This is a genomic window from Eggerthella sinensis, assembly GCF_003339815.1.
GTDB classification, from domain to species: Bacteria; Actinomycetota; Coriobacteriia; order Coriobacteriales; family Eggerthellaceae; genus Eggerthella; species Eggerthella sinensis.
This window is the reverse complement of record NZ_PPTT01000001.1, coordinates 173015-230685: the sequence shown is the minus strand read 5'-3', so window position 1 is coordinate 230685 and position 57671 is coordinate 173015. Positions and strand designations below refer to the sequence as shown.

The window sequence follows — 57671 nt, the reverse complement described above, 5'->3', positions numbered from 1 at the left end:
CACGTTCATCGCGGAGTATGGAACGCCGAACAACCGCGCCTTCCTGGTGAGCTGGCAGCCCTTCAGCGTGGGGTGCGGTCTGCTGGTGGGCTCTGCGGCGGGGTTGCTCATCACCACGGTGCTGCCTGAGGCGGCGCTGTACGATTGGGGATGGCGCATACCCTTTATCTGCGGAATCCTGATTGCGATTTACGGCGTCCACATGCGCAAGAACGTTCCCGACTCGCCCGAGTTCCTCAAAATGAAAGAGGAGACGAACGAGGCGGAAGAGCCGCATACGCCGGTGAAGGATCTGTTCCTGCTCTACAAGAAGCCTATCCTGACGGTGATGGGGCTGCTGGTTGGCTCGAGCGCAACCTACTACCTGCTCATAACGTACATGCCAACCTACATTTCGCAGTTCATGCACACGTCGCTATCGAGCGCCTTCGTGGTGAACACGTCGGTCATCGCGATCAACCTGCTTTTGTGTCCCATCGTGGGCAAGCTCATCGACAAGGTGGGAAGGCGGAAGTGCCTCATCATTGGCTGCCTCGGGTTCCTCATCTTGTCCTATCCGGTGTTCGCGCTGCTGATCCAGCAAACCGATGCCGTGGTGATGATTGCTTTGCTGGGAGTGCTCATCGTGTTCCAGACGATTCTCGCGGTTGCCATCGCGGTTGTTTCGGCTGAGGTCTTTCCCACCAAGCTTCGCAACAGCGGCATCGGCTTTTCCTACAACCTTGCCGCGGCGATCTTCGGCGGTTTGGCGCCGCTTGCTGCAACGGCGCTCATCGCAGCCACGGGGAATCAGCTGTCCATCACGTACTTGATTTTGGGCTCTATCCTCATCACGTTCTTGACCACGGTGTTCCTTTTGAAGGGATTCTACGCCAAGGGCAAGTAAGGGAGCTATCCGGTGCGGGGAGCGCGGGAGGGCGTCACCTTCCGAGCTCCCCGTCCTTCGAGATGTCGGTCAGGTGGGAGTGGGGACGAGAGGGGCGGCATGGGGAGTCTCTTTCGCATGATGAGATGCGTGGCCACCTTCTGGTTGGGCGTCAGCTATATCGCGAACGCGTTTCTGAAGGTGCCGCTCATCGACGATCTAAACGTGGTGCTGATGGCGGCGGTTGTCGTGCTGAGCCTGGTGGCATCGACGGGTTCGTCGCGGATGATCGGGGCCGTGCTGCTTTCGCTCGGCATCACCGTGCTGGTGTATGCGCACGCGCCCCTCGACGTGTGGAAGCAGGCATTGCAGGAGAATGCGTATCTCATCGTCATGTTCATCATGATTCCGCTGCTGGGGATTCCGGTTCAGCACGGGGGATACAGCGACTCGTTGCGCGAGGTGTTCGTCCGGTACGCGCACACCAACACGCGCTACTATGCGGTGGTGAGCGGCATGGCGGCCTTGATCGGCGTGCTGTTGAGCATTGCGGCGGTTCCGCTGACGTACGAGGTGTCTCGAGCGAGCGGCCGCAGTGAGAACAAGAAGCTTTTGAGTACGGCTCTCAGCAGGGGGTTCACAACCTGCATGATATGGGCGCCGACATCGGCGACCATTGCATTGGTGGTTCAGGTGACGGGCGTCGACTGGGTGGCCTTCTTTCCCTTCGCCCTCGCGTGTGCGGTTGTTGCCGAAGCGGTGGGAGTCCTCATGGCCGACAAGCGTCCTTCGCAGGTGGTGGACGAGCCAGTGGGGGAGTTCGATCTGCGAAAGGGCATGGAGCTCTGCGTGTTCGGCTTTCTGCTGATCGCTTTGGTCATGGTTGTTTCTCGGTTCGGCGGGCTCTCGATCATGCTGGTTGTTGCCATGGCGTCGCTCGTGTGCCCCGTCGTATGGATGACGCTCATCGGGCGATTTCCCACCTACGTGCGGGAGTTCAGGGACGAGTACGTCAAGAAGAAGCTTCCTCAGGTGAAGAACCAAATCGTGCTGTTCGCCGGGGCGGGGCTGTTTGCGCAGAGCATCGGGTATTCCCATGGGGGCGATGCCCTGGCCGGGGTTCTCTTGCAGCTCGCCGGGCAAAACGTGGTGGTGCTCACCGTTGTCATCGTTGGCATCACGCTTGCCACTTCGGCCGTTGGCGTGCACCCCATAGTGGTGATTGCCGTGGTGGGCGGGGCGTTGAGCGCCGCGGAGTGCGGCGTGACGCCCATCTACTTGGCGCTTGTGTTCTCGATCAGCTGGGCGATGGGCAACGCGCTGTGCCCTGCGTCCGCGAACGTCATAGCCGTTGCCGACATGGTGGGGCAATCGCCCGTCAAGGTTGGCTTGCGGTGGAACGGGCCCTACGTGCTGGTGGCGACAACCGTGTTGGTTGCGGGGCTCACCTTCGCGCGCATGGCTGGACTGTTTTAGGTGCGTTGGCCAGGGGGTATCGCTTACTTTTTAGTGCCCTGGTGACTTTAAAGTGCGTTATTGAGGCCGGTTTGGAATACCCATAGTATGCGGTTTGAAAGGTTCGCGAACCGCAGGGGATCGTCGAAGCGCGTTGCTCGTTCGAACGCTCGATTCAGGGAGGATGGTCGTCATGATCAGCAGATGCGGATTGATGCAGAAAAAAGAAGGCATGGACATGGAGGAGTTCAAGGATTACTGGCTGAACGTCCATGGGCTCATCGCAAGCACGATGGCGAATTTGCGCCAGTACGATCAGCATGTCGTGGTTGAAAACGAGCATCGCTCTGCTTGTGCTCAGGGCCCGGTGATGATCGACGGATACTCCGAGCTGCAATTCGACAGCTACGGCGACATGGTCGAGGGCGTGGCGTCGCTGCATGGTGAGGGAGCGAACGACGTTCCGATGTTCGCCAACCCTCACTGCCCGATTCTCGTGTTGACCAAGCGCACCGTCATGAAGATTCCCGCGTACTTGCAGGGGAAGAAGCTCATACAGTGCGTGTCGTTTCTGGGTCGCGCTGACGGCGTGAGCTCCGAGCGCTTCGCCAAGGAGTGGTGGAACATCCACGACCACCTCGTGCACACCATTCCCGGATGCGTGGGCTGCAACCAGAACCTCGTCATCGACCGCATCGACGGCGGCGTCTCCGTTTCATACGACGAACTGCCGGTTGAGGGCATGGTGGAGCTGTGGTTTGAAACGCCCGAGGCGCTCGACGAGTTCTATGCGTCGCCGGAGTTCGCACGCGCGTCCGTGCACCGCGCGGAGTTCGTTGGGGCGATCAATACCTACCTGACCGAAACCTACCCGGTTGCCCTGCCTTCCGCTTAAGGGTCGAGCATCTGTTCGCGCACGACACAACGTTTAGTACCGAAGCAAGAGGAAAAGGATTGAAGATATGAGAGCGTATGAGAAGTTGCTCGAGCCGATTACCGTCGGCACGCATCAATGGCGAAACCGCATGGTCAAGGCGCCGTCGTCCGCGATGTCGTGGGACCCGGGCCAGTTCTGCAATGACCGCATCATCGGCCTGTACGACGCGATTTCCAAGGGCGGTGCGTCGGCCATCATCTTGGGAGGCATGATCTGCGACGATCCCGCCACCCTGATCGACGATGCCGACGGCGGCGTCTACACCGTGGAAACCTACCCGCTCGGCGGCCTGTACGACGACAAGTTCATCCCTGGTCTTTCCCGGTTGGCCGATGCCGTGCATGACAACGGGTGCGAGCTCATCGCGCAGATTTTCCAGAACGGTGCCGCCATCAAAACCAAGGGCGGGGCATGGTGCTCGTCGACGCTGAGCGCCGAGGAGCTGCCGAGCCCCGAGCCGTACTGCAACCCTACGCGCGGCCTGTCGCTCGAGGAGATCGCGGCGTTCAAAGAGCGCTATTTCGCCGCCGCGGAGCGCGCCAAGAAGGCCGGGCTCGACGGTATCGAGGTGCACGCGGCAAACGGTTACTTCCTGCTGAGCTTCGCGTCTCGCGTGTGGAACCATCGCGACGATCAGTACGGCTGCCAGTCCATCGAGAACCGCACGCGCCTTGCATGCGAGATCATCCGTGGCGTGAAGGAGCGCTGCGGCGAGGACTTCATCGTGGGCGTGCGCACGAACGGCCAGGAATTCGGCCATCCGGACGCCATCACCATCGAGGAGGGCGTCGAAATTGCGCAGAGCTACGATGCCGCCGGTGCCGACTACATTAGCGTGACAGGGTACGGCTACGGTCCCGTTCCCATGCAGTTCGCGGTTGATTACTGGATGTATCCCTCGCCCGACGAGGATATGAAGCAGTACCTCGATCGCCTCGACGGCGAGGGCCTGGTGGTTCCGCCCGCCGCCGCCATCAAGCAGGCGGTATCGGCTCCCGTGTTCGGCGTCGGGTTCGCCACGCCCGAGAAGGCCGAAGCCGCGCTTGAGAAGGGCGCTATCGACCTGGCCATGTTCGCTCGTGGTTTGTGGGCCGACCCCGACATGCCCAACAAGCTTGCCGAAGGGCGCCCGCAGGATATCCGCCGCTGCAACCATTGCGCGACGTGCGACGAGCTGCACATGAACGCGACGCCCCATCGCCGTTGCCGCGTGAACCCCGCGTTTTTGCAGGAGAAGGACATGGCCGTCGTGCCCGCTGAGACCAAGAAGAAGGTGCTGGTGGTGGGTGCCGGCGCGGCAGGGCTCGAAGCGGCGCGCGTGGCGGCGGAGCGCGGTCATGAGGTAACGCTGTGCGAGAAAGAATCGGTACTGGCCCTTGAGCTCAACCTGGCAACCATGGTGAAGGGCACCGTGTGCGAGAACGTGCCCGCGCTCATCGACTGGCTGACGTCCCAGGCTAAGAAGACGCCGGGCCTCACCATCAAGACGAAGACCACCGTGACGCCCGACTTCGTGCGTGCCATGAAGCCCGATGCCGTCATCGTTGCAACCGGCGGCGTGTACGGCGTGCCTGAGGTGCCCGGCATCGACCTAGGCATTGTTTCCACGGTTCCGCAGCTGACGCGTCTGGCCGAGAAGCCGCTCAAGCTGTTCGGCGCGAACGCCATCAACAAGCTTTCGCAAATCGCCCTGCCGGGCATCGGCAAGAACTGCGTCGTGCTGGGCGCGCAAATCGAGGGCGTGCAGGGGGCCATCTTCCTGCGCAAGCGCGGCAAGAACGTCACCGTGCTGGAAGACCTACCCACGATGGGCGAGGGAATGCCGCCACGGTACAAAAGCAGGTCGCTCGCGTGGTTGCGCAACCACGACGTGGAGATGATCACGGGCGTGGAGTACCGCAGCATCGACAAACGCGGCATCACCTACGTCAAGGACGGCGAGGAGCGCTACCTCAAGGCTGACAGCATCCTCGTGTTCAAGTCGCCCGGATCGGGTTTGAGCCTGTACGACCAGCTCAAAGACCTTGCTCCTGAGGTGTACGCCATCGGTGCCTGCCAGGGGCCGGGCTCGACGCTCATGGTGGACGCGGTGGGGCAGGGCAGGGCCGTAGCGGTGCAGCTGTAATCGCGAGACAAGGGAGAGGAGGGTCGGATGACGCACTACGAAACGCTTTTGTCTCCGATTGAGATAACGCCGAAGTTCGTGTTGAAGAACCGCATGATCAAAGCTCCGCAGTCGTCGTGGCGGTGGAATGCCGATTGCACCGCCGACGGCAGCGACGCCATTGCCATGTACGAGAACATGGCCGAAGGGGGCGTGGCGGCCATCGACGTTGCGGCTCTGCTGTGGGAACCCGCGGGCGGCATCTATCTGGGTGCCTACGATGACAAGTTCATACCGGGCATGCTCGAGCTCAACGAGGCCGTTCACAAGCACGGGTGCCTCACCATCGGGCAGCTGCACCACATTGGTCCTTCTGCCGGCGAGACGCCGGACGGGCTCCCTCCTATCTCGTCGTCGACGCTGACCGCCGACGAGATGCCGGTTCCGGAGCCGTGGTGCCATGCGCCGCGCGGCCTGACCATCGACGAGATACACGAGAAGCAGCGCCTGCAAATCGAAGCGGCTGTGCGGTTGCAGAAGGGAGGGTTCGATGCCGTGGAGGTGCACGTGGCGCACGGATACTTCCTCAACAGCTTCGTGAGCCCCCTGTGGAACAAGCGCGACGACGAGTACGGCTGTCAGAACGTCGAGAACCGCACGCGTATCGTACGCGAGATCATCGAGGGCATCCGCGAGGCGTGCGGCCCCGACTTCGTCATCGGCTGCCGTCTCAACGGGCGCGAGTTCCACCCGACGAAGCAGGGCATCACGGCCGAGCAAGCCGCCGAGAACGCTCGCGCCTTCGTCGAGGCCGGCGCGCAGTACATCAGCATCGCGGGATACGGATACGGTCCGACGCCGTTTCGCTACTGCCCCGACTACTTCCCCTATCCGGACCCCGACCCGTTCATGGATCCCTATATGGACGAGTACCGCGGAGTGGGTTTGTGGACGGCTGTCGCCCGTCAGATCAAAGATGCGGTGGACGTGCCGGTTATCACGGCGGGCCGCATGGACGAGGAGCTGGCGGAGCACGTGCTCGAGGCCGGCGATGCCGACATCGTCGCGTTGGGCCGCACGCTGTGGGCCGATCCCTGGTTCGCGCGGAAGGTGGAAGAGGGTCGCATCGACGAAATCGTGCGTTGCACGCGCTGTGCAAGCTGCGAGGATCCAGTGACGCAGCCGCGCATCTGCCGCGTGAACCCCACCTTGGGTCAGGAGCGGCAGCTTGCGGCGAAGCCAACTGAGCGCGCGAAGCGCATCATGGTGGTGGGAGGCGGTCCTGCGGGCATGGAGTGCGCCTGCACGCTTGCCGAGCGGGGGCATGATGTGACGCTGTACGAGAAGTCCGGCGCGCTGGGAGGCCGTGTCAAGCTGGCGGCCATGATCAAGAGCGGCGGATGCGAGGAGGTCATGCACATATTCGACCACCTTACCGCCGCGGTTGACGCATCCTCCGTCAAGGTGAGGCTCAAGTGCGAGGTGGACGAGCGGCTCATCCGCCAGGAGGCTCCCGACGCGGTGGTGGTGGCCACGTCCTCGCCGTATTACATTCCCGACATCCCCGGCATCAACCGGAAGAACGTCTTCACCATTCCGATGATGTCGAAGCTTGCGCAGGTGCCCCTCAAGATGTTCGGACCCGACAAGCTGGCATCCATGAGCGAGAAGTTCTTCCCCGTGGGAAAGAAGATTGTCATTTGGGGCGCCGGGGCCGAAGGCGCGCAGTGCGCCGAGTTCATGCGCAAGCGCGGCAAAGACATCGTGCTCGTGGCCGAAGACGAGGACGTGGGGGGTCTGATTCCCGTCAAGTACAAGGAGCGAATTTCGCCGTGGTTCGATCGCAAGGGCGTTTGCGTGGTGCGCAACGCGACGGTGGCCGAATTCGGCAAGCAGGGGGCGCTTCTGAGGTTTGCGAACGGTGACGAGGAGCTGGTGGCGTGCGATTCCATGATGGTCATGCTGCCCGAGTGCCGCGATGCGACGTTCTTTGAGATGGCATCGTCGCTTGTTCCCGAGGTGTACGAGATCGGTTCGACGCTTGGCGGCGAGAACGCGTTTCTCAAGCATGCGTTCGCCGACGGCCGGCGCGTGGGCTGTCTTCTGTAGGGGCATCATCCCGTGTCCCGGCGCGTTGACGTACGCGACGCGATGGGGCACGGAGTGCATGAATAAGCAGGATCATATTTCGAAGGTCAACAAGGAGGTAGAGTATGTCAGTTAAAACGTATCGCCGCGGGGTCATTCTGATCTGCGCGGCCCTGTGCGGCGCGCTGACAGCGTCATTGAATATCTGGAGTATCTTCCAGAAGCCCCTGATGGAAGCTTACGGCTTTTCACCTCAGTCGGTGTCGTTCGCCTACACCATCGTCATCGCCATGATCGGCCTGAGCGGTCCCATCGGCGGATGGCTGCAGCGCAAGGCGCCTGCGCATATCATCATGACCGTTGCCGGCATCGGTTTCGGCCTGGGCTGGTTCTTGACGGGCTTCGCCAGCAGCATCCCGGTGCTCTACGTGACGTTTGGCATATTGGTGGGCGTGTGCGACGGCATTTGCTACAACCTCGCCCTCGCCATCGCAACGCGGTGGTATCCCGACAAGCGCGGCTTCGCCAATGGCGTGGCCCTGGCTATCATGGCCATCTATCCGCTGTTCACGGCTCCGATGGGCAACATGATCATCGAGAACTTCAACGTGAGCATCGCCTTCAACATCGTGGGCGTGTTCTGCATCGTCGGCTTCATCGTCCTCTCCCGCTTCCTCAAGATGCCTGCGGCCGATTTCCAGCCCGAAGGCTGGACTCCGCCGGCTGACAGCGACGTGAAGCGCGTGAAGAACTACACGTCCGGCGAGATGTTGAAGACCCCGTTCTTCTGGACGCTGCTGCTGTTCTTCGGCACCGTTGCCTGCACCGGCTGCGTGATGCTGTCCACGGTATCGCTGGTGGGGCAGGTTCAAGCCGGCATGGATGCCGCGATGGGCGCGCTGATGGTGGGCATCTTCGCCATCGCCAACGGCACGGGCCGCTTGGGGCTCGGTGCCATCTCCGACAAGTTCGGACGTTTCCAGACCATGTTCGTTGCCGTTGCGGTGACGGCGGTCATCCACCTGTTCCTGTTCGCCAATGCAACCAGCACCATGATCTTCATCGTCGAGGCGTGTCTGCTGGGAATCTGCTTCGGCGGCATCATGGCCATCATGCCGTCGGTGTGCGCCGATGCCTACGGTCCCGGCAACGCAGGCCAGAACTACGGCTTCATGTTCATCGGCTACACGCTTGCCTCGTTCATCGGCCCGGTGGTTTCCGCCAACGCGCTTGCCACCACGGGCAGCTACAGCTCTGCCTTCCCGTTCCTCGGCGCGCTCTGCATCCTCGGCCTTGTGCTGCTGTCGCTGGCGTGGATGTTCTTCAAGAAGATGAAAGCCAAGGACGCCGCGGAAGTGTAACCACGCGTAGTGCCTGGTCGAAGGCTACTTACCACAAGGTTAGTTGGGTACTTTCAAGTACGTTATTGAAGGTGCCCAACCGCTACCGGATACTAAAATTCCCGAACGTTCTAAGGAAAGGGTAAGACATGATTTCCAGGATTAGCTTGCTGAAGTGTCGCGAAGGGGTTTCCGAAGAAGCGTTTCGCGATGGGATGATGGGCGCGGTGCACGACGTGATTGCCGCCATGCCTGAACTGCGTGCAGGTGAGATCAACTTCGTCACCGACCGTCAGCAGCGCTCCCATTTGGGTCGCGGCGCCATCGATATCGACGGGTTCATCGAGATGTTCTTCGACAGCTACGGCGACATGGAGGAGGCGTATCGTCAGTCGGGCGATGCCCTGCTGGCCGCTTTGGAGCCGCTTGTTGAGGAGCCTCTTTCCACGCTGGTTGCCGTGAAGAAGCGGGACACGCTTGTCCCGGCCTACCTCGACGGCAAGGCCATCAAGCGCGTGTCGTTCTGCGATCGCAAGGAGGGTGTCGACGCAGCGACGTTCCATGACGAGTGGTGGTACACCCATTCCCTGCTCGTGAAGTTGATGAGCGGGTACTGCGGGTACAACCAGAACCTCGTCATCGACCGCTTGGTGCAGGGCAAGCCCGTCCACTACGCCGACCTGCCCGTCGAGGGCATGGTGGAGTTCTGGTTCGAGGACATGGACGCCTTCGATGAGTGCTACAGCACGACGGGCTTCAAGCTTCGCGCGAGCGTGCATGCGGCCGAGTTCATCGGCACCGTGACCACGTACTTCGTCCAGGCCGTGCCCGTGGAGTTGAAGAAGTAAACGCAACGTCGGCCGCGCCGTGCCGGGAGGGCGGCGCGGCTGCTGTGTTCGGAAGGAGAGGTGGACATGAAGTCAGAGCGAGGGGCGTTTTTCGATAACGCCGTTGTTTCCGGCCCCGATCAAAAGGCGTTCGAGGAGAAGGTGTACGCCGAGGCGCAGGCCAAGCGTTGGCCGCGCGTTGCCGAGGGCACGGGCAAGTTTGAAGGCCAGGTTGCTATCGTCACCGGTGCCGCAGGCGGTCAGGGCGAGATGGAAGCCAAGATGATCGCACAACAGGGTGCCAAGGTGTACATGGCCGATATCGAAGAAGAGGGGCTGAAGCGTGTCGAAGCCGCCATCGGTGCCGACGGTGGGGAGGCCGTGGCGTTTCCGATGGACGTTGCCGACGAAGACGCGTGGCAGGCGTTGGTCAAGAAAGTGCTCGACGAGAGCGGCCGCCTTGACGTGCTGGTGAACAACGCCGGCATGTGCCAAAACGGCACCGTGCTCACCGAGACGCGCGAATCGCTCACCCGCATCATGGACGTCGATTGCTGGGGCGTATACAACGGCATGCACTACTGTGCGCCCGCCATCATCGAAGCCGGCGGTGGCACCATCGTGAACACCTGTTCCTACCAGGGCACGCATTTCGGCCCGGGAAGCTTCATCGGCTACGCCATGGCGAAGGCCGCCGTCATGGGCATGACGCGCGCCGCCGCCACCGATCTCGGCACCTACGGCATTCGCGTCAACGCCGTGAGCCCGGGCCTCGTGCTTTCCGGCATGACCATGCCGCGCGGTCAGAACCGTGCCGGCCTTGTGGACGCGTCCTCCATGAAGCGCTATGCGCTTCCCGAGGAAATCGCATCGGTGGTGCTGTTCCTCGCGTCCGACGATTCCAGTTTCATCAACGGCGAGTTCATTGCTGCCGACGGCGGTGCCACAACGTATCTGCACCTGGCAACGGCCGACAAAAAATAGCGGTTCGTGCGCCGCGCGGTGCGTGCCTCGCAGGCATCGCGCGGCATCCCATCAGAGAGAAGAGATGTACCATGGCTCGATTTGATAACAAGATCGTGCTGGTGACCGGTGCCGCGAACGGCATCGGACGATGCATGGTAGAGCGGTTTCTTTCGGAGGGCGTCGAAGAGCTGGTGGCGGTGGATATCGAGGTGGACACGCTTGAGCGGGCATTCGGCGACGAGGCCCGCGTGCACACCATCGCGTGCGACATCACCGACTACGATGCCGTTCATCGCATGGTCGATGAGGCGGTGGAGCGGTACGGCCGCATCGATATCCTCATGAACAACGCCGGTATCAGCATCAAGGACGGCGAGAAGTACGGCATGCTCACGTGTCCCAAAGAGGCGTGGGATCGCGTGGTCACCACCAACCTGAACGGGTCGTTCTACGTGGCGCAGGCCGTCGCTCAACGCATGGTTGAGAAGAAGACGAAGGGCGTGATCGTCAACACGTCTTCGAACACCTTCCGCTTCATTCCGAAGTACCTGGGGGCCTATCCTGCCACGAAGGCCGCCATCGCCATATTCACCAAACAATTCGCCAAAGAGCTTGCCGAGTACGGCATTCGCGTCAACGCGTTCGGGCCGGGCACGACGAAGACCCGCATGAGCGAGCCGACGCGCATGAATCCGGAGATGAACGAGCAATTCCTGAACGACATTCCCCTGCATCGCTACGGCGAAGTGCGTGAGGCCGTGGACGCGGCGCTGTTCCTTGCTTCGGAGGAGTCGTCGTTCATGCTGGGAGAGATCATCTTCGAAGACGGCGGGCAGAGTCTTTAAACGTACGAATACCAAGCGATGATCAAGGAGGAGATCATGGAGAAGCAGCGATTCATCGACAAGATAGCGCTCGTTACCGGCGGTGCCAACGGCTTGGGGCGCGGCATGGTGGAGCAGCTGGTGGAAGAGGGCGCGCAGGTTGCCATCTTCGACATCGAGGACGATACCATGGAAGAGGTGTTCGGGGACAACGACCGCGTGTACTGCCTGCACTGCGACGTTCGCGACTACGACCAGGTGCAAGAGGGCGTGCGAAAGGTCATCGACCGCTACGGGCGCATCGACGTGCTCATGAACAACGCCGGCATCTGCCATCGCGAGCCGTTCCTGGAGTGCAGCAAGGAAGGGTGGCTCGACGTGATGGCCACGAACTTGAACGGCGAGTTCTACGTCGGGCAAGCCGTTGCGCGCACGATGGTGGAGCTGGGGGTGCAGGGCGCCATCGTCAACACGAGCTCGAACAGCTCGCGCAAAACCATCGGCGGCATCACCCCGTACTGTCCTTCGAAGGCCGCCGTCAAAATGCTCACGCAGGTGATGGCTCTCGAGCTTGCGAAATACGGCATCCATGTGAACGCCATCGGCCCCGGAACGTCGAAGACGCGCATTGCCGCCGGCACCATCAACGATCCGGAGCGCAGCGCCGCGTTCTTGGCGAAGATGCCGTTCGGCCGCTACGGCGAGATCCGCGAGACGGTTGACGTCGCCCTGTTCCTGGCCTCGGAAGACGCATCGTTCATCACCGGCGAGACCATCTACAACGAAGGCGGATTCAGCCTGACCTAGCACCGGGGGAGGGAAACCATGGCAACACTCGAAGAGTTGGAGAGGCGCATCGAAGCTCAGGAAGACCTGCGGGCCATCGAGCGCTTGCAGGCGACGTATTGGGACACGCTCGACGCGAAGGACTGGGAGGGCTTGCGCGCTTGCCTGGTTGAGGACTTCGTCTTCGTCAACAACACGACGGGCGGGCGCCACGAGGGGCGCGAGGGGATGCTGTCCACGATGCGGGCCAAGTTCGCCGAGGGCGTCACGTCGAGCCATCAGGGCCATCACCATTGGATCGAACTGACGGGCGAGGGAACCGCCGTCTCCCATTGGTCCTTGGAGGACGACCTGTACGATGCGCGCCGCGGCGGCGAGTTCGTGGGACGCGCCCATTACGACAACGCGTACGTGAAGATTGACGGGCGGTGGTACTTCACCGAAATGTCGCTGACATACCTTCGCGGCGAGGCTGACATCAAGAAATGCTCCGAGGACTGCGCCAGCGCGTACCAGGTGTTCATGATGTAGCGGCAGTTTCGCGCTGAGCGGGTTTGGAAAGGAGAGCACTTTGCTGGTACGGTACGGATTGCTCAAGAAGAACGACGGCTTAACCCAGGAATCATTCGCGCATCATTGGCTGCATGTCCATGGGCCCCTTGCCGCGGGTATGAAGAACCTGGAGGTCTACAACCAGAACCTCGTGGTTGACCGCGCGCACCGCCATCCCATCGGGGGCGGTGGCATCGACCTTGACGGGTTCTCCGAGCTTCACTTCGAGACGTATGCGGCCATGCTCGAGGGCGTTCGGTCGCTCGATGCCGAAACGGGAAATGCCTTGCTCGATGACGCGGAGGTTCTGCTGCAGAAACGCCTGTGCGACATCCTCGTGTGCTCGCGCACGGTGGTGCGCGAGGTTCCCCCGTACCTGCGCGGCAGGAACCTCATCCATGGCGTGTGGTTCCTCGGCAGGGCGAGCGGCGTGAGCGCTGCGGAGTTTCAGCGGGCATGGTGCTACGCGCATGCCAGGCTCTCGGAGACGGTCCCCGGTCCTGTGGGCCATCGCCAAAACCTCGTGATCGACCGCTTCGTTGACGGGAAACCCGCCGCTCATGAGCAGCTTCCGTGCGATGGCGTAGCGGAGTTCTTCTTCGAGGACGAAGATGCGCTCCGCTGCTTCTCCGATGCCCCGGAGTTCCGGCGGCTGGCATCTCACGGGGCGGAGTTCATCGGTTCCGTCGACACGTACCTGGTTGAAACCCATCCGGTGGTGGACGGGTCGGCGCTCGGCGGATACTGCTGGTAAATTCGTACGGGCCCCTCTACTCGGAAGCGGGCCCCTTGTTCGGGAGGCACGCGCGTTTGCGCGTGCCTCCCGTTTTCGTCACTCGATGCCCACGAGGTCGATGAGTTCTTGCTTGCTGTGCACGTCGAGCTTGCGGTAGAGCTGCTTCGCGTGCCAGCGCACGGTGTCTTCCGACAGGTACAGCGTCTCGGCGATGTAGCGCTTCGTGCGGCCGCGGCACAGCAGGCGCATGACCTCGACCTCGCGCTCGGACAGCGCGAAGCGCGCGGCCACCGAGGCGAACCGCTCGTCGGGCGAGCTGTCGTGCAGCGCGGTAACGGCCGCGGGCGGCGGCGTGCGGCGGATGACCGCGGCGATGCGCGAGAAGCTGTTGAGCAGCAGCAACAGCACGCACGTCATGACGAAGTAGAACGTGGTGATGGGCATGGACGCGATGAGGTCGGACACGTCCGTGACGCTGAACAGCAGCAACCCCACGGTGAGCGCCAGCTCGTACACGCCGCGGCCGATACCGTACACCACGAGGGGATGCCCTTCGCAATCGCGCACGGTGCGGTACAGCATCATGTACAGCAGGATGGTGACGAAGTTGCGCGCGGCCAGCGTGAGCGACGAGATGACCACGGTGGGCGAGTCGCCGAAGAAGATGCCCACGGTGACGACGAACGCGCATCCCAGCAGCGCGGCGCGCAGACCGCGCTCCTTGTGCTCGTCGTTTTGCGGCACGTTGATCCAGGCCAGCAACAGCAACGGCATGAAGATGCGGAACAGGTGCCCCACGTAGAGCGAGGCGGACTCGTTCGACCAATCGGATATCCCGTTGCGCAGCACGCCGAACACAAGGCCGTAGATGACGATTTCGACGAAGAACCCGGCCGTGCCCGAAAACGGCGGCTTTTCGGATGCGGGTCCCGTCACGTCGTAGGACTTGCGCAGCGCGAGCGCCCCCGGCGCGATGCGCTCGCTGCGGTTCGCCAGCACGAGCGAGCAGAACGGCAGCACGCACAGCACGGCCAGCATGGCGAACGAGGATAGCTCGGACAAGGGCACGAGCGCGAAGCGGATGCACGACGACAGCGAGAACGCTGCCAACGTGTAGTTCACGGCAAGCTCGGTGCGGAAGCGGCAGTACAGGCAGAACCACCGTCCCAGCACCCATGCCGCGCCGGCACCGCTCAGCAGCCCGCCGATCACGATGGTTGCCGCATTCGCCGACCCGGGCACGAACAGCGCGAGCGGCGCGAGGCCCATGGCGCACGTTGCCAGCACCGAGGCGACGCGCAAGGCACGCGGGCCGGCGAGGCGCGGGCGCAGCGACACGATGAGCGCAAGCGCCACGAGCGTGCAGCCGAACCCGAGATGATGAAAGAAGTAGAACTGCTCGCCCACGAGCAGCGGCGCATACACCCACGCGAAAATGAGACTGAGTCCCAGCAGCGGCAGCGCCGCCGTCGAGCCGAATAACGCCGTGCGGATACTCCCCATATCGTCGGACCCCCTCCTGCGATAACAGCTTCCCCGTGCTGCTTCGCCATCATACCCAAAGCGTCCTTCGCCCAACAGCATGATTTCGTGGTGAAACGCAGAACCACACCTTTCGGGTAGCGCTTCCACCCTGTTCATGGAGTGATTTCGCCCTCGTTCCCTGCAAGAATCGAGAACGTCTCAGGGGCAACGGACGCAGGGTGCGGCCGCCGCCTCCGAGCGACAAGGAAGGGTACGAGATAGGAGCAATACCATGAATACCGATCTTTCCCGCAGGAGCTTCCTCAAGGGTGCCGGCCTCGCGATGGCGGGCGCGGCAGGCGTCGCAACCGTTGGCATGGCGGGGTGCTCCACCGCGTCGGCCAGCGAAGAATGGCTGCCGTCGTCATGGACCGACGAAGCCGACCTCATCATCGTGGGTTACGGCGGATGCGGTTCCACGGCGGCCATCGCGGCGGCCGACGCGGGCGTGAGCGCCATCGTGTTGGAGAAGTCGGCCGAGCGCGACGGCGGCTCGACAGGCTGCTCGGGCGGCCATATCCACACGTGCGCGGAAGTCGACGTCGACGAGTGGTGGACGACGTTCAACCACGGGGCGTTCGGCACCGTGCGCAACGAGGAGGATATGAAGGAGTTCTTGCAGAAGACGCAGCAGCTGCCTGCATGGTGCGAACAGTACGGCATCAACATCGACTGGGTGGACGAGAGCAACGACGGCCATAAGCGTCCGAAGGAGTATCAGGGCGGTTACGTTTCGGGCCGCGACGGCATCGTGGGCATGTACCTGTTCGAGGAACTCGACGAGGTGGCGGAAGACTACGGCGTGGACGTGCGCCTGAGCAATCGCGCCACGCGCCTCATTCAGAACCCGCACACGAAGGAAATCTGCGGCGTGGTGGCCGAAGGGCCCGACGGGCAGGAACTCACGTACAAGGCGAACAAGGCCGTGCTGCTGTGCTGCGGCGGCTACGAGAACAACCCGTGGATTCAGTACAACTACAACAACCCCGGCGTGCGCGTGTTCGGATGGGGCACGCCGAACAACGAGGGCGACGGCTTCGCGATGGCGCAGAGCGTGGGCGCTGACCTGTGGCACATGCACGGCCTTGAGTGGGCGGCCCTGTGCTACAAGCTGCCCTCCGAAGAGGCCAACTGCTCCATCAGCACCGATGCCACCGACGGCATCACGCCGTACAACTACCTCATCGTGGACTACAACGGCAAGCGCTTCATGAAGGAAGACCGCACCGGCGCTCACGATATGGAGCATCAGTTCGGCCTCGACTTCGACGCGAAGGCCTGCGACTACCGTCACCTGCCGTTCTTCCTCGTGTTCGACCAGGAATTCTTCGACGCGAAGCCGCTGTGGGACGGGTCGGGCCGTGCGGGCATCATCAACACGTACGCCGGCGTGTACAACTACCACCATCCCGAAGAGCCGTGGCTCGAGTGGGGCAGCAACGAGGCGGCCATCGAGAAGGGCTGGATCTTCAAGGGCGACACGCTTGAGGAGCTTGCGGCCAACATCAAGGCCGAGCGCCCCTGCCGCACGGCTGACGAGGCCATCGACGGCATCGACGGCGCGGCGCTTGCGGCCACGGTGGCGCAGTACAACGAGTACGCCGCAGCGGGCGACGACCCCGAGTTCAGCCGCGACGCCAAGCACATGCTGCCGTTGGGCGACGGTCCGTACTACGCCACCGAACTGGGCTTTTCCAGCATCAACACGCAGGGCGGCCCCGTGCGCAACCAGAATTGCCAAACCATGTCGCCGGCGTACGAGCCCATTCCGCGCCTGTACAACTGCGGCGAGTTCGGCTCCTTCAACGGCTTCGTGTACTGCCTGGGCAACATCTTCGAGGCGCTCTCGTCCGGCATGATTGCCGCGCAGCACGCCATGACGCTGGAGCCGTGGGACGCGAACTAGCCCATTCACCTCGCATTACCCGAACTCCCTTGCAAGCGGCTCCCGCTCCCTCCCTCCCCGGGAGCCGCTTGGCAAGGCGAGTGATGAAGAAAGGATAGACCGATGATTGCAACGAAGTTCTCCCCGATGCGGAAGGCGTGCGCGTTCGCGTGCGCCGCGCTCGTGGCGGTGGCGCTCGTGGGCTGCTCGGGCGACCCGACGGCTTCCGACGATCAGGCTGAGGCTGTCGGCGGCGACGCGGCTCAGACGACTCAGCAGGAGCCGCAGGCCGACAAGCCCGCGAAGCAGGACAAGGATGCGGACGCGCTCGAGCAGGGGATGACCTGCAAGTACATCTCCTCGTACTTCAAGACGTTCGGCGAAGCGCTCGAACAGGCGAACCAAAACGGCGGCGGCACCGTCACGCTGCTGTCCGACGCCCCGCTGTCGGCGGACGGCTCGGTTCCGAAGGTGGGCTTCCGCACCACCATCACGGTGAAGAGCGACGGCGACACGCCGTTCTCCATCGTGCGCGGCGATGCCGATACCGGCCCGATGCTGCAGATCACCGACGGGTTCGTGACGTTGAAGAACGTGGTGCTGGACGGCACGAGCGCGGCGGCCCTCGAGAGCCCGCTTGTGCTCGTGTCCGACCTGGGACGCCTGACGCTCGATGAGGGCGCGGTGCTGACCGGCGGCAACGCCGCAAGCGGCGCGAGCGCCGTGTACGTGGTGGGCGCGAGCGCGTATCTCACGCTTGAGGCGGGCAGCGAGGTTTCGCAGTGCATCGCCGCGGGTGACGCGGCGGCCATCGTGAGCGAGGGCGGCGTGATTGCGAACAACGGCGCCACGTTCTCGGGCAACGCGGGCGGCGCGAACCCGAACTTCCTCGAGACGGCCGACGGCACGTTCGAGGGCACCGAGATCGCGGCCTCGTAACAACGGAAGAAGGAACCCATGAAGAAACGACTTTGCACCTTCGCTGCGGTGACGATGGCAATCAGCCTGCTTGCCGGCGTCGGCGCGCTGAGCATGGCGGGCTGCGCTCCGCAGCAATCCGAAGGACCCACCGCCGAGGCGAGCGAGCAGGCGGGGCTCGCGTTCACGTGGACGGCCGACGCCGACTGTTCCACCTGCCACACGGTGGAGGGCGACTCGCTCACGAACACCGCCTGCGAGATTTCCGCGAGTCACGGCACTCTGGCCTGCGTCTCCTGCCACACCGACGAGGCGGGGCTGCAAACGGTGCACGGCGATGTGGATATGAACGACTACAAGGCGCCGAAGAAGCTCAAGAAAACCGAGGTGTCGAAGGAGGCCTGCCTGTCGTGCCACGACCTGAGCGACGCGGCGGCGGCAACGGCCGACCTTACGGTGCTCACCGACGACAACGGTACCACGGTGAACCCCCACGAAATGCCCGGCAACGACGAGCACGCGAAGTTGACCTGCGCGAAGTGCCACACCATGCACGAGGAGGGCACCCCGCAAGACACGGCGACGCAGGTGTGCGCTTCGTGCCACCACGCCGGCGTCTACGAGTGCTATACCTGCCACTAAGCTTCGGCCAACCCGTATGCCCGCTCCGTTCTCCCTGGTTTTGACCGGGGAGGGCGGGGCGGCAACGATGGTATACTGCAAGGCTATGGAAGGGAATCAGGGGAAACATACGCTCGGCAAAGCCGACGTCGTGTCGTTGACGGGCATGGCGCTGTTCTGGTTCTCGGTGCACGTGTCCCCGTACTACCCCTTCTCCCTGTCGCCCCTGTTCGACGGTGCCAACGTGGGCGCCGTTTCGGCGCAGCATCTCGTCTACTCGCTCATGCTGGTGCTGTTCTTGGTCGTGATCATCGCCTTGCGGGGCCGCATGGAGCGGCTCGACGGCCATCTGCCCGTCATCCGCGGCATTGCGGGCGCGGCGGGGTTGGCGGGAAGCGCCATGCTGTTCTGCTCGCCGCTGTTCGGTACCTTCTCCGAAGGGGCAAGCGGCGTTGCGATTTCGCTCGTGGCGCTGTACGTGGCCGTGTTCTCGGTGAGCTGGCTCGCGCAGGCCAGCGCGCAGTGCGTCGCGCGTTCGGTGATGTTCGTCTGCGTGTCGTATTGCCTGTTCAGCTTGGCCTGGAGCCTGCTGCTGATCGTCGGGAACGGCGCGCTCGCCCTGTTCTCGTGCGTCTGCCCGGCGCTGTCGGCGCTCTGCCTCGCCCGCAGCCCTCGCCGCGCCTACCGCGAGCCTGCGTCCTTCCGCATCTCGTCGCTCAAGGTTCTGCCGTGGGGCGTTCTCGCGCTGTGCGCCGTGTTCATCTACTTCGGCGTCATCGCGGTGCGCGCGTTCACCATCATGGGGACGGGCGTGTCGAGCGCGGGAAGCCTCGGCCTCATGCCGCAGCTGGTGACGGCGTTTGCCGGTCTTGCGATAACGGGTTTCCTGGCGGTGCTGTTCGCGCGCAAAGGCATGACGTTCTCGAACGTGGTGACGGCGATTGCGGCTCTCACGCTCGTGTACATGGGGGCGCTGCTGATGGTGACGCTGGGCGACCCTGCGGGCGACGGGGTGCTGGTGAGCAAGCGCATCCTCGTGGCTGCCGAGCACGGAGTGGAAGTGCTGTTCGCGGCAACGCTCGTATACGAGGCGGCGCGGCGCAGGCTGTCGGCACCGCTCGTGTTCGGGCTGTTCGGCGTGTTCGTGCTGGCCGTGCCTCAGTTCATCGCGCTGGACGTGATGTATCGCAGCGGCGTGCTGGGCTTGCTGGCCGAGCTTCCGCTGGTGACGCCGGTGGCGGCGACGGGCGCGTTCGTCGCCGCGGCGGTGGGCATCGGCGTGCTGGTGTCGTTCTCGCGGCGCATGGCAACGCAGGTGGAAGCTCAGGGCGACAACTGGCAGGAGAACCTGTGTCGTCAGGCTACCGCCGCGTTCGACGTCACGCAGCGCGAACTGGACGTGGTGGTGTACACGTACCGCGGCTACTCGGCGAAGAAGATCGCCGAGGCGCTGATCGTGTCCGAGTCGACGGTGAAGGCGCACCTCTCGCACGTGTACCGCAAGCTGGGCATCCATTCCAAGCAAGACCTCATCGCGCTCATCGACGGATACCGCGCGCAATAAGGCGGTACGCTTTCGCGCTTCGCGGCGCTGACCTGGGAGTTGTACGTTTCGTATACCTCCGCTCCTCGCATTTCAACCTCATTTGTACGTTTCGGAGGATGCGCGCGCACCCCGCTTTGCCGGATGCTCGGGCTGCCGAGGCGAAGCGTGCTCCCCGCGGGGCACTCGCCGGTATCCCTCGGCGGCAAACACGCCCCCGAGCGGGGCTTGGGAGGAAGCGAGAGGTGTATGAGCGAGAAGAGGATGGGGATGGCCCCGGAAGGCATGTCGCGCCGTGCGTTCCTGCGCACGGGAGGTTTGGCAGCGGGCGGTTTGGGCATGATGGCGGCGCTCGGAGGCTGCGCGCCGCAGGGTTCGGCCCGCGCGAGCGACAACGAGGCGAGCGTCGCGCAAGGAACGCCGCGCACCATCGACGAGCTGCCCATTCCGGAAGCGGCGGCGCCCGACACCACCGCGTACGACTGCGACGTGCTGGTGATCGGCGGCGGGTTCGCAGGGCTCAACGCGGCGATGGCGGCGAAGGAGGCGGGCGCGAGCGTGGTGCTGGTTGACAAGGGCTGCCCGGGGTACTCGGGTCTGTCGCCGTGGCCGAGCTCGCACCGGTGGTTCGACCCCGCCATGGGCGACGATGCCGATGCGTTCAAGAAAAGCATCATGATCGGCTCCGAATACGTGAGCAACCAGGACTGGTACCAGATGTGGATCGACCATTCCAAGGAGGCGTACGAGCGCCTGGCGGGGTGGGGCCTCATGGATCGCTTCGACCGCTGCGTCGATACCGAGTACTGGGACGACCTGGACTTCCAGGGGTATCACGAGGCGTTCGCCGACAAGGATCGCCATGCGCGGTGGCTGCCGCTGCTCAAGCAGCACGACATCGACGTGGTGAGCTACACGATGGTGGTGGACGTGGCGCGCGACGACGAGCGGGTAACGGGCGCCGTGGGCTTCCACGTGCCCAGCGGCACGGTGATCACCTTCAACGCGAAGTCCGTGGTCATGGCGATGGGCGGCGGCTGCTACAAGCCCACCGGCTATCCCGTGGGCGGCGATACGTTCGACGGCGAGTACATCGCCTACAACCTGGGCCTTCCCATCGTGGGCAAAGAATACGACGACTTTCACGTCACCGCGTCGTACGCCTCGGGCGATTCCTTCGTCACCAACTCGTGGGACTGGCTTGAGAACATCTGGCTGTGCGGCGGCGACATCACGGCCGACACGGCGGTCAGCTACGCCCAGACGAAGGAAAAGACCATGGTGATGGGGCGCGTGACCAACACCATCAACGGCCTCGCCGCCAACGACGGCTCCAACATCGAAGACCAGGCGGCGGCCGATATCGGGCGGCGAGGCGGCAGCCTGAGCGGCAAGGACGACGATATCCGCATCGGGAAGATGATGAGCCCGAAGCCGAAGGGCGATTGCTACGGCGCCGCCGTGGGCATGTGCTCGCATTTCTCGTCGGGCGTGTGGTGCGGCTTCGACGATCTCGAGGGCTTCACGGGCATTCCCGGCTTGTGGGTGGCGGGCGACGGCATCAACGGCTGCGCCGTGACGGGGTCCGCGTACCCGGTGGGCGTGGGCTTCACGTCGAACTTCACGTCCATCCAGGGCGATGTCGCGGGGAAGGCCGCCGCTGCCTATGCCGCCGGGGCCGCCGAGGCCGCGGTGTCGCAGGAGACGATTGACGCTGTGAAAGCCGAGGTGGAAGCGCCGCTTGCCGTGGAGAAGGGCTTCAGCCCCGACTGGGCGCGCGACCAGCTGCACGCCATCATGGCGCCGTGGTGGGTGCTCATCTCGAAGTCCGAGGAATCGCTGAGCGCCGCGCTCGTGCAGGTGCAGCAGATGCGCGACAAGGTGCTTCCGAAGCTGCAGGCCACGAACCCGCATCAGCAGCGCCTGTGCCTGGAGATGAAGCACAAGGTGTTGTCGGCCGAGATGAAGCTGCGCGCCAGCTTGGAGCGCAAGGAAAGCCGTGGGACGAACTACCGCGCCGATTACCCGTATCGCAACGACGAGGAGTACCTGTGCTACCTCGCCATCACGAAGGACGACGACGGCGCGATGACCGTGGACAAGATTCCCGTGAAGGACGAGTGGACCGGCGACCGCTCCGAGGAGTACGCAACGCGCTACGGCGTGCGGTTCCCCGGCGAGGCCAAGGCGAAGGGCCTGCCCGAAGAAGAGTCGTCCGGCAGCTGGAAGAAATAGGGAGGGATTTGAGATGAGCGTGATTCGCTACGATTTGAACAACTGCATCGGGTGCCGAAACTGCGTCACCGTGTGCCCGATGGACGTGTTTCGCTTCGACGAGAACGAGATGAAGTCGGTGATCGCGTATCCCGAGAACTGCCAAAGCTGCGGCCAGTGCTTCATGGGCTGCAAGGGGCGCTCGCTCGAGATGTCGTTCTACCAGGCGTCGTACGCCCTGGCCGCCGCCCGCGCCGCGGTTTCCGACGGCGCCACGCCCGCGGCCGTCAAGGAGGCGACGTTGGCGCAGCCCGCAAAGTCGGCGGAGGAGGCGGCCGCGTCCGCCGAGAGCTCCGGCTCGTCGGGTTGGAGCGGCTCGAAGTAGGCTCGACCGGTGCAGCAGCTTCCGCCGGCGGGGTGCCGGGTGCCGGCGGAAGCTGCGGAGGGAGGGCTATGCCGCGCCGCCCAGCACGGTGCCGATGGTGTAGCCCATGAGGCAGTTGCGCGTGTGGCTCAGGCAGTTGAGGTTGTGCGGGTACGTGTTGAAGAACATGCCGCCCGAAGTGAGCCCGGCGGCGAACAGGCCGTCGATGGGCTGGCGGTCTTTGTCGAGCACGCGGCATTCGGTGTCCACGAGCAGGCCGCCCGCCGTGCACAGACCGTCGGCGAACTCCTTGGTGGCGTAGTACGGCGGGGTGTCGATGGTCATCATCATCTCGCCGGGGAAGTTGAAATCCTCGTCCTTGCCCGCCGCCGCCATCTCGTTCCAGCGCTCGATGGTGGCCGCGAAGTCTTCGGCGGGCACCTCCATGAGCTTCGCCAGCTCTTCGAGGGTGTCGGCCTTGAGCGCCTTCTCGCTCATGGCCGCAGCGGTCCAGACCTCCTTCGGGCCGTAGCACGACGAGCTGGGCGTCCATATCTTGTCGATCTTCTCGCCTATGGCGCTGTCCACCACGTAGAAGTCGTACGTGCCCGGCTGCGCCTGGATGGCCAGGGCGAGGTGCCCGTAGGGCTCGTATTCCGGCGTGAAGCGCTTACCCAGCTTGTTCACGCGCAGGTACGGCATGAGCTGCTCGGGGTCCAGCATGATGGCGTGCGGGAACTCGTCCTCGGCGGCTCCCACGGCAAGCCCCATCTGGTGCCCGTCGCCCGTGTTGCCGAAAGCGCCCGTGAGCCAGCTGCCCGGCACGCCGCGCGGCCGGCAGCGTTCCTTGAGCATCTGCTGGTTGAACTCGTAGCCGCCGGTTGCGAGCACCACGCCCTTGGCGCAGTTGTACTGCTCGTAGCCCGCATCGCTCTTCACGATGACGCCCGTCACCTTGCCGGCGTCGTCGGTGACCAGTTGGCAGGCCGGGCAGCTGTAGCGAATCTCGACGCCGGCCGCCTCCAGGATGCCGGCCAGGATGCCCGCCAGCTCGCCGGGAGGGTAGGGCAGGTTGAGCGAGGTGTTCCACGAGCGCGACAGCGCGGTCTTGTCCCATTCGTCGCGGAAGTCGGGGAAGTCGCCCGCGGCGAACGTGAGCGGGTAGTCGTCGAGGTTCTGGTTGTCGAAGTGGCTGATGTACCAGTCCACGGCTTCGCCGTTCTTCTCGAGCCAGTGGCGGTACAGCTCCATGTCGCCCTGGAACGCGCAGTCTACCATAGCGTCGCTGATCCAGGCGTCGGTGTCGTAGGTCATGCCCCAATGCTCGTGCAGCTTGGAGTTCGTGCCGCCGATGGTGGCCGAGTTGTAGTTGCCGGTGGTCTGCTTTTCCACGGCGACGGTGGTGAGTCCCTGCTCGGCGCAGGCGAGGGCGGCGGCGTCGCCTGCGGGGCCGAGGCCGCACACCACCACGTCCACGTCGTGGGTGGCCACGATGTCGCTCGCGGCGATGGGCTCGGCCACGAAGGCGATCTTGCCCTCGCCGGCGGCGCCCACTTCCACTTCCTCGACGACGGGCCAGACGGCCTGCGACGGGTTGGTGGTTTGCATGGCGCCGGCGGGCGCGGCCGATGACGCGGAGCTGCCGGATACGGATGCTGCGGACGCGGACGCTTCGCCGTTCGCGGCGTTTTGCGGCGCGCAGCCCGTGAGGCCTGCGAAGGCGGCCAAGCCGGCGGTTGCCGCGGCCCCCGTCAGAAACGAGCGGCGGCTGAGGCGGTTGGACGTGGCATGTTCTGATTCGTGCATGGTTCCTCCCTTGTTCGGTGTGGCGCCGCACGGTTGTGCGTTCAACCCCTCGGTGCGGCTTCCCTGGACGAAAGCATGGCCGACGGGCGGGTCATCCGCATCTGACGAAACGGTAGATATTTGCGTTTTCCCAGGTGGGGAGGTTTCATGCTCGGGGACGCTGCCGTCGAAGATGCGGTAGGATGAAGCGCGAAGGAAGTGACGAGCAGACGGTGGGGAGGGGTTCGGGGATGCGAGCGGGCAACGTGCGGGTGGTGGTGGGCTCGGCGCTCTTGTGGGCGTGGGGGTTCTTGTGCTTCTTGAGCCCCGCGCTGTTTCCGGAGCGCAGCGGCGTGGAGGCCAGCATCGGGCTGGAGTACGGGTTCTTCGCCTCGCAGGCTTCGGTGGTGGTGTGCGCGTGTCTGGTTATGCTGGCGTCGCGGTGGCGGCGCTTCATCGTGCGGCGCGGGGCGTTCTTCGTCGCGGCGCTGCTGGTGGCGCTCACCACGCTCGTGCTGGCGTGGGCAGTGCGCGCGAGCGCCCTGGGCGCGATCGTGGCGTGCGGCGTCGTCGACGGCGGCGCGGTGATGCTGTTGGGCGTGGCGTGGGGCGCGCGCTACTCGCTGGGGTCGCGCCGCATGCGCTCGCTCGTGGTGCTGTCGTTTCTGGTGGCGTACTTGCTGTACCTCGTGGTGGCGCACGTGTCGGGGCCGGCGTCCGTTGCGGTCGTCTGCCTGCTGCCGCTTGCCTCGTGGGCGCTGTGGCGCAGCGATGCGGCCGCGCGCCACGAGCTGTCGTCCGAGGTGTTTCCCGTGCGCGCGGGCGGCGACGAGGGCGCAGCGCCCGGCGAGCTGATGGCCGGCCTGTGGGAGGCTCGCGTGCTGCCGTGGCGCGCCATGAGCGTGCTCGTTGCCGCCACCTTCGTGGGCAACCTCATGGCCTCGACGGTGATGGGCGGCTCGTACGCGTCGGTGGACAGCCTGTTCTTCGGCGGCATCCTCGTGTGCGCCTGCATCGCGACGATGGCGCTCGTGCCGCTCACCGCACGCCGCGGGGCGCTTTCCGTGGACGGCGTGTACCGCATCACCGTCACGTTCACGGCGGTGGGGCTCGTGGGCGTCATGGTGTTCGGGGCGGCGGCCATCCCGGTGGGCGGGGCGCTCGTGCAGGGCAGCGCGTTTTTCCTGCAGGTGCTCGTGTTCCTCGTGGTCACGCAGAGCACGCAGGAGTCGGGGCTTTCGCCGCTGCTGTCGTTCAGCGTGGGCCAGGCGCTCATCTCGGGCGTGGTGTTTGCGGGCAACGTGGTGGGCAAGCAGGTGTACGCCCTGTTCGGATCGGGCGAATTCGTGCTGGACGTCATGTGCGGCCTGGGGCTGCTGGCGCTGTTCTTCATGCTGGTGGGCCGCGCCGGCGCGCCGCACGAGGCCGCCGAGCCCGCGCCGGAGCGCGCTGTTGCCGACGCTCCCGCACTGGCCGACCCGGAGGCCGTCGTGCTCGAGCGCGCCGCGCGGTTTTCGCAGAGCCACGGCCTGACGAAGCGCGAGGCCGAGGTGCTCGGCTACCTCGCGCGCGGCCGCACGCTGCCCTACATCGCCGACGCGCTGTTCGTCACCACCGGCACGGTGAAAACCCACACCACCCACATCTACCGCAAGCTCGCCGTGAACTCCCGCCAAGAGCTCCTCGACCAGTTGGACGCGTTCGAGTAGGGGACAGCGCCCCGTCGTTGCTTGACCGGTGCGTGCTTTCTGCATATACTGTAATACGTGTAATACAGAAAGGAGGCGCCATGGAATCGGTGGTGACGGTACGGCTGAATGGCGATATGAAAGATCGGGCGACCGCGATCATGCAGCGCGAAGGCTACACGCCGTCTTCGGCCGTCAGGCGTTTGTTCGAGTACACGGTCAAGCACGATGGGCTCCCGTTCGTCAAAAACGAGAAGCCCGACGAAGATGAGCTGCGTCGCCGCATCGAGGCTTTCGATCGCGTGCACACGAAACGCCCGCTTGCCATGACCGACGAAGAGCTGCGGGAGGCGCGCTTGAAGGATCGCTATGGACTTGATGCTTGATGCCAACGTCGTGCTCGACCACATTGGCAGGCGCGAGCCGTTTTACGAACTGTCGCGGCGCGTATGCTTGCTGGGGGTGGTACAGGAAGCAACCACCTATATCAGCGTGAACATGCTGACCGATATCTACTATCTGCTGCGCAAGGATTACGGCAGCGAGGCCGCGCAGGACATGATCGAGCAGAACCTGTCGTTTCTGCAGATCGTGGGAGTGTCGCCGGAAGACGCGCAGCGCGCGCTCGCCTTGCGATGGGCCGATTTCGAGGACTGCCTCGTAGCCCAGTGCGCGGCGAAGGTGAAAGCGGACTACATCGTCACGCGCAACGTCAAGGACTTCAAGGCGTCGCCCGTCGAGGCCGTCACGCCCGAGCAGCTGTTCGACCGGCTCGAAGCGCAGGGCTTCGTATACGAAGAGGTGTGCTGGTAGCATGCGCGAACGCGCCGGAGCCGTGGGAGGGAAGATGGCTCCGGCGCGTTCTGGAGAAATGTCGCGCGAGCGTTATGCTGAGGCGGTTACGGTGTTGACGCGGTTGGCTTCGGGCATCATGGCGCTTGTGATGTCGAGGTCGGCGATTTCCTTCTCGGCGTCGCCGCCGGCGGCGTTGATTCCGGCGATGCGGCCGAACGTCAGGCAGCGGCCGTGGTTCGTGCCGGGGCAGATGGTGGGGTAGTCGTTCGAGAAGTACTCGCCGCCGGCGGCGCCGCACACGTACAGGCCTTCGATGGGGTTGTTCTCCTCGTCGAGGATGTGGCACGCGGTGTCCTGACGCAGGCCGCCCGACGCGGCGAGCAGCGTGGACACGAGCTGCCCGGCGAAGTACGGCGGCGTGTCGATGGGCCATAGGATTTCGGGGCGCTTGCCGAAGTCGTCATCGTTGCCCTTCGCGGCCAACTCGTTGTAGCGGGCCACTGTGGCCTTGAGGCCGGCCGCGTCGATGCCCGCCTTCTCGGCCAGCTCGTCAAGCGTGTCGGCCTGGAACAGGAGGCCCTGGTCGATCTTCGCCTGGCGCAGCTTCAGCTCCACGTCCATGTCAAACGGCACGCCGAAGCGGCGGTACTGCTGGTCGGACGAGATGCCGCCCGAGATGCCGTCGTTGCACGACTGGGCGAACGACTCGAGCGAGTTCGCGTCGTAGATGGTGAACGCCTTGCCCTCGGGCTGGTAGGACTTCACGCACGACTTCGACTGCGTGTTCACGTCCTCGTTCATGAAGCGCTCGCCGTTCTTGTTCACGTGCAGGAAGTTGTAGCTCTGCGCGCCGGACTCGAGGTGGATGGTGGCGCAGTGGGGCTCGGAGGGCTGCATGGCCCCGCCGATCCACATGGCCTGCTTGTGCAGGTCGCCGGTGGAGATGCCGAAGGGGATGTACAGGCGGCTGTCGGCATGCCAGGTGAACGGCTGGTAGCGCGTGCGCATCTCGTCGTCGTCCAGGTAGTCGCCCGTGGCCACGATGACGGACTTCGCGTTGATCTGCTGGTAGCTGCCCTCGTCGCCCACGATGGCGCCCGTCACGGGGCCGTCGCCGTCGCGCAGCAGGCGGGCGCACGGCGTTTCGTAGCGGTACTCCACGCCCAGCTTCTCGCCCTGTTCGATGACCGCGGGGATGAGCACGGCCATGCCGAGGCCCTTCGACACGCCGTCGAGGTACACGAAGTCGGTGGTGTCATCGTAGAAGAAGTGCGTGATGGGCTCCTCGGTGTAGTCGGGTCCCTTGTAGTAGCCCGCCCACAGCGTGGGCTGCAGGCCGGAGTCGGCCACGAGGTCGACGAGCCAGTCCATGCACGCGCCCGACTTCTTGGCGAACTGCCACAGCAGCGGTTCCTTCACGCGGCCCGTGGCCCACTCGGTGAGGCGGCGGACGATGTGCGCGTAATCGGCCTCTTTGAACCAGCCCTCTTCGACGTACTGCTTCACGATCTTCGAGCCGTAGGCCGTGATGTGGCCGCCGCGGCCCGAGTACGTGGTGCACTTCTCGATGCACAGCGTTTTCGCGCCGGCCTGCGCCGCGGCCACCGATGCGATGGCGCCGGCGAAGCCGCAGCCCACCACCAGCACGTCCACGTCCTCGGTGCCGGTGATCTGATCGGCGGGGATGTCGGCCGGCGGCGTCATGAACGTCCATTCGACGGCCGCGTTCGCGCCGAGCGGGTTGTTGGCGAGCGAGGCGGAATCGGCCGCGCCGCCCGCGCTTGCCGCGGATGCCGTGTCGGTTCCCTTGCCTGCGGCGGCACCGGCTTGCCCGCTCGGCGCGCAGCCGGCAAGCCCGGCGCCCGCGGCGCCGAGGCCCGCAAGGCCCGCCCCGATGAGGAACTGTCGGCGGGACACTCCCGATGCGGCGTTCATGGTGCGTTCCTTCTTCATGATGAAACTCCCTTCCTCCCTGATGCGTTTCCCTGATGTCTTGCGTTTCCCTCGATCGGCGGCGGCCGGCGGCCCCGTCCGATCTCATGGCGCTGACCATACGAAACGCCGACGCAGCGGGCTATCCCCCTTGCGCGGTAAATGTGCCGAACCTCACATCTACCCCCGGATGGGGTAGGCGCAGGAGGCGCTCGCTCGTCCGACGCGCCCGCGCGCTGTGCTACGATGCTCGCACGGCAATACGCAGCGCGGGGAGGGGCGATGGAGACCGGTTCGAGGGGGCGGCAGGGCGAGCGCGAACAGGGGCACGGGCCCGAGGCGGCCGTGCCGCCGCGCACGCTGACGGGGTGGCAGGAGCGTCACGGCATGCTGGCGTCGTTTCGCCGCGAGATGCGCGCCCATCCGCGCCTGTCGGTGGGCTTCGGCCTGTTCTGGACGTGGGTGTGGCTCGTCTTCCAAACGACGTTCTTCAACCCGCCGTTTCTGGCGTCGCTCGATTTCCCCCTGCCGGGATGGATCGTGCCCCTGTCGGCCTACGCCTGCACCTTCCTCGTGCTGGGCGTGCTGCTGAAGATGAAGCGGCTCGTGCCGCAGGGCCGGTGGTACCGCATCGCCGTGCCGGCCTCCATGTCCGTCGGCGTGGCCACGTGCGGGCTGCTGGCTTTCTCGCCGCTCACGGTGGCGCCCATGAACGCCGCCGTGGTGTGCGTGGGCGGGCTGCTCATGGGCGCGGGCACGGCGTGCCTGCATGTGGAATGGGGGCGCGTGCTGGGCGATTTGGGCCCGCGCACCACCATCCTGCACGGCGTGGTGGGCACCGTGGTGGCCGCGCTGCTCACCGTGTGCATCACGCTGCTGCCCGAAGCGGCGGTGTGGGCGGTAGCGTTCGTGGTGCCCGCCGCCAGCATGGCGCTGCTCGGGCGCGACGCACCGGCGACGCCCGCGCTGTTGGCGCACGGCCTCGACGCGCCGCTGCACGTGCCGCGCAAGTTCCTGGCCACGGCGTTCACGCAGGGGCTGTCGTTCGGCATCGTGCAGGCGGTGCTGCTGTTGGGCGGCGGGGAAGAGCCCGTCGTGGCGCTCACCGCGGTCAGCTTCGCGCTGTCGGCCATCGCGTTGCTCGTGTGCGCCCTGTGCTTCCGCATGGACTTCAACCAGCTCATCTACCAGGTGGGCTTCCTCATCATGTCGGTGGGCTACCTCGTGCTGGCCGTGGCGGGGCCCGATGCGTTGGGCGGGCTGCTCGTCCATACGATGGGCTACCGCTTCGTGGACATCATGATGTGGGCGCTGTGCGCGCTGCTCATCAGCCAACGCGGCTTGCCGGCGAACTGGGTGTTCGCCATCACGACGTGCTTTCTGCTGCTGGGGCAAATCGGCGGCGCGCTGGCGGGCAGCGCGGTGATGATGGCCGGGCCCGTCACAGTGCACACGGCGCGCGACCTGGCCACGGTCATGGTGTTCGTGCTGCTGGCAAGCTCGCTCGTGATGTGCGACCGCCGCAACCTGCAAACGGGGTGGGGTATGGTGCGCCCCGGCGACATCGAGGAGCTCCCCGACAGCTTCGCGCGCGGGTGCGAGCTGGTGTGCCGGCGCAACGAGCTCACCGCCCGCGAGCAGGAGGTGTTCGCCCTGTTGGCGCGCGGCGCAAGCCGCTCGGCCATCTGCGACGAGCTCACGCTGTCGAAGGAGACGGTGAAAACGCACGTGCGCAACATCTATCGCAAGATGGGCATCCACTCGCAGCAGGACCTGCTGTCGGCCGTCGTGGCCGAGCAGCGCGCCCTCGGCATGCAGGAGGAGGGCGAGCTGGTGGAGGTCATGCTGTAACGGCACGACCGCCTGCGCGAAACCAGTCTGAAACATTTTCGCCGTTCGTTTGATTACGCCAAGTTGACGTGGCGGTTTGCCCGGCGGCCGTGCTATCGTATGCGGGTGGTTCATCCGCGCGCCGCGCGTGCGCTGCGAACGGGCCGCACCGCCTTGAACGCAACGAGTAAGGAGCTCATCCTCATGGCGAAGGTTTCGGATATTTACGGCTCAATGGTGTTCAACGAACACACGATGCAGGAGCGCCTGCCCTCTGCAACGTACAAGAGCCTGCTCAAAACCATCAAGGAAGGCGAACCGCTCGAAATCGAGGTGGCGAACGTCGTGGCGCACGCCATGAAAGAGTGGGCCATCGAGAAGGGCGCCACGCACTTCACGCACTGGTTCCAGCCTTTGAGCGGTATCACGTCCGAGAAGCACGACAGCTTCCTCGACCCCGTGAGCGACGGCCGCGCCATCATGAGCTTCTCCGGAAAAGAGCTGATCCAGGGCGAGCCGGACGCGTCCTCTTTCCCGTCCGGCGGTCTGCGCGCCACGTTTGAAGCGCGCGGCTACACCGCCTGGGACCCCACGTCCTACGCGTTCATCAAGGACGAGGTGCTGTGCATTCCCACCGCCTTCTGCTCGTACACGGGCGAGGCGCTCGATAAGAAAACCCCGCTGCTGCGCTCCATGAGCGCCATCGACGAGCAGGCGAACCGCGTGTTGGCCCTGTTCGGCGAAGAGTACGAGCGCGTGGTTCCCACGTTGGGCTCCGAGCAGGAGTACTTCCTCATCTCCGAGAAGGACTACGCCAAGCGCATGGACCTCGTCATGACCGGCCGCACGATGTTCGGCTACGCGCCGTGCAAGGGCCAGGAGCTCGAGGAGCACTACTTCGGCGCCATCCGCCCCACGGTCAACGAGTTCATGAAGGAGCTCGACAACGAGCTGTGGTCGCTCGGCGTGTCCGCGCGCACGAAGCACAACGAGGTGGCTCCCGCGCAGCACGAGCTGGCGCCCATTTTCACGAACGTGAACCGCGCCATCGACGAGAACCTGCTCACGATGGAGAAGATGCGTCTTCTGGCCAGCCATTACGGCCTCGTGTGCCTGCAGCACGAAAAGCCGTTCGCGGGCATCAACGGTTCCGGCAAGCACAACAACTGGTCGCTGTCGAAGGGCAAGAGGAACCTGCTCGAGCCCGGCGAAAGCCCCATGGACAACCTGCGCTTCCTCGTGTTCCTCACGGGCGTCATCCAAGCGGTGGACAACTACCAGGAGCTGCTGCGCATGTCCGTGGCATCGGCCGGCAACGACCATCGCCTCGGCGCCGACGAAGCGCCGCCGGCCATCATCTCCATCTTCCTGGGCGACGAGCTCACCGAGATCGTGGACGCGCTCGTGGACGAGCACGAGTACACGAACGCCGAGAAAGTGGCCATGGACCTGGGCGTCGACGTGCTGCCGAACTTCCTCAAGGACAACACCGACCGCAACCGCACCTCGCCGTTCGCGTTCACGGGCAACAAGTTCGAGTTCCGCATGCCGGGCTCGGCCGTGAACCTGTCCGACGCGAACATGATCCTCAACACCGCCATGGCGAAGAGCCTCAAGGATTTCGCCGACGCGATGGAGGGCAAGGCGGGCGAAGACTTCGAGTCCGCGGCCATCGAGTACATCCGCACGACGCTGGCCGCGCATCAGCGCATCATCTTCAACGGCAACGGCTATGCCGACGAGTGGACCGCCGAAGCCGCGCGCCGCGGGTTGTCGAACAAGCCGACGACGGCCGACGCGCTGCCGTGCTTCGTCGATCCGAAGAGCATTGCGTTGTTCGAGGAGTTCGGCGTGCTGAGCGAGACCGAGGTTCGCAGCCGGTACGAGGTGAAGCTCGAGAAGTACAACAAGCTGCTGAATATCGAGGTGCGCACGATGAAGCGCATGGTGCGCCGCATCTTCCTGCCCGCCATCAACGAATACGCGACCGAGGTGGCGAACGGCATCAACGCCATCAGAGCCGCCTGCGCCGGCGCCGACGTCGCCCAGCAGGAAGAGCTGCTCCGCCGCCTGCTGTCGGGCATTCGCGAGATCGACACGCAGCTGCGTGCGCTGGGCAAGCTGCACCACGAGACGCTCGAGATCAAGAACGAGCAGGAGAAGGCGAACACCTACGCGCACGAGATCATTCCCATCATGGACAAGCTGCGTGCAGCGGTCGACGATCTCGAAGTGCTGGTGGATCGCGACCATTGGCCCGTGCCCACGTACAACGACATGCTGTTCTACGTGTAGAACGCAAAAACGCCCCGGCTCGCTTGAGCCGGGGCGTTGTTCTTGATGGGCCCTCGCCGCCCGCTATGCGCGCTGCTCTTCGAGCTCCTGCGTGCCGCGGTTCAGCAGCACCACGCCGCCCGCGATGAGGGCGATGCCCGCGCAGGTGGTCCAGTTGAAGGGGTCGCCCCACACGATGATGCCGATGGCAGCGGTGAGGATGGTGCCCATGCCGCCCCAAATGCCGTACACCAACCCGAGCGGCATGTGCTTCAACGTGAGCGTGAGCAGCGTGAACGACACGCAGTAGCACGCCAGGGTGAGCGCCGTGAACAGGGGCACGGTGAAGCCTTCGGACAGCTTCATCATGGTGACGCCGCACACCTCCACCACGATGGATACGGCCAACAGCGCGTACGGATGAATCCGATCCATGATTACACCCCCAACTTCAATACGAGGACGCCGCCAATGATGGCGATCAGTCCGATGGTCTTTTTCAGGTTGAATCCCTCGTCCCAAAACGCCGCACCAACCACGGCGGTCAGCGCGATGCCGAGGCCTGTCCATACCGCGTATACGAATCCGAGCGGCAGGTGCGCAAGCGTCTGCGACATGAGGTAGAACGCGATGACGTATCCGATAACGATGCCGATGATGGGCGCTTTCTTCGTGAAGCCGTGCGACAGTTTCATCATGCAGTCAGCGAATACTTCGAACACGACGGCAACGCCGAGCAACACGTATGGTGACATGATTCCTCCTATACTTCGTTCTTGCCGGGTGCTATCCTAAACTATCCCCTAAGGGACGAGTCAATCGCAGAATTGTCTCGTTTGTGGACTCTGTGAAGGAGCAAGCATGCGGAACGAATTGCTGTCCATCGGCGAGGTTGCCCACCTCAAAGGCGTCGGCATCAAGGCGCTGCGCTACTACGAGCGCATCGGCATCCTGCGCCCTGCGTACGTGAATCCGGAGACCGGTTACCGCTACTACGCGCCGCGGCAGATGAACGAACTGGACGCCATCATCTCGTGCGTGCAGCTGGGCGTGCCGCTCAAAGAGCTGACCGACTACGTGTCCGACAGCGGCGTCATGGACATGTCGGCCCTGCTCGAGCGTGCGCACGGCCTGGCCGTGGAGAAGCTGCGCGCAACGCAGGGCATCCTCATCGAGTTGGACGGGTACCGATCGGAAATCGCCATCCAGGAAGCGCTGCGCACGGCGCCCGCGCCGTACGAGCGCTCGTTGGGCGCGCGCACGTTTCTGGCGCTGCCGTGGGCGGGCAGGGCGTTCGACGCGAAGCGCTACACGAAGGCGATGACCGAGCTGTACGGCGAAGTGAAGAGCAACGGCCTGATCCCGCTGTTTTTGCAGGGTATGGTGTCGCTTGTGGACGGGGCGACGGGCGAGCGCTCCTGGCACGTGGCGCTTGAGGCGCAGACGCTGCCGGGCGAGGGGTGCGACGTGCCCCTGCTCGAGCTGCCCGACCGCACGTATCGCGGGCAGCGCGTCGAGCGCGATACGTTCGAGCAGTGCTATCGCGTGGTGTTCGACGAGCTCGAGCCCCAGCTTGCGGCCGACGACGTGCTGCTGGCGTTCGAAGTGTGGGACGCCGAACTCCGCACCGACCGCACCGTCCTCGAGGTGCTGCGGGGCTAGCGCGCGTGCGGGGTTTCGGGGGTTTCGGGCGCTTCCTGCATCTCGGGGGCGTTCGGGGCATTCGACGCCTTCGCGGCTTCCGCATCCTTGATGCCGGGGAGGGGGATGGGGGAGCGCAGCAGCGCCACCCAGCCGACAAGGCCGACGGCCATCGACGCCACGATGATGACGCCGACGCCCACCACGAAGTTCGGCCACGGCAGCACCGCCACCAGCATGCCCACGCAGCCGATGGCCGTATGGGCGAAGTTGATGAGCGACGCCGCCGCGCCCGTGTCGCCGTCTTGCTGCGACAGCAGGATGTTCGTGCTGTAGGGGCGGACGGCGGCTTCGGTCAGGGCGAACGCGAGAAACGTGAGGCAGAACAGCGCGGGCGATGCTTCGCCCACCGCCAGCATGGCCACGCCGGACGCGATGGCCACGCCCAGCAGGATGCTGGTGAAGCGGCGCGCCGACACGAACCGCGAGGCCATGAGCCAGATGAACGGGCCCGCCGCCGTGAGCAGCGCCGCGAACGCGAAGTACATGCTGTATTCCAGCTCGCTGAGGCCGAAGAACGTGATGTACACGTACGATCCCACCGCGATGTACGCCATGAACGGCAGGTTGTACAGCCCGACGATGCCGAGAAACGCTGAGAACCCCTTGTTGCGCGCCACCACGCCCAGCTGCTTCACGCTGCCCAGCACGGTGCCCTCGTAGCGTTCGTCCGCAGGCAACGTCTCGTCGAACAGCAGCGCCAGCACGGCGCAGAACAGCCCGATGCCGGCCAGCACCCAGAACGTCATGCGCCAGTCGGCCACCTGCAGGATGAGCGCGCCCACCACCGGCGCCAGCACGGGCCCCACCACGAACATCACCTGCACCACCGACAGCAGCGCCTCGCGCCGCTCGGGCACCACGGCGTCCTTCACCACCGCGGTTGACACGGCGCTCACCGCGCCGGCGCCCAGGGCTTGCAGCACGCGCATGGCAATGAGCATGCCGATGCTGCCCGACACGGCGCACAGCGCGCTGCCCAGCGCATACGTGAAGATGCCGGCCAGCAGCACGGGCTTGCGGCCGTAGCGGTCGCTCGTGGGGCCGAAGGCCAGCAGCCCTACGGCGTAGAACAGGAAGTACCCCACGAGCGTGAGGTTCACCATGGATTCGGAGGTGCTGAAGTGCTCGGTCATGTGCGGCACCGCCGGCGTGTACATGTCGAGCGAGAGGGGCGTGACCAGCGATCCTATGACGAGCAGTGCGATGAGGCCGAGCGGCCCCAGCCTTCGTTGCGGCCGTACGAGCCAAGTGTGTAGTGACATACCGGTTAATCTCCTTGCAAACGCGAGCCTCTATTATACGAGATTCGCGTTCGCAAGGGGGAGCGTTGCGGTGAAGGTGGTTCCGTGCGCTTCGTCGCTGGCCACGGTGAGGGTGCCGCCGTGCTCCTCGGCAATGGCGTGCGCGATGGCCAGCCCCAGGCCGTAGCCGCTATCGTCGCGCGTGCGCGCCTTGTCGGCCCGGTAGAAGCGGTCGAACACGTGCGGAAGGTCCTCAGGCGTAATGGCGAACCCGGTGTTGTGCACCGCCAGCTCCACGCGACGCACCGTCTGATGCAGGGTGACGTCCACGCTGCCGCCATCGTCGGCGTACTTGCAGGCGTTGTCCAGCAGCGTGCCCGCGAGCTTGCGCAGGCGCGCCGCGTTGCCGCGCACGATCACCTGCGGGTCGATGTCGGCGTTCAGGCTGATGGTGCGCTCGAACGCCACGGACTCGAACTGCAGCAGCTCGCCCTCCACGAGGTCGGCAAGGTCGAGCGGCTCCATGGCGGGCTTCGCGCCGCCCTCGTCAACCTGTGCGAGCAGCAGCAGGTCGCCCACGAGCCCCTGCATCTGCCCGGCCTCGTGCTGCGTGCTCTCGATCCACTGGCTTTGGCTGGCGATGCTGCGCTCGGGGTGCTCGAGCAGGATGGACGTGTTCGCGAGGATGACGGTGAGGGGCGTTTTCAGGTCGTGCGACGCGTCGGCTACGAACTGGCGCTGTTGGCGCCACGCGCGATCGACGGGACGCAGCGCCCAGCGCGAGAAGAACACGCTGATCACGAAGAAGGCCGCGAGCGCCGCCACGCCCACGCCGGCCAGCGTGAGGGCGAGCGTCTGCCACCCGCTTGCAGCGCTCAGGTCGACGAACGCGAGGTAGGTGGTGCCGCCCACGTCGCGTTTCTCGTAGAACAGCCCCAGGCTGTCGAGGGTGCCGGAGCCTTCGGGCCTGTCGGCCAGCGCCTCGCCGGCCTGCGTCAGCACGTCGTCGGCGATGGAGGCGGTCGTGCGCGTGGAGACGGCCGTCAGCGAGCCGTCGTCGTTCACCGAGAACACGGCCACGGGGATGGTGGGGTCCGACCCGCCACGCTTGCCGCCGATTTCCGGCGGCATGGTGCCCTCCTGCTCGAGGTCGCTCGGCTTCTGGCCGGTGGGCTGGTTTCCGCTGGTGAAAGGCGCGTTCGACGCGTCGCCGGCATGGGATACGGCGGCGTCGAGCGTTTCGTGCACGCGCGTGACGCTTTGCTGGTAGTTGATCACGCAGATGGCGGTGAACACCACGATGAGCACCACGGCCACGGTGGCCATGTTGAGGGCGACGAACTTGATGCGCAGTTTTTTCAGCATGAGGCGCCCGCTTCGGAGGCTTCGGCGGGATCGGAGGCTTCGGCGTCGGCGGCGTCGGCAGCTTCGGCGTCGGCCACGAAGCGGTAGCCCGCGCGCCGCAGCGTCTCGATGCGCGCCGTCGACCCGAGGAACTTCATCTTCTTGCGCAGAAACGACACGTACGCTTCCACGTTGTTGTCCTCGGCGCTCGATTCCACGCCCCACACCTTCGCGATGAGCATGTCCTTCGACACCACTTGGCCGGCGTTCGCCATGAGCACCTTCGCCAGCGAGAACTCCTTATAGCTGAGGTGGATGGACTTCGCGCCGCGCGCCAGGTCGTAGCTTTCCAGATTGAGCACGAGGTCGCCCGCGGCCAGCTTCTCGAACAGCACCTCGCCCTGGCGGCGCGTGAGCGCGCGCAGGTGGGCCAGCAGTTCGGCGGGGGCGAAGGGTTTGGTCATGTAGTCGTCGGCGCCGCTGTCGAGGCCGGTGATCTTGTCGGGCACGGCGTCGCGCGCGGTGAGCAGCAGCACGGGGGTGCTGAGGTTCTTGCGGCGCAGCTCGGCCACCACGGTGAAGCCGTCCATCTTCGGCAGCATGACGTCGAGGATGATCACGTCGTACGTGCCCAATTCGGCGTACGTGAGGCCGGTGGCGCCGTCGTGGACCACATCGGTTTCGTAGCCGTTTTCGGCCAGGATGTGGGCGAGCGCCTGCGCCAAGCGCACGTCGTCTTCAACGATGAGGATCTGCATGCCCACCTGCTTTCACGTCGCGTGTTCAAGGTTCCATTGTAGCGGGAAGCCTGAAAAGCATCTGAAAGAATCGTGGCGGTTTCCCAGCGGTTGAGCGGCCGGCGGCCACCTTTCAGGGAACTTTCAGGGTGCGCGACTAGGATGCTCAGTCGTGATAGAAAGGACGATCATCCCATGACTACCTTTACCGATGTATTTGAACGCAAGGAAGTGAAGTATCGCCTGAACGCGTCTCAGCACGACGCGATGATTGCCGCGCTTGCGGGCCGGATGGCGCCCGACGCCTTCGGCACGACGCGCATCGTCAGCCGCTACCTCGATACGCCCGATCGCGCGCTCATCGAGCGGTCGTTGGACAAGCCGCTGTATAAAGAGAAGCTGCGCCTGCGCGGGTACGGCGCGCCCGAGGCGCACGACCGCGTGTTCGTGGAGATCAAGAAGAAGTACAAGGGCATCGTGTACAAGCGGCGCGTCGGCTGCTCGCTCACGGCGGCGTGCGCGTACCTGAACGGCATGCCGTACGAACGGGCCTGCGCGCGCTATCCGTTACCCGATCCCGTGATGGCGGCCGAGTCGCTCGCGCCGCGCAGCGTGCAGATTGCCCGCGAGATCGACGTGTTCGTCGCGCGGCACGCGCCGCTGCGGCCCTCCATGCTCATCACGTGCGACCGCACGGCGTACGCGCCGACGACCTGCGCCGATGGCGACGACCTGCGTATCACGTTCGATGCGAACATCTCGTACTGCGACCTCTTCGAGGCGCAGCCTGCAACCCCGCGCCCGCTGCTGCAGGCGGGCGACGGGGTGATGGAAATCAAGGCGGCGGGCCCGTTTCCGCTGTGGCTCGTGCACGCGCTCGACGCATGCGAGGCCTATCCTTCGTCGTTCTCGAAGTACGGCACCGCGTATCGCGCATGCGCGCCCCGCGCGGAGCGGCCGGCCGTCGCGCCGCCGCGCGTCCCCGCTGCCATGTTCGTGCTTCCCAACCATGCGGTAAAGAAAGGAGGCCGTTGTGCTTGATGCAGCCCTGACCTCGATATTCGGCTCTGCGGAATCGCTCGTTGCGGGCGTGTCCACCGTCGATTTCCTCCTGTGCTGCCTCGCGTCCATCGTGTTGGGCGCGGCCGTGGCGGGCATCTACATGTTCCGCCACACGTACTCCAAGAACTTCGTCGTGACGTTGGCGCTGCTGCCGCTCATCGTGCAGATGGTGATCACTCTGGTGAACGGCAACCTGGGCGCGGGCATCGCGGTGATGGGCGTGTTCAACCTCGTGCGCTTCCGCTCCATTCCCGGCAGCGCGAAGGACATCGGAAGCGTGTTCCTGGCCATGGCCATCGGCCTGGCAACCGGCATGGGCTTCATCATGCTGGCCGTGCTGTTCACCATCATCGTGGCCATCGTGAACGTAGGGTACGTGCTGTCGCCCTTCGGCAAGCAGAAGGAGCCGGAGAAGACGCTGAAAATCACGATTCCCGAGGACCTCGAGTACGACGGCGTGTTCGACGACGTGCTGTCGCGCTACACCGACGAACACGAGCTGACGCTCGTGCAAACCACGAATATGGGCAGCCTGTTTCTGCTGGAGTACGCCGTGCGTATGAAGCAGCCCGGCTTGGAGAAGCGCATGATCGACGAGCTGCGCTGCCGCAACGGCAATTTGAAGATAACCTGCGGGCGTGCCGCTGCCAGTAAGGATGTGTTGTGATGAAGAAAAAGACCTCAACCGCGCCGGCGCGCTGGTTGTTTCGCGATCGCATGGGGTGGGGAGCCATCTGCCTCTCAGCTGCCGCCCTCCTTGCGCTTTCCGGTTGCACGGTTCCCGTGTCAGACGCCTCGACCGCACCCGCATCGTCGGAGAGCGCGTCGGCAACCGCAAGCGAAACCGATGCGACCGTGAGCTTCGAAACGGTGGCCGCCTCCTTCGACGCCGCGGCGCTCGATCTCGATTACAGCAACCGCGACCAGGACGCAACCTACGACGACGCGTCCGCGACGCACATCGCGCTCACCAGCAGCGCAGCAACCGTCGACGGCGACGGCGCAAGCACCGACGGCTCCACCGTCACCATCACCGCCGAAGGCGTGTACGTGGTGTCGGGCACGCTCGATGACGGGCAGCTCGTGGTGGAGGCCCCCGAAGACGCAAAGGTGCAGATCGTGCTCGCGGGCGTTACCATCCACAACGAGGACGGCCCGGCCGTGTACGTGAAGCAGGCCGACAAGTGCTTCATCACCTTGGCCGACGGAACGCAGAACGCGCTGACCGACGGCGAAACCTACGTGCTTGAAGACGACTCCGACGAGCCGTACGCCACGCTGTTCAGCCGCGCGGATCTCACGCTGAACGGCGCCGGCACTTTGAGCGTGACCGGCTCCTACCGTCATGCCGTGTGCTCGAAGGACGACCTCGTCATCACGGGCGGCACGTACGTGGTGAACGCGGTGGAGGATGCCCTGCGCGGCCGCGACTGCGTGAAGATCGCCGACGGCGACTTCACGTTGACGGCGGGCGGCGACGGCATCAAGTCGAACAAAGACACGAAGGCGACCAAGGGCTTCGTGTCCATCGATGGCGGCACGTTCAATATCGAGGCGGGCGACGACGGCATCCAGGCGCAAACGTACCTGCGCATCGCGGGCGGTGAGCTCGATATCGCAGCCGCCGACGACGCGCTGCACTCCGACCTCGAGGGCATCCTGTCGGGCGGCACCCTCACCATCGAAGCGGGCGACGACGCGTTCCACGCCGAGACGAAGCTCGTCATCGACGACGGCACCGTGAACGTGAAAGCCTGCTACGAAGGCTACGAGGCCGAGAAGCTGTACATCAATGGCGGCAACACGCATATCGTGGCCAGCGACGATGCCATCAACGCGGCCGCCGCCGACCTGAGCGACGGCGATACCGATACCGCCACCGATGCCGCAACGAACACCGACGCTGCGACGAACGCCGCTCCGACGCCGCCCGACGGCATGGGCGAGGGCGTTGCGCCCAGCGGCGACATGCCCGACATGGGCGACATGCCCACCGGCGAAGCGCCCAGCGGCGAGATGCCCGGCGGCACCCCTCCCTCCGGCGATTCCGGCGAGAGCACGAACGAGCGTGAGCTCAACGGCGGCGCGCCCGACAACGCGTTCAACGAGGGCGGCACCGGCGGCATGGGCATGGGCGACGAGAACTGCCTCATCCAGATCAACGGCGGCTACACCGTGCTCGATGCTGCTGGCGACGGCGTGGACAGCAACGGCAACGTGGAAATCACGGGCGGCGTGCTGTTGGTCAACGGCCCCACGAGCGGCGGCGACGGCGCCTTCGACTACGACCTCACGGCCACGGTGACGGGCGGCACGGTGGTGATGGTGGGTTCCACCGGCATGGCGCAGAACTTCACGAGCGGCGAGCAGCCCTTCGCCTTCACCACGGCCAGCGGAAACGCCGGCGACAGCGTGGCTGTCGTGGACGGCGACGGTACGGTGGTGGCCTCGCTCACGGCTGCCAAGCAGTTCGGCATGGTGTTGGCCACGAGTCCTGCGTTCACCGAGGGCGGCGCGTACTCGCTCGTCATCGGCGGCACGGTGACCGGCGCGAACGCCGACGGCTACACCGATTCCGGCACCGTCAGCGGCGGCTCAACCGCCGAGATCACCGCATCCACCACGGCATCTGGCGGCATGGGCGGCCTCGGCATGGGAGGCGGCGGCATGCCCGCCGGCCAAGGCGGCGACGTCCAACGCGGCATGCGAGGCGGCTCCACCGCGTAAGCGCCCTCTCGCACCGAGCGCTTCCGCACTCCGTTCTGCGCGCCTCGTACGGATGTTTCACGTGAAACATCTGGGCGGGGTGCGCGGCGTTTTCTGTCCTTTCGCCGGAAACGTGCGCCCACTTTAGCCGATTGGAGTACAATGAGCGGACGAATCAAGAAGGATACCCGCACGTCAGGCTGGGGACCGAGGCCCATGCAAGAAGGGATGCGAACATGGCAGACATCACCGAAGTGGAGTACATCTGGAAGAACGGGGAGATGATCCCCTGGGCCGAGGCAACCACGCATGTCTTGTCCCACTCGCTGCATTACGGTTCCGGCGTGTTCGAGGGCATTCGCTGCTACCAGAACCCGGAGACGAAGAAGAGCTACGTCTTCCGCCTGCGCGACCACATGGAGCGCCTGCATCGCAGCTGCAAAATCGCCCTCATCGACCTGCCGTACACGGTTGACGAGCTGTGCGACGCCACCGTTGAGCTCATCCGCAAGAACAACCTGCCGTCCTGCTACATCCGCCCGCTCGTGTACCGCGGCTACGGCGTGATGGGCGTCGACCCCACCGGCGCTTCCACCGACGTGGCCATCGCCGCATGGCCGTGGGATTCCTACCTGGGCGCCGACGCGCTCGAGCACGGCGTGTCCGTGGGCGTGTCGTCGTGGCGTCAGCGTTCGAACAACGCCATCCCGCCGTCGATGAAGTCCACGGCATCCTACATGAACTCCATTTTGGCGAAGCTGGAAGCCAAGGAACACGGCTATGCCGAGGCCATCATGCTCAACGAGGCCGGCCTCGTGTGCGAGGGCACGGGCGAGAACCTGTTCACCGTGCGCGACGGTATCCTGTCCACGCCGCCGCTGTCCGACGGCCTGCTTGAGGGCATCACGCGCGACACCATTCTGTGCCTGGCCGATGACCTGGAGATCCCCGCGATCGAGGAAAGCCTCACGCGCAGCGACCTCTACATTGCCGACGAGGTGTTCATGACCGGTTCCGCCGCCGAGCTCACGCCCATCGGCAGCGTCGACGGCCGCGTGGTGGGCAACCCCGGCGAGATCACCCGCCTGCTGCAGGATCGCTTCTTCGCGGTCGTCTACGGCAACATCGATGAGTATTCGGAGTGGCTGACCGAAATCTAACGTTCCGACGGCTTGTCAGCCGTCGGAACTGCTCGACGCTGCGGGGCGCTGAGGCACCCAATCTTGCCCCTTTTTCGCTTTCCCTCACGTGCAAAAGCACGCTCGGCCGCGAAACGGGGCAATCTCGGGCACCTCAGCGCCCCTCGCTGACTTTTTTTGACCGGTGGGTTTTGAAGGGAGCATCTTGGTGAATCGAATCCTCACGTATGACAGCACGTTGCGCGACGGCGAGCAGTGCGAAGGCATCACGTTGTCGCTTGAGGATAAGCTGCGCATCGTCCAGCGTTTGGACGCGTTCGGCATCGATTTCATTGAGGGAGGCTTCCCCGCATCGAACCCGAAGGACATCGCGTTCTTCCAGCGCGTGCAGGACATGCCGCTCAAGCACGCGCGCATCGCCGCGTTCGGCTCCACGTGCAAGAAGGGGGTCGCGGCCGACGAGGACCAGGGCCTCGCGGACCTCGTGGCAAGCGGCGCGCCCGTTGCCACCATCGTGGGGAAGACGTGGGACGAGCAGGTCACGCGCGCGCTGCTGACTACGCTCGACGAGAACCTGCGCATGATCCGCGATTCGGTGGCGTTCCTCAAGGCGCAGGGCCTCACGGTGGTGTTCGATGCCGAGCATTTCTTCGATGGGTACAAGGCGAACGCCGCGTACGCTCTGGCGTGCGTGCGCGCGGCACACGAGGCCGGCGTCGACTCCATTGACCTCTGCGAGACGAACGGCGGCGCGCTGCCGCACGAGGTGGAAGCCATCGTGGCCGTGGTGGCGAGCGAACTGCCCGGCCAGCAGCTGGGCATCCACTGCCACAACGACTCGGGGTGCGCCGTGGCAAACACGCTGGCCGCCGTCCGCTCAGGAGCGGTGCAGGTGCAGGGCACGGTGAACGGCTTCGGCGAACGCGTGGGCAACACCGACCTGCTCACCGTCATCGCCGACCTCGAGCTGAAGATGGGCTACACCTGCGTGGGCGACGAGCAGCTGCGCGACCTGACGAGCGTGGCCCAGTTCGTGGCCGAAGCGTGCAACCTCTCGGTGCCGACGCACCATCCCTACACGGGCGCTTCGGCGTTCGCGCACAAGGGCGGCCTGCACGCAAGCGCCATCGCGCGATTCCCCGAGGCCTACGAGCACGCGCGCCCCGAATCGGTGGGCAACACGCAGCGCATGCTGGTCAGCGAGCTTGCCGGTAAGGCGTCGCTCATCGCGAAGGCGAAGAACCTGGGCATCGACCTGACGTTGCACGCGGACAAGACGCAGGACATCCTCGACGACATCAAGCACCGCGAGGCGGCCGGCTACTCCTACGAGACCGCCGACGGCTCGCTCGCGCTGCTGTTGCAATGGCACCTCGGCGCGTATCGTCCGCACTTTACGCTGGAGAGCTTCCGCGTCATCGTGGACGATCGCGAGGACACGGGCGCGCTCGCGAAGGATGCCATGAGCGAGGCCACCATCAAAATCCACGTGGGCGATCAGCGCTTCGTGGCCACGGGCGAAGGTGCCGGCCCGGTCGGCGCGCTCGACAACGCGCTGCGCATGGCCATCGTGGCGTTCTACCCGGAAATTGCCGATATCGAGCTGGTTGACTACAAGGTGCGCATTCTCGACGAGAATGTGGGCACCGACGCCATCACGCGCGTCGTCATCACCACGCGCGACAAGCACGGCAGCTGGGGCACCGTGGGCGTATCGGAGAACATCATCGAGGCCTCGTGGAACGCGCTCGTCGATTCCATCGAGTACGGCCTCATGCGAATAGGGGAGTGACATGAGCGATCTCAGAACGCCCGAAGTGGAGGACCTGCTGCGCGTATTCGCGGCGCTCGATGACGAGGATACCATCTTCACCCTGCTCGAAGACCTGTTCACCATTCGCGAAATCAAAGAGACGTCGCAGCGCCTCGCCGTGGCGCGTCAGCTCGACGCCGGCAAGTCGTATGCGGCCATCGAGGAAGCCACCGGCGCGTCGGCCACCACCATCGCCCGCGTGTCGAAGTGCCTGAGCTACGGCGCCGGCGGCTACAACGCCGCCCTCAACGCCCTCGACGACGCCGAGAAAAAGCGCCGGTAACCCCCCCCTCTCTCTCACGCAAACGGCGTCTCCTGGGCTTCGTCTCGCAGGGTGGCGGCTCGGGCTTCTACGAGGTCGAGCAGTTCTTGTTGGGTGTGGACGCCCAGTTTGTGGTAGAGGCTTGAGGCGTGGCTCTTCACCGTCTCTTCCGATACCACCAGCTCCTCGCTGATGTGCTTGCGGTTGCGGCCGCGCGCGAGCAGCGCGAGCGTGTCGGCTTCGCGCGGCGTGACGGCGTTTTCCGTCACGATCACCTGGAGCGCAGCGTCGAGGCTGCCGTCGGGGTGCACGGTGTCGCCGGGCTGCGCGATACCCCATCCCGTGGTGAGGTTGCGGTTGCTCATCATGAGCAGTGCGGCCATGAGCAGGACGAACGACACGATGGTGGCCATCACCTGCATCCAATAACCCGCCTGCTCCTGCTGCATGAGCGCGCTTGCCACCGACCCGCCGATGAGTTGTCCCAGCATGAGGCAGCAGGTGGGCCACGCCACCACCCAGGTAGCGGGCAGGTCGAACGTCTTCGTGAGGTACGAGCACAGCCCCCACATGATGAGGTGCACGTAGCAGAATCCTACGAACTGCACTGACTGCCCCAGCGCAGGCACGCCGCCCAACAGCGCGATGAGCAGCGCGCCGGTGGCCATGATGCCGAATCCCACCTGGTAGATGAGGTGGTTGAAGTCCATTTTCACGAACACGGCCGTCAGCAGCAGCAACAGCGCGGCCACGACGAAACTGAGCGCGTTCAGCAGGATGGTGTTCGGCTCGTCCGTCTGTAGTACGGTGCTGCCCAGCAGCACGCCCAGGGCCAAGCCGTGCAGCAGCGCCGTGACGAGGAACTTGTACGGCGTTCGTAGGGTGGCGTTCATGCCGTGGTCGAGCAGCGTTTTGCGTGGAAAGCTGCGCATGGCGCGGTACCAGCACAACGCTAGCGGTACGGGAATGGCCACGAACAGCATCTGCCCGAAGACGAGGGGCAGAAACGATAACAGGCAGATGAGCAGCGCCGACAACAGCATAGCCACGATGCCGTGAAACAGCACTTCGCGCGGTCCCAGGTAGCCGAACACGCGCCCCCATTCGATGAGCAGACACGCCGTGCCTAGCCCGATGCCGAACGACCCAAGCGCGTACAGCCCGATGCCCGACGTCTCGCTCAGCGACGCGCCGCACAGCTCGATCCACAAGTAGGCGAGCAGCGCCCCGCCCGCCATCACCCCGCCGATGACGCCGATGTACCACCGCTGCCGAAACACGACGTTCGTGCGTTTGAACCATACGCCCAGCGCGAAGTACGCAACAGCGCTCACGGCCACCGGTCCAATCCACGAGGGGAACACCATGCCGGAGCCGAGAGCGACCGACGGGAAGAACAGCGGCCCCTGAAACGCCATGTTCACCCATGTCCAATACAGGGTGAGCGCGGCCAGCAAAAACGGACGCGCCCCTATGCTTTCGGCAAGCCGATGAAGCACGAGCGACCGCTCGCGCTGCTCGTTGATAAGCCCGTGGTTCATGCCTGCATCCCTCCCCTTGCTCACGCGTTCCCCAGCCTACGCGTTATGAGAACATTCGTCCTCCCCCGAGTCGGGGGAAACCGTCGTTTTTGACCGTTTCCCCCGCTGACGGGGTGGCGTTCGTCGGCTTCCGCTTCCACACTGGCCCTCGTCGAACGGTTCGCTTGACGGCATCACAGCATAGCGCACGCGAATCGGATTGCAGAGGGAGAGCAACAACAAGGAAGGGTGATCACATGTTTGAAACCGACGAAGGCACGCGTGCGGGACTGTCCCGCCGCGCATTCCTCACGGGCGTGGCCGGCACGGGCGCCATCGCGGCGCTGAGCGGCCTGGCGGGCTGCGCTCCAGCAGCGCAGCAGGAAAAGACAGCGTCCGATCCGAAGGCCGATGCCGCATCCGGCCCGAAGACGTACGACAAGGTGGACAAGTCCTACGACACTGACTTGCTCATCGTGGGCGGCGGCGGAAGCGGCTTGGCGTGCGCGGTGCAGGCGGCGCTCAACAAGACGAACTTCATCCTCATCGAAAAGGGCGGTGAACTGGGCGGCAATGCGAGCTTCGTCGAGGGCATGTTCGCCATCGAATCGAAGATGGCCGACGACCTGGGTATCCGCGTGACGCCGTCCGAAATCATCGAGGCCGAGCTCGAGCGCGGCCAGCACCGTCAGAACGGCGCGCTGTGGATGGACCTGTGCACGAAGTCGGCCGAGAACATCGACTGGTGTCTTGAGCAGGGCGTCATGTACCGTGGCGACATCGACAACTACAACGGCGGCCTGTATCCCACCTTCCACTGGTTCAAAGACGGCAAGTGTAAAATCGGGTACGTGGAGCCCATGATCAAGCGCGTTGAGGAGTTGGGCATCGATGTGCATCTGAACACCGCCGCGACGGCGCTCATCATGAAGGACGGCGCGGTGGTAGGCGCGTACGCGGAAGGTGACGAAGGCGTGGTGCAGTACAACTGCAAGGCGGTCGTGTTCGCTACGGGCGGCTTCGGCGGCAACCCCGAGCTCATCGAGAAGCAGGGTTGGGACATTGAGAATCTGTTCGTGGTGGGCTCGTCGAACGCGGCTGGCGACGCGTATCGCATGGCGCTTGAGGTGGGCGCGAAGGACTTCATGTCCGACTCGGCGCAAAGCATCCTGTACAACATTCCCGCGCTGCCGCCCATCGACTTCCATAAGGACGCGCTCAACCCCGTGAACGGGTACTTCGGCATCGCGGCGGGCGGCCCCGTGCTGTGGGTCAACGAAAATTGCGAGCGCTACACCCGCGAGAACCTTACGGACGACAACCTCGTGCTGCAGTGCATCCCCGGAAAGGGTAATCTGGCGAACTACGTGGTGTTCGACCAGGCCATCTTCGACCAGTTCTTCGGCACCACCGACGAGGGCCGCGCCATGTTCGAGGACGCGGTGTCGGGAGACAAGACCGAGACGCTGTTCAAGGCCGACAGCGTGAAGGGTCTGGCTGACGCGTGCGGGCTTGACGCCGACGCGCTGACGAAGACCGTCGAGCGCTACAACGAGCTGGCGAAGAAGGGCGTCGATGAGGACTTCGGCAAACCGGCCGAGAAGATGATAGCCATTGAAGAAGGCCCGTTCTACCTGGCGAAACTAGGCTACAGCTTCTTCTTTGAAGTGGGTGGCGTGACTACCGACAAGCAGCGTCGCGTGTTGAACGAGGAATCGCAGCCCATCGAGGGCCTGTACGCCATCGGTAATGACGGCAACATGCTGTACCGCCACGTGTACACCATCAACATGCCGGGCACCGCGTTCGGCAACCAGGTGAACTCCGGCCGCGAAGCCGCCAACAACGTCGCATCGTTCTTGAAGGCGTAACGTCGCTCCAAGATAACCCTCCCATCTTGGACGACCTCGCAGGGGGGGGATGGCGTCGCGCCACCCCCCCCTTCCTCCCGTTGTGCCCGCGTAAGGATCGCCGGTTCGCATGAGCTCCCGCGAGCGCAACGGGAGGAGGTGAGGGAAGCGCTTGGAACTGTAAAACGCCGCTTTTTGGCAAATTTTGACGCGATTGCGGTCGAATAGGGCTTCGAGTGGTGCAACATGGTGCGTTTTGAAAATCGCCATCAGGGCTTTTGCTTGCGAGCGATGGCGGATCGCGCGAATAACGCCGCAGTCAGCCCGCAATCGCGTCAAAATTTGCCACGAGATGGTTTTCTGCGGTGCACCCCCCTCTCTCTCGCATTCCCTTCCCCTCCGTTGCGCCCGCGGGAGCTCATGCGAACCGGCGGTCCTTACGCGGGCACAACGGGAGGGGCGCCCCTCACCTCGCAACTACCGGCGCGTCTTCGTCGATCCCGCGTTCCACCTGTGCTCCGGCGGGCAGCTTCACGGGGTCGCCGTACTCGTCGATGGTGCCTGCCTCGCGGCCTTCGATGTAGGCCAGGCGGGCCTTGCCGCGCCTGAACGTCACGGGTGCCTTCCCCGAGCTCAGCTGGTAGCAGTACCAGAACACGAACGGGATGCCGATGATGCCGTTGAACATGCCCCAGGCCGACATGAATTCGGGGTTGAACCACGCCGCGCTGTTCATGATGGTGGGGAAGAGCAGGGGGAAGCAGCTGCGCAGCAGCAGGTGCGCGCCCAGCGTGTAGATTCGTCCGGTGATGTAGAGCTCGGGGCGGCGCATGATGATGGGGTAGAGCTCGGCCGCCGCCAGGATGCAGCAGGTGGAGGCGAAGAACTCGTGCCCTTCGGCGTACACGAAGCACGCGTTCCACGTGGTGTACAGGAAGTTCCACATGGGCACCGTGTAGGACAGGATCTCGCCGTGGCTCGAGGTGTCGTACTTCCAATACTTGTCGCCGAACGGCATGGTGATGCACAGGATGAGGCCGGCCAGCGCGTTCATGTTGTTGCCCATCTGCACGTCGCGCAGCGTGGCCTCGGCGATGTTGCAGAACACGATGCCGTACAGCGTCCAGCGCACCCACCGCTTGCGCATGAGCCGCCAAAACGGCGTGTCCTTCTGCTGCACGGCGGCGATGCGGCCCACGCCGGCGAAGATGAGCGGAAGGATGACGGAGAGATTCTTCGCCCACCGGAACCAGTCGTCGCCAGGGATGTTGATGATCCACAGCGGTATGGTGACGAGCGACACCACCCACACCCACATCGACGCGCGGTAGTGCCGCCGCATGAACTCGGTGAGCAGCATGAGCAGCACGGTGTAAACAACCATGGAAATAGGCGTGATCCAAACGGGCACGGTCATGGCGAATCCCCTTTCCCCGACTCTTTTCCCAGGTGGTGCAGTATGCCGCCAGTCTAGCATCCGGCGTGCGACGGCTTCTTTCACAAACTGCCCCGCCGTGTGAAAGACTTCTGCGCGGAGGCTTCGTATACTCGCCTCAAGGCGTGCCGTAACCGGGGAGTGCGCGCCGCGAGACAAGGAGGCGACTCATGGGCATTCTGTATCAAGCGGCCGACCCGATGTACTGGGCCATCTGGCTGTTCATCCTGTTCGCGCTGATGGCGTTCAACGAGCTGGGGCGCACGTCGCTGTGGGCCGGCATCACGCTGTTCGCCATCGTGCCCCTCGTGCTGACCATCTTCGTGTGGCCCACCACGGCCGCACCCGGCAACGAGTACGGCACGGGCACGTGGTTCAACTGGGTGAAAACGTACTCGGCCTTGGCGGGCTGCCTCGGCTTCATGGCGCTGCGGTTCGTGCATTGGCGCGGCGCGGACGGCCGCACCCACTACCTGTACGAGAAGCGGTGGGCGCTGTGCTTCCCGCCGCTCATCCTGGCCGTCAACATCGCCGAGGCCGTCATCCGCGACTTCCAGGTGTTCAGCTTCGGGCTGTGGCAGGGCGGCGTCGTCGAGAACCTGTGGACCATGTCGGGGCCGTGGAACATCATGAACGGCATCGCCGGCATCCTCAACATCGTCACCATCTGCGGCTGGTTCGGCATCTTCATCTCGAAGGACCTGTCGAAGGACATGATCTGGCCCGACATGATCTGGGCCTGGATCATCGCGTACGACCTGTGGAACTTCGCCTACACGTACAACTGCATCTCCGACCACTCGGCCTACGCCGGCCTCGCGCTGCTGCTGGCCTGCACCATCCCCACGTTCTTCATCAAGAAGGGGGCGTGGCTGCAGCACCGCGCGCAGACGTTGGGGCTGTGGATCATGTTCGTGATGACCGTCCCGCAGTTCGCCGACGTGCTGGCACCTATCCCCACCACGCACAATCCCACGGCGTTCTTCGCGGTGAGCTTCCTCGCGCTCGCGTCGAACGCGGCGCTGGCCATCTACCAGTTCCGCAAGATTCGCAAGCTCAAGTTGAACCCGCTCAAAGACCAAATCTACGCCGATACGAAGTCGTACCAGGAGCTCGAAGAGGCAAATCGCTAGAGAACCCCGTATAATGGACGCCGAGCGTAAGCGTTGCGCGCGGCGTCCATGCGCGCTTGAACGCAGGAGGGCGCGATGCGGGTCGACCAAGAGAGCACGGGATTCCGCCCGTCGGGGCGCGGTCGTGCTGCGTCCGAAAGCCGCCGCCTGAGCGGACCGGCGGGCGATATCATGCTGGCCGCGCGCCTGCTGTTCGAGCAGCGCGGCGTGGGCAAGACCACGGTGAAGGACATCGCCGCCGAGGCGAACGTCACGCGCGAGCTGGTGTACTACTACTTCGAAAACAAGCAGGCCGTGGTCGATGCGGTCATCGACGATTACGTGGAAGACCTCGTGGAAAGCGTGCTCGTGTGGAACGAGTCGCGCGTGTTCGGCGACACGGCGGGCTCGCTCAAGGCCTGCATCGCCACCTTCCGCCGCGCGCTGTACGACGCGAACGGCCTGCGTCCCATGATTGCCGTCCTCGAAGAGCTGGGCATACGCGACTCGTTCGACGTGCGCGCGGTGCGCGAGACGGTGGACTGCATCAACGAGCAGATCGTCGTGGAATACGCGGCCTACCATCAGGTGGAAATCGAGTTCGTGTACGAAATGTTCTGCATGGTGATCTTCGGCCTCGTCGGCCTGGTGAAAATCAATCCCGATATCAGCGACGAAGCGCTCATGAAAGTGGTGGAACAGGCCCTGCACCTCGATATGGAGCCGCTCCCACCTGCGCCTACGTGCAGCCCGTGAATATTCAGAAACCGTCAAGTCCTCGTGCTATAGTTGTCACGAATTCGTTGCTCGTTGCGGTGCCGAATCGTCCAAAATAAGAGGGTAGAACTCAACGTGGAGGCATACGCAACGAATTCGAGGAGGTTACATGACTGACATCACGCGCGGCATCGATCGCCGCACGTTTTTGGTGGGTGCAGCGGCGCTCGGCGCGGCCACCCTGTTGCGACCGACGTTGGCGTTTGCCGACCCCACGTCTGCCGATAAGTTCGCCGAGGCCGATGCCGTCCGTTCCCGCATCGTGGAGATGCAGAACCAGTTGACGGTGGCGGCGGAAGACTACTACAAGGCGCTCGATGAGCACGACGCGGCCGTGCAGGCCGTTGCCGATGCTCAGGCGCGCATCGACGAGGCAAATGCCCAGATCGCCGATTTGCAGGACAAGCTGAGCAAGCGTGCGCGCAGCATGTACCGCAACGGCCAATCCACCGCGCTCGACGTGATTTTGGGCGCGACGACGTTCGAGGAATTCGCCACGAGCTGGGATTTGCTCAACGACATCAACGACAACGACGCCGCGATGGTGCAGCAGACGAAGGATCTGCGCGCCGAAGTCGAGGCGGCGAAGGTGGAGCTGGAAGAGCAGGAGCGCATCGCCGCCGAGAAGGCCGACGAAGCCGCCCGCATCAAGGCCGAGGCCGAGCAGACCATCTCCACGCTGGAAACCACGCTGCAGCAGCTTGACGCCGAGGCGCAGGCGCTGCTCGTGCAGGAGCAGGAAGAGGCGCGCGCGGCCGAGGCGGCTGCAGCAGCGGCCCAGGTCAAGAAGACGTACGCTTACAGCGGCGGCTCCGCGGCCATCCCGTCGCAGGGCACCGTGGTGGACTACGCGCTGTCGCGCATCGGCTGCCCCTACGTGTGGGGCGCGGCCGGACCCGACGCGTTCGACTGCTCGGGCCTCGTGACATGGGCGTATGCGCAGGTGGGCATCTCGGTGCCGCACCAGACCGAGTCCATGTACTTCGCGGCGGCCGCTCGTTTGCCGGTTTCCGAAGCGCAGCCCGGCGATGTGCTGTGGATCAGCTACGGCGACGGGTACAATGGCCACGCGGGCATCGCCTGCAGTGCCGGCGGGACGCACTTCGTCCACGCCCCCACGTTTAACGCGTTCGTGCGCGATACCGACCCGCTCAGCTGGGCCGGGTTCACGCACGCGCTTCGATTTGTCTAAAAGGAGGACGAATTGTCCACGTTGTTTGTGAACGCGTGCATGCGAGGCGCCTCGTCGCGCACGCTCACGCTGTGCCGTGAATACCTGGAGCGCTTCGACGACGTGACGGAAGTCGACGTCGCGGCGCTCGAGCTCAAGCCGTTCGATGCCGAGATGGTGGCGTATCGTTCGGAAAAGCAGCGGGCGGGGGAGTGGGACGACCCCATTTTCGCGCTGTCCCGCCAATTCGCCGAGGCTGACGACATCGTCATCGGCGTGCCGTACTGGGACATGTCGTTCCCGGCGGCGTTCAGAACCTATATCGAGCACGTGAGCGTGTGCGATTCGACGTTCCATTACACCGAAGGTGCCCGCTGCGAGGGCATCTGCAAGGCGAAGCGCATCACGTACATCACCACGTGCGGCGGCTTCGTGGAGGGCTCCAACTTCGGCTACGAGTACGTGGTGGGCATCGCGAAGATGTTCGGCATCCCCGAGGTGCGCTTCGTGGCAGCCGAGGGGCTCGACATCGTCGGCATCGACGTGCAGGAGCAGATGGACAAGGCCCGCGCTCAGATGGCGAAGCTCGATTGAGCCTAGCGGCGTATAGCTTTGCGTCGGGGCCGGCCCAGCTCAGCCGGCCTCGTTTTCCGCACCCTGAGGGGTTCGACGAGAATCTGACCATCTCCGACGTAGCGGTGATGATGCAGCGGGCGCTCAACTGCGTGGACTCACGACTCGTGGACCACGGGTTGCGCGTTGCCACCATCCTCGACGCCATGCTGGCGGTGAAGGGCACCTACGATGAAACGCAGCGCCGCGCGGCCTACTTCGTGGCGCTGCTCCACGATATCGGGGCGTACCGCACCGAGGAAATCGACCGCATGGTGGCGTTCGAGACCGAGGGCGTGTGGGAGCATTCGTTCTACGGGTTCCTCTTCTTCAGGGAGTTGTCGCCCCTCGTCGATTACGCCGAAGTCGTGCTGTTCCACCATATGGACTACGACCGGTTCACCGGGCAGAGCCCGCAGGTGAAGTTCCTGGCCACCGCGCTGCACGTGGCCGATCGCGTGGATGTGCTGCTGCTCGAGCACCCGCAGGCCGACGCCGCCGACGTGATGCGCCTCATGGACGCTGTGCGGCCGGGCACGTTCGCGCCTGAAGCGTTGGAGCTGTTCGCGGAGGCCGAACGGCGCTACGGCGTGCTCGCGTACCTGCGCGGGGGCGTGGAGGGGCCGAACCCTTCGCGCATCGTGGCCGACCCGACGGGCACGGGCACCGCTACGTCGTACCTCGACATGCTCGTGCACATCATCGACTTCCGCAGCCGCCATACCGTCACCCATACGGTGACCACGGCGTGGGTGGCGTACGAGCTGGCCCTTCGCCTGCTTGAGGACAAGGGGGCCGCCGCGCACGTGTACGCAAGCGCGCTCGTGCACGACGTGGGCAAAATCGGTATTCCGCTGTCTATTCTGGAAAAACCGGGCCGCCTCGATGCCGACGAGATGGCCGTCATGCGCACGCACGTGGCGCTGACCGAGGACATCCTCGAGGGCTGCGTCGATCCGCGCATGCTGCAGGCGGCCGTGCGTCATCACGAGAAGCTCGATGGCAGCGGGTATCCGCGCGGGCTGCACGCCGACGAGCTGACGATGCCCGACCGGATCATCGCCGTGGCCGACATCGTCAGCGCGCTTGTGGGCACGCGCAGCTACAAGGAAGCGTATCCCAAGGAAAAGGTGCTGATGCTGCTCGATGAGCAGCAGGCCGCGGGGAAGATCGACGCTGTGGTGGTTGAGACGATGCGGCACGATTACGACGCCATCATGGCCACGGTGGCGCAGGCGTGCCGTCCGGTGGCCGACGCGTACGAGCGGGTGCAGCAGGACTACGCCTGGTTGTTGAACGAGTTGGAGAACGCCCGAGCCGTTGAAGGGAGCAAGGCATGAAGCGCCTGTTGATGGTGGTGGACTACCAAAACGATTTCGTGGACGGAGCGTTGGGATTTCCCGGAGCCGAGGAGCTGGCCGAACCCATCGCGCGGAAAATCACGGAGTATCGCGACCGTTTCGACGAGATCGTGTTCACGCTGGACACCCATCACGCGAACTACCGGGATACGCAGGAGGGGCGCAATCTGCCCGTGGAGCACTGCGTGGAAGGCACGCCCGGCCACGGGCTGTACGGTGTCGTCGCCGACCTTATCCAGCCCGTTGACGTGGTGTTTCGCAAGCCGACGTTCGGGTCGGCCGACCTGTTCGAGTGGCTGCGCGTGGCGCAGCAGGCCGCCGCCGAGCTGGGCAAGCCGCCCTTCGAGAGCATCGAGCTGGTGGGCCTCGTGTCCAACATCTGCGTGCTGTCGAACGCCGTGCTGGCGAAGACCGCGTGTCCCGAAGTGCCCATCATCGTGGACGCCGCCTGCACGGCGTCGTTCGATCCGAAGCTGCACGAAGAAGCCCTCGACGTGCTCGAAGGCCTCCACGTGCAGGTGATCAACCGGTAACGCGCGGCGCTACAGCGCTTCGACGTCCGCCTCGGTGACGGGCGTGGTGGCTTCCAGCTTGCCGCCGGTGGCAGCCTGGATGCCGCAGATGCGGCCGGTGGTGATGCAGTGGCCCGCCGACATGCCGCCCTGGTACATGGACCAGTCGGGGCTGCCGCACAGCTGCCCGGCGCTGAAGCCCGTCACCCACAAGTTGGGGATGACCTGGCCTTCGGTGGTGAGCGCCTGGTAGTTCTCGTTCACGGTGACGCCGGCGCACAGCGCTGACACGCGCACGTGCTTGTGGATGCCCCAGAACGGCGCCTTCTCGATTTTCTTGAGGTACTTTGCCTGCTTGCCGAAGTCTTCGTCGAAACCCTTGTCCACCAGCTCGTTGTAGCGCGCGACGGACTTCTTGAGCGCGTCGGCGGGAATGCCCAGCTTGCCGGCCAGCTCGTCGAGCGTGTCGCAGCGGTACGTGTCGATGAGGCTCTCGATGACGTTCGATCCGCTTTCGGCCGAACGGTCCATGTCCACGTCGGGCATGTACACCTCCATGGCTTCCTGCGCCGTGGGCTTGCCGCCCCATTCGGTGACCTGCGCCACGTAGTCGTCGTCGAAGATCTGGGAGTACCAGCCCGGCTTCGGCTGGTTGCGCAGCACGCAGTTCACTTCCTCGAACACGCAGTCTTCGTTCATGAAGCGCTCGCCGTTTTCGTTCACGTACAGGAAGGGCTCGTTGAACATGGGGCCCGAGTCGAAGTCGTGCATCATGTGGGAGTGCCCGACGGGCACGAAGCCGGCGCCCACGGCCATGGACATGAGGATGCCGTCGCCCGTCTTGTTGCTCTGCTTGCGGTCGAACTCCTTGACGTCGGGGCAGTAGCGCTCCACGAGGCTCTGGTTGTTCTGGTAGTCGCCCGTGGACAGGATGACGCCCTTCGTGGCGGTGAACTTGATGTACGAGGAGCCGCTCTTGCCGATGACGCCGGTAACCGCGCCGGAATCATCCGTGACCAGCTGCACGCCCGGCGTGGAGTAGAAGAACTCGACGCCCTTGCTCGCTGCCAGTTCGGCCAGGTGCTCCACCATGGTGCCGTTGTTGTAGGGCTTCGGGCCGAACATGATGCTGCGACGCGCGCATTTCGAGCCGTCCTCGTACTCGGTCACGGCCGTGGGGCGCACGGTGTAGGGCGGGAAGCCCGCTTCGGCGGTGCGCACCTGCGTCCAGCGGATGGCCTCGCCGGAATAGGCGCAGTACGTTTCGGCCAGCTTGCGGTCGGCGCGCCAACGACAATCTTCCAGGTAGCCTTGCAGGTAGTTCATGACCCCCTGCTCGTCGCTTTGGTCGAGCAGCACGCCGGAGCACGTGCCGCCCTGCGCGATGGGTTTCGACTCCTTCTGCAGCACGGCTACCGTGGCGCCTTCTTCCAACGCGGATAGCGCGGCGGGTACGCCGCCCGTGCCGGCGCCGACCACCACCACGTCGAAGGTTTTCTCCTCGGCGATGTCGGTGATGGGGTCGATGATGACGGGCGATTCCTCGAAGTCGCTGGCTTGCAAGCCGGCGGGATAGGCGCTCGCCGCTGCGGCGTCGGCGGTGCCGCCTGCTGCGGCGGGCGCGCATCCTGCCAGGCCGGCTCCGGTGGCGACGATGCCGGTGGCAAGCGCCCCCTTCAAGAAGTCTCGACGATTCAGTTCCATACTCCCTCTCCTTTCCTTGTGAGATGCGTGCGGGGTCCGGCGCCGCCTCGGTTGGGAGGGAGGGGCGAAGCGGCAACCGGCGCCCGAACGCTTCCGAAACTACGCCGCACGAGGCGGAATTTCCTCCTACAAACGGTATGAAGTTGCAGGCGGGGGCCGACTTCATACCGGTTTTCTGATATAACCATGGTCGAGGGGAAGGGGTGTCCGATGCGTTTGATCCGCTTGTTTTTCGCGCGCACGCCCGGCGTGATGGGCGCCGTGGCGGGGCTTGCCTGCGCGCTCATGGTGCTTGAGGTGCAGCGCATGCCGGTTGCGCACTTCGTGAGTTTCTCCATGTTCGCGCCCGTGCCCTACATCGTGGAAGCGGCGGTGCTGCTTGCAGTGATCGCCTGGTATCGGGTGCGTCCGGGCGCGCGGCTGAGCGCGAGCGTTGCCGTGCGCGGTGCGGTGGCGGCGGTTGCGCTGGTCTCCTCGTGGCTGCTGCTGTACGCGGGGCTTGCCGACGACGGCACGGCGCTCGGCGTGCTCATGGTCTACCGCGCGAGCACGGGGTTGCTCGTGGTGTTGTGGGGCGAGCGGCTCGTGGAGCTGGGCGCGCGCCGCGCGGCGTGCACGTTTGCCGCGGCCTGCCTGCTGTCGGGCGTGCTCACCATGGCGCTCGCCCTGTTCCCGAGTGCGGTGGCGCCGCTGTTGCTGGGGGCGTTGCCCCTTGTTGCGGGCGGCGTGTTCGTGGCGTATCGGCCGCGGGTGGAA

Annotated in this window: 49 protein-coding genes (2 of these 49 running past the window's edge); 38 read left to right on the top strand and 11 right to left on the bottom strand. The window is 64.7% G+C overall.

Going from position 1 to position 57671, the window contains the following annotated elements:
• The 12 genes from C1876_RS00880 to C1876_RS00825 form a co-directional block, all read left to right on the top strand.
• Positions 1 to 886 carry the 3' portion of an MFS transporter gene (locus C1876_RS00880; protein WP_114544836.1) on the top strand. Its footprint begins 410 nt before the window's first position, so 886 of the gene's 1296 nt are visible here — the last part of the coding sequence; its start codon lies beyond the left edge, outside the window; its stop codon occupies positions 884 to 886.
• Between the two features lie 99 nt (positions 887 to 985).
• Complete coding sequence (locus C1876_RS00875; RefSeq protein WP_114544835.1) at positions 986 to 2341, top strand: C4-dicarboxylate ABC transporter; 1356 nt, start codon at positions 986 to 988, stop codon at positions 2339 to 2341.
• A gap of 172 nt (positions 2342 to 2513) precedes the next feature.
• On the top strand, positions 2514 to 3215 hold the full coding sequence (locus C1876_RS00870; RefSeq protein WP_114544834.1) for an EthD family reductase: 702 nt from the start codon (positions 2514 to 2516) through the stop codon (positions 3213 to 3215).
• A gap of 67 nt (positions 3216 to 3282) precedes the next feature.
• A complete protein-coding gene (locus C1876_RS00865; protein WP_114544833.1) occupies positions 3283 to 5382 on the top strand; it encodes an oxidoreductase in 2100 nt (699 codons plus the stop codon).
• Between the two features lie 27 nt (positions 5383 to 5409).
• Positions 5410 to 7470: an oxidoreductase gene (locus tag C1876_RS00860; protein WP_114544832.1), complete on the top strand. Its 2061-nt coding sequence runs from the start codon at positions 5410 to 5412 to the stop codon at positions 7468 to 7470.
• Positions 7471 to 7574: 104 nt separating this feature from the next.
• The gene (locus C1876_RS00855; protein WP_114544831.1) at positions 7575 to 8810 is read left to right on the top strand and encodes an L-lactate MFS transporter; all 1236 of its coding nucleotides are present in this window, start codon (positions 7575 to 7577) and stop codon (positions 8808 to 8810) included.
• A gap of 128 nt (positions 8811 to 8938) precedes the next feature.
• A complete protein-coding gene (locus C1876_RS00850; RefSeq protein ID WP_114544830.1) occupies positions 8939 to 9637 on the top strand; it encodes an EthD domain-containing protein in 699 nt (232 codons plus the stop codon).
• A gap of 66 nt (positions 9638 to 9703) precedes the next feature.
• Positions 9704 to 10600, top strand: a complete 897-nt coding sequence (locus C1876_RS00845; RefSeq protein WP_114544829.1) for an SDR family NAD(P)-dependent oxidoreductase — start codon at positions 9704 to 9706, stop codon at positions 10598 to 10600.
• Positions 10601 to 10671: 71 nt separating this feature from the next.
• Positions 10672 to 11427 (top strand): SDR family NAD(P)-dependent oxidoreductase, encoded by a 756-nt coding sequence (locus C1876_RS00840; RefSeq protein ID WP_114544828.1) that lies wholly within the window; start codon positions 10672 to 10674, stop codon positions 11425 to 11427.
• Positions 11428 to 11463: 36 nt separating this feature from the next.
• Positions 11464 to 12213 carry an SDR family NAD(P)-dependent oxidoreductase gene (locus C1876_RS00835; RefSeq protein ID WP_114544864.1) on the top strand — a complete coding sequence of 250 codons (750 nt, stop codon included), beginning with the start codon at positions 11464 to 11466 and terminating at the stop codon, positions 12211 to 12213.
• An 18-nt stretch (positions 12214 to 12231) separates the two neighbouring features.
• Positions 12232 to 12723, top strand: a complete 492-nt coding sequence (locus C1876_RS00830) for a nuclear transport factor 2 family protein (protein ID WP_114544827.1) — start codon at positions 12232 to 12234, stop codon at positions 12721 to 12723.
• A gap of 40 nt (positions 12724 to 12763) precedes the next feature.
• Positions 12764 to 13498 (top strand): EthD domain-containing protein, encoded by a 735-nt coding sequence (locus C1876_RS00825; protein WP_114544826.1) that lies wholly within the window; start codon positions 12764 to 12766, stop codon positions 13496 to 13498.
• A gap of 78 nt (positions 13499 to 13576) precedes the next feature.
• On the opposite strand, the gene C1876_RS00820 is transcribed toward C1876_RS00825, so the two are convergent.
• Entirely contained in the window at positions 13577 to 14983 is a 1407-nt protein-coding gene (locus C1876_RS00820; RefSeq protein WP_158544514.1) for a helix-turn-helix transcriptional regulator, read from the bottom strand.
• Between the two features lie 253 nt (positions 14984 to 15236).
• Here C1876_RS00820 and C1876_RS00815 point away from each other — a divergent pair, with 253 nt between their 5' ends.
• The 6 genes from C1876_RS00815 to C1876_RS00790 all read left to right on the top strand — a co-directional run bounded on the left by C1876_RS00815 (position 15237) and on the right by C1876_RS00790 (position 22570).
• Positions 15237 to 16910: an FAD-dependent oxidoreductase gene (locus tag C1876_RS00815; RefSeq protein WP_114544824.1), complete on the top strand. Its 1674-nt coding sequence runs from the start codon at positions 15237 to 15239 to the stop codon at positions 16908 to 16910.
• A gap of 102 nt (positions 16911 to 17012) precedes the next feature.
• Positions 17013 to 17828 (top strand): hypothetical protein, encoded by an 816-nt coding sequence (locus C1876_RS00810; protein ID WP_114544823.1) that lies wholly within the window; start codon positions 17013 to 17015, stop codon positions 17826 to 17828.
• Positions 17829 to 17846: 18 nt separating this feature from the next.
• Positions 17847 to 18449 (top strand): cytochrome c3 family protein, encoded by a 603-nt coding sequence (locus C1876_RS00805; RefSeq protein ID WP_114544822.1) that lies wholly within the window; start codon positions 17847 to 17849, stop codon positions 18447 to 18449.
• Between the two features lie 85 nt (positions 18450 to 18534).
• Positions 18535 to 19992 carry a helix-turn-helix transcriptional regulator gene (locus C1876_RS00800; protein WP_158544512.1) on the top strand — a complete coding sequence of 486 codons (1458 nt, stop codon included), beginning with the start codon at positions 18535 to 18537 and terminating at the stop codon, positions 19990 to 19992.
• 228 nt (positions 19993 to 20220) lie between these two features.
• Positions 20221 to 22206, top strand: a complete 1986-nt coding sequence (locus tag C1876_RS00795; protein ID WP_114544820.1) for an FAD-dependent oxidoreductase — start codon at positions 20221 to 20223, stop codon at positions 22204 to 22206.
• 13 nt (positions 22207 to 22219) lie between these two features.
• On the top strand, positions 22220 to 22570 hold the full coding sequence (locus C1876_RS00790; protein WP_114544819.1) for a 4Fe-4S dicluster domain-containing protein: 351 nt from the start codon (positions 22220 to 22222) through the stop codon (positions 22568 to 22570).
• Positions 22571 to 22636: 66 nt separating this feature from the next.
• On the opposite strand, the gene C1876_RS00785 is transcribed toward C1876_RS00790, so the two are convergent.
• A complete protein-coding gene (locus C1876_RS00785; protein ID WP_114544818.1) occupies positions 22637 to 24355 on the bottom strand; it encodes an FAD-dependent oxidoreductase in 1719 nt (572 codons plus the stop codon).
• Between the two features lie 230 nt (positions 24356 to 24585).
• On the opposite strand from C1876_RS00785, the gene C1876_RS00780 reads away from it, so the two are divergent.
• From C1876_RS00780 to C1876_RS00770, 3 genes are all read left to right on the top strand, one after another.
• Positions 24586 to 26043, top strand: coding sequence for a helix-turn-helix transcriptional regulator (locus C1876_RS00780; RefSeq protein WP_114544817.1), 1458 nt, complete (start codon positions 24586 to 24588; stop codon positions 26041 to 26043).
• Positions 26044 to 26123: 80 nt separating this feature from the next.
• Entirely contained in the window at positions 26124 to 26408 is a 285-nt protein-coding gene (locus tag C1876_RS00775; RefSeq protein ID WP_114544816.1) for a type II toxin-antitoxin system RelB/DinJ family antitoxin, read from the top strand.
• A complete protein-coding gene (locus C1876_RS00770; protein WP_114544815.1) occupies positions 26392 to 26835 on the top strand; it encodes a type II toxin-antitoxin system VapC family toxin in 444 nt (147 codons plus the stop codon). Before C1876_RS00775 ends, C1876_RS00770 begins: the two co-directional genes overlap by 17 nt.
• Before the next feature lie 72 nt (positions 26836 to 26907).
• Here C1876_RS00770 and C1876_RS00765 read toward each other — a convergent pair whose 3' ends face one another.
• The gene (locus tag C1876_RS00765) at positions 26908 to 28770 is read right to left on the bottom strand and encodes an FAD-dependent oxidoreductase (RefSeq protein ID WP_114544814.1); all 1863 of its coding nucleotides are present in this window, start codon (positions 28768 to 28770) and stop codon (positions 26908 to 26910) included.
• Between the two features lie 261 nt (positions 28771 to 29031).
• On the opposite strand from C1876_RS00765, the gene C1876_RS00760 reads away from it, so the two are divergent.
• Entirely contained in the window at positions 29032 to 30600 is a 1569-nt protein-coding gene (locus tag C1876_RS00760; protein WP_244909978.1) for a helix-turn-helix domain-containing protein, read from the top strand.
• A gap of 183 nt (positions 30601 to 30783) precedes the next feature.
• Positions 30784 to 32874 (top strand): glutamine synthetase III family protein, encoded by a 2091-nt coding sequence (locus C1876_RS00755; RefSeq protein WP_114544813.1) that lies wholly within the window; start codon positions 30784 to 30786, stop codon positions 32872 to 32874.
• A gap of 63 nt (positions 32875 to 32937) precedes the next feature.
• Here the strand turns inward: C1876_RS00755 and C1876_RS00750 are convergent, their stop codons facing one another.
• Both C1876_RS00750 and C1876_RS00745 read right to left on the bottom strand, forming a co-directional pair.
• Entirely contained in the window at positions 32938 to 33288 is a 351-nt protein-coding gene (locus tag C1876_RS00750) for a DMT family transporter (protein WP_114544812.1), read from the bottom strand.
• 2 nt (positions 33289 to 33290) lie between these two features.
• Positions 33291 to 33608 (bottom strand): DMT family transporter, encoded by a 318-nt coding sequence (locus C1876_RS00745; protein ID WP_114544811.1) that lies wholly within the window; start codon positions 33606 to 33608, stop codon positions 33291 to 33293.
• A gap of 106 nt (positions 33609 to 33714) precedes the next feature.
• Between C1876_RS00745 and C1876_RS00740 the strand changes: the two genes are divergently transcribed.
• Positions 33715 to 34515, top strand: a complete 801-nt coding sequence (locus tag C1876_RS00740) for a MerR family transcriptional regulator (RefSeq protein WP_114544810.1) — start codon at positions 33715 to 33717, stop codon at positions 34513 to 34515.
• On the opposite strand, the gene C1876_RS00735 is transcribed toward C1876_RS00740, so the two are convergent.
• From C1876_RS00735 to C1876_RS00725, 3 genes are read right to left on the bottom strand one after another with little or no spacing between them, the layout of a single operon-like run.
• Positions 34512 to 35819 (bottom strand): MFS transporter, encoded by a 1308-nt coding sequence (locus C1876_RS00735; RefSeq protein WP_114544809.1) that lies wholly within the window; start codon positions 35817 to 35819, stop codon positions 34512 to 34514. The genes C1876_RS00740 and C1876_RS00735 overlap by 4 nt on opposite strands.
• A 33-nt stretch (positions 35820 to 35852) precedes the next feature.
• The gene (locus tag C1876_RS00730) at positions 35853 to 37163 is read right to left on the bottom strand and encodes a sensor histidine kinase (protein ID WP_114544808.1); all 1311 of its coding nucleotides are present in this window, start codon (positions 37161 to 37163) and stop codon (positions 35853 to 35855) included.
• On the bottom strand, positions 37157 to 37900 hold the full coding sequence (locus C1876_RS00725) for a response regulator transcription factor (protein WP_114544807.1): 744 nt from the start codon (positions 37898 to 37900) through the stop codon (positions 37157 to 37159). The genes C1876_RS00730 and C1876_RS00725 overlap by 7 nt, the downstream gene beginning before the upstream one ends.
• A 174-nt stretch (positions 37901 to 38074) precedes the next feature.
• On the opposite strand from C1876_RS00725, the gene C1876_RS00720 reads away from it, so the two are divergent.
• The 6 genes from C1876_RS00720 to C1876_RS00695 all read left to right on the top strand — a co-directional run bounded on the left by C1876_RS00720 (position 38075) and on the right by C1876_RS00695 (position 44882).
• Positions 38075 to 38920 carry a polyphosphate polymerase domain-containing protein gene (locus C1876_RS00720; protein WP_114544806.1) on the top strand — a complete coding sequence of 282 codons (846 nt, stop codon included), beginning with the start codon at positions 38075 to 38077 and terminating at the stop codon, positions 38918 to 38920.
• Positions 38913 to 39608, top strand: a complete 696-nt coding sequence (locus C1876_RS00715; RefSeq protein ID WP_114544805.1) for a DUF4956 domain-containing protein — start codon at positions 38913 to 38915, stop codon at positions 39606 to 39608. Before C1876_RS00720 ends, C1876_RS00715 begins: the two co-directional genes overlap by 8 nt.
• Positions 39608 to 41668 carry a carbohydrate-binding domain-containing protein gene (locus C1876_RS00710; protein ID WP_244909977.1) on the top strand — a complete coding sequence of 687 codons (2061 nt, stop codon included), beginning with the start codon at positions 39608 to 39610 and terminating at the stop codon, positions 41666 to 41668. Before C1876_RS00715 ends, C1876_RS00710 begins: the two co-directional genes overlap by 1 nt.
• A 215-nt stretch (positions 41669 to 41883) precedes the next feature.
• Positions 41884 to 42807, top strand: a complete 924-nt coding sequence (locus C1876_RS00705; protein WP_114544804.1) for a branched-chain amino acid transaminase — start codon at positions 41884 to 41886, stop codon at positions 42805 to 42807.
• 187 nt (positions 42808 to 42994) lie between these two features.
• On the top strand, positions 42995 to 44578 hold the full coding sequence (gene cimA, locus C1876_RS00700) for a citramalate synthase (protein ID WP_114544861.1): 1584 nt from the start codon (positions 42995 to 42997) through the stop codon (positions 44576 to 44578).
• A 1-nt stretch (position 44579) separates the two neighbouring features.
• Positions 44580 to 44882, top strand: coding sequence for a YerC/YecD family TrpR-related protein (locus tag C1876_RS00695; protein WP_114544803.1), 303 nt, complete (start codon positions 44580 to 44582; stop codon positions 44880 to 44882).
• 14 nt (positions 44883 to 44896) lie between these two features.
• Here the strand turns inward: C1876_RS00695 and C1876_RS00690 are convergent, their stop codons facing one another.
• Positions 44897 to 46402 carry a response regulator transcription factor gene (locus C1876_RS00690; protein ID WP_114544802.1) on the bottom strand — a complete coding sequence of 502 codons (1506 nt, stop codon included), beginning with the start codon at positions 46400 to 46402 and terminating at the stop codon, positions 44897 to 44899.
• Between the two features lie 236 nt (positions 46403 to 46638).
• On the opposite strand from C1876_RS00690, the gene C1876_RS00685 reads away from it, so the two are divergent.
• Positions 46639 to 48252, top strand: coding sequence for an FAD-dependent oxidoreductase (locus C1876_RS00685; protein ID WP_114544801.1), 1614 nt, complete (start codon positions 46639 to 46641; stop codon positions 48250 to 48252).
• A gap of 445 nt (positions 48253 to 48697) precedes the next feature.
• Here the strand turns inward: C1876_RS00685 and C1876_RS00680 are convergent, their stop codons facing one another.
• A complete protein-coding gene (locus C1876_RS00680) occupies positions 48698 to 49648 on the bottom strand; it encodes a hypothetical protein (protein WP_114544800.1) in 951 nt (316 codons plus the stop codon).
• Between the two features lie 188 nt (positions 49649 to 49836).
• On the opposite strand from C1876_RS00680, the gene C1876_RS00675 reads away from it, so the two are divergent.
• The 6 genes from C1876_RS00675 (at position 49837) to C1876_RS00650 (ending at position 55232) form a co-directional block, all read left to right on the top strand.
• Positions 49837 to 50799, top strand: coding sequence for a DUF5692 family protein (locus C1876_RS00675; protein WP_114544799.1), 963 nt, complete (start codon positions 49837 to 49839; stop codon positions 50797 to 50799).
• 75 nt (positions 50800 to 50874) lie between these two features.
• Complete coding sequence (locus tag C1876_RS00670; RefSeq protein WP_114544798.1) at positions 50875 to 51534, top strand: TetR/AcrR family transcriptional regulator; 660 nt, start codon at positions 50875 to 50877, stop codon at positions 51532 to 51534.
• A gap of 130 nt (positions 51535 to 51664) precedes the next feature.
• Entirely contained in the window at positions 51665 to 52747 is a 1083-nt protein-coding gene (locus tag C1876_RS00665) for a C40 family peptidase (RefSeq protein WP_114544797.1), read from the top strand.
• Positions 52748 to 52759: 12 nt separating this feature from the next.
• Positions 52760 to 53320, top strand: coding sequence for an NAD(P)H-dependent oxidoreductase (locus C1876_RS00660; protein WP_114544796.1), 561 nt, complete (start codon positions 52760 to 52762; stop codon positions 53318 to 53320).
• A gap of 107 nt (positions 53321 to 53427) precedes the next feature.
• Positions 53428 to 54678 (top strand): HD-GYP domain-containing protein, encoded by a 1251-nt coding sequence (locus tag C1876_RS00655; RefSeq protein ID WP_114544795.1) that lies wholly within the window; start codon positions 53428 to 53430, stop codon positions 54676 to 54678.
• A complete protein-coding gene (locus C1876_RS00650) occupies positions 54675 to 55232 on the top strand; it encodes a cysteine hydrolase family protein (protein ID WP_114544794.1) in 558 nt (185 codons plus the stop codon). Before C1876_RS00655 ends, C1876_RS00650 begins: the two co-directional genes overlap by 4 nt.
• 9 nt (positions 55233 to 55241) lie before the next feature.
• Here the strand turns inward: C1876_RS00650 and C1876_RS00645 are convergent, their stop codons facing one another.
• The gene (locus tag C1876_RS00645) at positions 55242 to 56915 is read right to left on the bottom strand and encodes an FAD-dependent oxidoreductase (RefSeq protein ID WP_114544793.1); all 1674 of its coding nucleotides are present in this window, start codon (positions 56913 to 56915) and stop codon (positions 55242 to 55244) included.
• A gap of 210 nt (positions 56916 to 57125) precedes the next feature.
• On the opposite strand from C1876_RS00645, the gene C1876_RS00640 reads away from it, so the two are divergent.
• Positions 57126 to 57671, top strand: partial view of a LuxR C-terminal-related transcriptional regulator gene (locus C1876_RS00640; RefSeq protein ID WP_114544792.1) — the 5' portion only. The gene runs 888 nt beyond the window's last position; only the first 546 of its 1434 coding nucleotides appear in the window; its start codon is at positions 57126 to 57128; its stop codon lies off the right edge, out of view.

Bases quoted from the DNA above. Each gene is read 5' to 3' on its own strand.
- C1876_RS00720 (WP_114544806.1), top strand. From the start codon at position 38,075: ATGACTACCTTTACCGATGTATTTGAACGCAAGGAAGTGAAGTATCGC.
- C1876_RS00670 (WP_114544798.1), top strand. From the start codon at position 50,875: ATGCGGGTCGACCAAGAGAGCACGGGATTCCGCCCGTCGGGGCGCGGT.
- C1876_RS00855 (WP_114544831.1), top strand. From the start codon at position 7,575: ATGTCAGTTAAAACGTATCGCCGCGGGGTCATTCTGATCTGCGCGGCC.
- C1876_RS00800 (WP_158544512.1), top strand. From the start codon at position 18,535: ATGGAAGGGAATCAGGGGAAACATACGCTCGGCAAAGCCGACGTCGTG.
- C1876_RS00815 (WP_114544824.1), top strand. From the start codon at position 15,237: ATGAATACCGATCTTTCCCGCAGGAGCTTCCTCAAGGGTGCCGGCCTC.
- C1876_RS00820 (WP_158544514.1), bottom strand. From the start codon at position 14,983: ATGGGGAGTATCCGCACGGCGTTATTCGGCTCGACGGCGGCGCTGCCG.
- C1876_RS00665 (WP_114544797.1), top strand. From the start codon at position 51,665: ATGACTGACATCACGCGCGGCATCGATCGCCGCACGTTTTTGGTGGGT.
- C1876_RS00810 (WP_114544823.1), top strand. From the start codon at position 17,013: ATGATTGCAACGAAGTTCTCCCCGATGCGGAAGGCGTGCGCGTTCGCG.
- C1876_RS00675 (WP_114544799.1), top strand. From the start codon at position 49,837: ATGGGCATTCTGTATCAAGCGGCCGACCCGATGTACTGGGCCATCTGG.
- C1876_RS00690 (WP_114544802.1), bottom strand. From the start codon at position 46,402: ATGAACCACGGGCTTATCAACGAGCAGCGCGAGCGGTCGCTCGTGCTT.
- C1876_RS00780 (WP_114544817.1), top strand. From the start codon at position 24,586: ATGCGAGCGGGCAACGTGCGGGTGGTGGTGGGCTCGGCGCTCTTGTGG.
- C1876_RS00785 (WP_114544818.1), bottom strand. From the start codon at position 24,355: ATGCACGAATCAGAACATGCCACGTCCAACCGCCTCAGCCGCCGCTCG.
- C1876_RS00740 (WP_114544810.1), top strand. From the start codon at position 33,715: ATGCGGAACGAATTGCTGTCCATCGGCGAGGTTGCCCACCTCAAAGGC.
- C1876_RS00875 (WP_114544835.1), top strand. From the start codon at position 986: ATGGGGAGTCTCTTTCGCATGATGAGATGCGTGGCCACCTTCTGGTTG.
- C1876_RS00750 (WP_114544812.1), bottom strand. From the start codon at position 33,288: ATGGATCGGATTCATCCGTACGCGCTGTTGGCCGTATCCATCGTGGTG.
- C1876_RS00710 (WP_244909977.1), top strand. From the start codon at position 39,608: ATGAAGAAAAAGACCTCAACCGCGCCGGCGCGCTGGTTGTTTCGCGAT.
- C1876_RS00835 (WP_114544864.1), top strand. From the start codon at position 11,464: ATGGAGAAGCAGCGATTCATCGACAAGATAGCGCTCGTTACCGGCGGT.
- C1876_RS00865 (WP_114544833.1), top strand. From the start codon at position 3,283: ATGAGAGCGTATGAGAAGTTGCTCGAGCCGATTACCGTCGGCACGCAT.
- C1876_RS00760 (WP_244909978.1), top strand. From the start codon at position 29,032: ATGGAGACCGGTTCGAGGGGGCGGCAGGGCGAGCGCGAACAGGGGCAC.
- C1876_RS00850 (WP_114544830.1), top strand. From the start codon at position 8,939: ATGATTTCCAGGATTAGCTTGCTGAAGTGTCGCGAAGGGGTTTCCGAA.
- C1876_RS00705 (WP_114544804.1), top strand. From the start codon at position 41,884: ATGGCAGACATCACCGAAGTGGAGTACATCTGGAAGAACGGGGAGATG.
- C1876_RS00655 (WP_114544795.1), top strand. From the start codon at position 53,428: ATGATGCAGCGGGCGCTCAACTGCGTGGACTCACGACTCGTGGACCAC.
- C1876_RS00775 (WP_114544816.1), top strand. From the start codon at position 26,124: ATGGAATCGGTGGTGACGGTACGGCTGAATGGCGATATGAAAGATCGG.
- C1876_RS00685 (WP_114544801.1), top strand. From the start codon at position 46,639: ATGTTTGAAACCGACGAAGGCACGCGTGCGGGACTGTCCCGCCGCGCA.
- C1876_RS00695 (WP_114544803.1), top strand. From the start codon at position 44,580: ATGAGCGATCTCAGAACGCCCGAAGTGGAGGACCTGCTGCGCGTATTC.
- C1876_RS00770 (WP_114544815.1), top strand. From the start codon at position 26,392: ATGGACTTGATGCTTGATGCCAACGTCGTGCTCGACCACATTGGCAGG.
- C1876_RS00730 (WP_114544808.1), bottom strand. From the start codon at position 37,163: ATGCTGAAAAAACTGCGCATCAAGTTCGTCGCCCTCAACATGGCCACC.
- C1876_RS00680 (WP_114544800.1), bottom strand. From the start codon at position 49,648: ATGACCGTGCCCGTTTGGATCACGCCTATTTCCATGGTTGTTTACACC.
- C1876_RS00755 (WP_114544813.1), top strand. From the start codon at position 30,784: ATGGCGAAGGTTTCGGATATTTACGGCTCAATGGTGTTCAACGAACAC.
- C1876_RS00745 (WP_114544811.1), bottom strand. From the start codon at position 33,608: ATGTCACCATACGTGTTGCTCGGCGTTGCCGTCGTGTTCGAAGTATTC.
- C1876_RS00830 (WP_114544827.1), top strand. From the start codon at position 12,232: ATGGCAACACTCGAAGAGTTGGAGAGGCGCATCGAAGCTCAGGAAGAC.
- C1876_RS00840 (WP_114544828.1), top strand. From the start codon at position 10,672: ATGGCTCGATTTGATAACAAGATCGTGCTGGTGACCGGTGCCGCGAAC.
- C1876_RS00795 (WP_114544820.1), top strand. From the start codon at position 20,221: ATGAGCGAGAAGAGGATGGGGATGGCCCCGGAAGGCATGTCGCGCCGT.
- C1876_RS00650 (WP_114544794.1), top strand. From the start codon at position 54,675: ATGAAGCGCCTGTTGATGGTGGTGGACTACCAAAACGATTTCGTGGAC.
- C1876_RS00790 (WP_114544819.1), top strand. From the start codon at position 22,220: ATGAGCGTGATTCGCTACGATTTGAACAACTGCATCGGGTGCCGAAAC.
- C1876_RS00860 (WP_114544832.1), top strand. From the start codon at position 5,410: ATGACGCACTACGAAACGCTTTTGTCTCCGATTGAGATAACGCCGAAG.
- C1876_RS00735 (WP_114544809.1), bottom strand. From the start codon at position 35,819: ATGTCACTACACACTTGGCTCGTACGGCCGCAACGAAGGCTGGGGCCG.
- C1876_RS00845 (WP_114544829.1), top strand. From the start codon at position 9,704: ATGAAGTCAGAGCGAGGGGCGTTTTTCGATAACGCCGTTGTTTCCGGC.
- C1876_RS00645 (WP_114544793.1), bottom strand. From the start codon at position 56,915: ATGGAACTGAATCGTCGAGACTTCTTGAAGGGGGCGCTTGCCACCGGC.
- C1876_RS00805 (WP_114544822.1), top strand. From the start codon at position 17,847: ATGAAGAAACGACTTTGCACCTTCGCTGCGGTGACGATGGCAATCAGC.
- C1876_RS00725 (WP_114544807.1), bottom strand. From the start codon at position 37,900: ATGCAGATCCTCATCGTTGAAGACGACGTGCGCTTGGCGCAGGCGCTC.
- C1876_RS00870 (WP_114544834.1), top strand. From the start codon at position 2,514: ATGATCAGCAGATGCGGATTGATGCAGAAAAAAGAAGGCATGGACATG.
- C1876_RS00765 (WP_114544814.1), bottom strand. From the start codon at position 28,770: ATGAAGAAGGAACGCACCATGAACGCCGCATCGGGAGTGTCCCGCCGA.